The sequence below is a fragment of the Flammeovirga sp. AWQ4_249 genome (assembly GCF_056161045.1).
In genome coordinates this window covers 57,672-115,342 of record NZ_JBSWYJ010000004.1, presented here as the reverse complement: position 1 = coordinate 115,342, position 57,671 = coordinate 57,672, and the positions used below count along the sequence as shown (strand labels likewise).

Annotated in this window: 57 protein-coding genes and 6 tRNA genes (2 of these 63 cut by a window edge); 39 read left to right on the top strand and 24 right to left on the bottom strand. The window is 32.0% G+C overall.

The window, feature by feature from the left end; translation table 11 throughout:
- Positions 1-320, top strand: the 3' portion of a protein-coding gene (locus ACXAHM_RS05455; RefSeq protein ID WP_474959398.1) for an ArsO family NAD(P)H-dependent flavin-containing monooxygenase. 727 nt of this gene lie to the left of the window's left edge; 320 of the gene's 1,047 nt are visible here — the last part of the coding sequence; its start codon lies off the left edge, out of view; its stop codon occupies positions 318-320.
- Positions 321-415: 95 nt separating this feature from the next.
- Positions 416-829, top strand: coding sequence for a DUF1761 domain-containing protein (locus ACXAHM_RS05450; RefSeq protein WP_474959397.1), 414 nt, complete (start codon positions 416-418; stop codon positions 827-829).
- A 66-nt stretch (positions 830-895) separates the two neighbouring features.
- Here the strand turns inward: ACXAHM_RS05450 and secG are convergent, their stop codons facing one another.
- The 5 genes from secG to ACXAHM_RS05425 all read right to left on the bottom strand — a co-directional run bounded on the left by secG (position 896) and on the right by ACXAHM_RS05425 (position 5,233).
- Positions 896-1,246, bottom strand: coding sequence for a preprotein translocase subunit SecG (secG, locus tag ACXAHM_RS05445; protein WP_474959396.1), 351 nt, complete (start codon positions 1,244-1,246; stop codon positions 896-898).
- Between the two features lie 28 nt (positions 1,247-1,274).
- A complete protein-coding gene (locus tag ACXAHM_RS05440; RefSeq protein WP_474959395.1) occupies positions 1,275-2,648 on the bottom strand; it encodes a hypothetical protein in 1,374 nt (457 codons plus the stop codon).
- Between the two features lie 91 nt (positions 2,649-2,739).
- Positions 2,740-3,270, bottom strand: coding sequence for an LPS assembly lipoprotein LptE (lptE, locus tag ACXAHM_RS05435; protein WP_474959394.1), 531 nt, complete (start codon positions 3,268-3,270; stop codon positions 2,740-2,742).
- Entirely contained in the window at positions 3,263-4,594 is a 1,332-nt protein-coding gene (locus tag ACXAHM_RS05430; protein ID WP_474959393.1) for a sigma 54-interacting transcriptional regulator, read from the bottom strand. Before ACXAHM_RS05430 ends, lptE begins: the two co-directional genes overlap by 8 nt.
- 141 nt (positions 4,595-4,735) lie before the next feature.
- Positions 4,736-5,233 (bottom strand): helix-turn-helix domain-containing protein, encoded by a 498-nt coding sequence (locus ACXAHM_RS05425; protein WP_474959392.1) that lies wholly within the window; start codon positions 5,231-5,233, stop codon positions 4,736-4,738.
- Positions 5,234-5,423: 190 nt separating this feature from the next.
- On the opposite strand from ACXAHM_RS05425, the gene ACXAHM_RS05420 reads away from it, so the two are divergent.
- The 13 genes from ACXAHM_RS05420 (at position 5,424) to ACXAHM_RS05360 (ending at position 13,928) form a co-directional block, all read left to right on the top strand.
- Positions 5,424-5,675 (top strand): hypothetical protein, encoded by a 252-nt coding sequence (locus tag ACXAHM_RS05420; RefSeq protein ID WP_474959391.1) that lies wholly within the window; start codon positions 5,424-5,426, stop codon positions 5,673-5,675.
- A 106-nt stretch (positions 5,676-5,781) separates the two neighbouring features.
- The gene (locus tag ACXAHM_RS05415) at positions 5,782-5,913 is read left to right on the top strand and encodes a hypothetical protein (protein ID WP_474959390.1); all 132 of its coding nucleotides are present in this window, start codon (positions 5,782-5,784) and stop codon (positions 5,911-5,913) included.
- A gap of 17 nt (positions 5,914-5,930) precedes the next feature.
- The gene (locus ACXAHM_RS05410; RefSeq protein ID WP_474959389.1) at positions 5,931-6,113 is read left to right on the top strand and encodes a hypothetical protein; all 183 of its coding nucleotides are present in this window, start codon (positions 5,931-5,933) and stop codon (positions 6,111-6,113) included.
- Positions 6,114-6,131: 18 nt separating this feature from the next.
- A complete protein-coding gene (locus tag ACXAHM_RS05405) occupies positions 6,132-6,434 on the top strand; it encodes a hypothetical protein (protein WP_474959388.1) in 303 nt (100 codons plus the stop codon).
- A gap of 79 nt (positions 6,435-6,513) precedes the next feature.
- Positions 6,514-6,705: a hypothetical protein gene (locus ACXAHM_RS05400; RefSeq protein WP_474959387.1), complete on the top strand. Its 192-nt coding sequence runs from the start codon at positions 6,514-6,516 to the stop codon at positions 6,703-6,705.
- Between the two features lie 17 nt (positions 6,706-6,722).
- Positions 6,723-7,301 (top strand): hypothetical protein, encoded by a 579-nt coding sequence (locus ACXAHM_RS05395; RefSeq protein WP_474959386.1) that lies wholly within the window; start codon positions 6,723-6,725, stop codon positions 7,299-7,301.
- A gap of 242 nt (positions 7,302-7,543) precedes the next feature.
- On the top strand, positions 7,544-7,852 hold the full coding sequence (locus tag ACXAHM_RS05390; RefSeq protein WP_474959385.1) for a hypothetical protein: 309 nt from the start codon (positions 7,544-7,546) through the stop codon (positions 7,850-7,852).
- A 21-nt stretch (positions 7,853-7,873) separates the two neighbouring features.
- Positions 7,874-8,050 (top strand): hypothetical protein, encoded by a 177-nt coding sequence (locus ACXAHM_RS05385; RefSeq protein ID WP_474959384.1) that lies wholly within the window; start codon positions 7,874-7,876, stop codon positions 8,048-8,050.
- A gap of 292 nt (positions 8,051-8,342) precedes the next feature.
- Positions 8,343-8,828, top strand: coding sequence for a hypothetical protein (locus ACXAHM_RS05380; RefSeq protein WP_474959383.1), 486 nt, complete (start codon positions 8,343-8,345; stop codon positions 8,826-8,828).
- 22 nt (positions 8,829-8,850) lie between these two features.
- Positions 8,851-9,468, top strand: a complete 618-nt coding sequence (locus ACXAHM_RS05375; protein WP_474959382.1) for a toprim domain-containing protein — start codon at positions 8,851-8,853, stop codon at positions 9,466-9,468.
- A gap of 441 nt (positions 9,469-9,909) precedes the next feature.
- Positions 9,910-11,418: a CoA transferase gene (locus ACXAHM_RS05370; protein WP_474959381.1), complete on the top strand. Its 1,509-nt coding sequence runs from the start codon at positions 9,910-9,912 to the stop codon at positions 11,416-11,418.
- A 113-nt stretch (positions 11,419-11,531) separates the two neighbouring features.
- Positions 11,532-12,500, top strand: a complete 969-nt coding sequence (locus ACXAHM_RS05365) for a helix-turn-helix transcriptional regulator (protein ID WP_474959380.1) — start codon at positions 11,532-11,534, stop codon at positions 12,498-12,500.
- Between the two features lie 480 nt (positions 12,501-12,980).
- Complete coding sequence (locus tag ACXAHM_RS05360) at positions 12,981-13,928, top strand: helix-turn-helix domain-containing protein (protein ID WP_474959379.1); 948 nt, start codon at positions 12,981-12,983, stop codon at positions 13,926-13,928.
- Between the two features lie 264 nt (positions 13,929-14,192).
- Here the strand turns inward: ACXAHM_RS05360 and ACXAHM_RS05355 are convergent, their stop codons facing one another.
- The 3 genes from ACXAHM_RS05355 to ACXAHM_RS05345 all read right to left on the bottom strand — a co-directional run bounded on the left by ACXAHM_RS05355 (position 14,193) and on the right by ACXAHM_RS05345 (position 17,842).
- Entirely contained in the window at positions 14,193-16,526 is a 2,334-nt protein-coding gene (locus ACXAHM_RS05355) for a TonB-dependent receptor (protein WP_474959378.1), read from the bottom strand.
- 128 nt (positions 16,527-16,654) lie between these two features.
- A complete protein-coding gene (locus tag ACXAHM_RS05350) occupies positions 16,655-17,209 on the bottom strand; it encodes a TetR/AcrR family transcriptional regulator (protein ID WP_474959377.1) in 555 nt (184 codons plus the stop codon).
- 72 nt (positions 17,210-17,281) lie between these two features.
- Positions 17,282-17,842 carry a GNAT family N-acetyltransferase gene (locus ACXAHM_RS05345; protein WP_474959376.1) on the bottom strand — a complete coding sequence of 187 codons (561 nt, stop codon included), beginning with the start codon at positions 17,840-17,842 and terminating at the stop codon, positions 17,282-17,284.
- A 442-nt stretch (positions 17,843-18,284) separates the two neighbouring features.
- Between ACXAHM_RS05345 and ACXAHM_RS05340 the strand changes: the two genes are divergently transcribed.
- Positions 18,285-18,518 carry a hypothetical protein gene (locus ACXAHM_RS05340; RefSeq protein ID WP_474959375.1) on the top strand — a complete coding sequence of 78 codons (234 nt, stop codon included), beginning with the start codon at positions 18,285-18,287 and terminating at the stop codon, positions 18,516-18,518.
- 86 nt (positions 18,519-18,604) lie between these two features.
- On the opposite strand, the gene ACXAHM_RS05335 is transcribed toward ACXAHM_RS05340, so the two are convergent.
- A complete protein-coding gene (locus ACXAHM_RS05335; protein WP_474959374.1) occupies positions 18,605-20,572 on the bottom strand; it encodes an FUSC family protein in 1,968 nt (655 codons plus the stop codon).
- A gap of 230 nt (positions 20,573-20,802) precedes the next feature.
- Between ACXAHM_RS05335 and ACXAHM_RS05330 the strand changes: the two genes are divergently transcribed.
- Positions 20,803-21,702, top strand: a complete 900-nt coding sequence (locus ACXAHM_RS05330; protein WP_474959373.1) for a helix-turn-helix domain-containing protein — start codon at positions 20,803-20,805, stop codon at positions 21,700-21,702.
- A gap of 6 nt (positions 21,703-21,708) precedes the next feature.
- Positions 21,709-21,825: a DUF4357 domain-containing protein gene (locus ACXAHM_RS05325; protein WP_474959372.1), complete on the top strand. Its 117-nt coding sequence runs from the start codon at positions 21,709-21,711 to the stop codon at positions 21,823-21,825.
- On the opposite strand, the gene ACXAHM_RS05320 is transcribed toward ACXAHM_RS05325, so the two are convergent.
- The 6 genes from ACXAHM_RS05320 to ACXAHM_RS05295 form a co-directional block, all read right to left on the bottom strand.
- Positions 21,826-22,923, bottom strand: a complete 1,098-nt coding sequence (locus ACXAHM_RS05320; protein ID WP_474959371.1) for a J domain-containing protein — start codon at positions 22,921-22,923, stop codon at positions 21,826-21,828. It lies immediately after the preceding gene.
- A gap of 199 nt (positions 22,924-23,122) precedes the next feature.
- Complete coding sequence (gene pepE / locus ACXAHM_RS05315) at positions 23,123-23,839, bottom strand: dipeptidase PepE (protein WP_474959370.1); 717 nt, start codon at positions 23,837-23,839, stop codon at positions 23,123-23,125.
- 28 nt (positions 23,840-23,867) lie between these two features.
- The gene (locus ACXAHM_RS05310; RefSeq protein WP_474959369.1) at positions 23,868-24,368 is read right to left on the bottom strand and encodes a hypothetical protein; all 501 of its coding nucleotides are present in this window, start codon (positions 24,366-24,368) and stop codon (positions 23,868-23,870) included.
- A gap of 115 nt (positions 24,369-24,483) precedes the next feature.
- Positions 24,484-25,293 (bottom strand): (Fe-S)-binding protein, encoded by an 810-nt coding sequence (locus tag ACXAHM_RS05305; protein WP_474959368.1) that lies wholly within the window; start codon positions 25,291-25,293, stop codon positions 24,484-24,486.
- Between the two features lie 35 nt (positions 25,294-25,328).
- Complete coding sequence (locus tag ACXAHM_RS05300; RefSeq protein WP_474959367.1) at positions 25,329-26,702, bottom strand: 4Fe-4S dicluster domain-containing protein; 1,374 nt, start codon at positions 26,700-26,702, stop codon at positions 25,329-25,331.
- 256 nt (positions 26,703-26,958) lie between these two features.
- Positions 26,959-27,507, bottom strand: coding sequence for a hypothetical protein (locus ACXAHM_RS05295; protein WP_474959366.1), 549 nt, complete (start codon positions 27,505-27,507; stop codon positions 26,959-26,961).
- A gap of 268 nt (positions 27,508-27,775) precedes the next feature.
- Here ACXAHM_RS05295 and ACXAHM_RS05290 point away from each other — a divergent pair, with 268 nt between their 5' ends.
- From ACXAHM_RS05290 to ACXAHM_RS05245, 10 genes are all read left to right on the top strand, one after another.
- Positions 27,776-29,095, top strand: a complete 1,320-nt coding sequence (locus tag ACXAHM_RS05290; protein ID WP_474959365.1) for a type IX secretion system plug protein — start codon at positions 27,776-27,778, stop codon at positions 29,093-29,095.
- A 153-nt stretch (positions 29,096-29,248) separates the two neighbouring features.
- Positions 29,249-29,323 (top strand) — tRNA-Pro (locus tag ACXAHM_RS05285).
- 24 nt (positions 29,324-29,347) lie between these two features.
- Positions 29,348-29,421 (top strand) — tRNA-Arg (locus tag ACXAHM_RS05280).
- Between the two features lie 36 nt (positions 29,422-29,457).
- Positions 29,458-29,532 (top strand) — tRNA-Pro (locus ACXAHM_RS05275).
- Positions 29,533-29,554: 22 nt separating this feature from the next.
- A tRNA-Arg gene (locus tag ACXAHM_RS05270) sits at positions 29,555-29,628 on the top strand.
- 33 nt (positions 29,629-29,661) lie between these two features.
- Positions 29,662-29,736, top strand: a tRNA-Pro gene (locus ACXAHM_RS05265).
- 20 nt (positions 29,737-29,756) lie between these two features.
- Positions 29,757-29,830: transfer RNA gene (locus ACXAHM_RS05260), tRNA-Arg, on the top strand.
- 329 nt (positions 29,831-30,159) lie between these two features.
- Positions 30,160-30,744, top strand: coding sequence for an outer membrane beta-barrel protein (locus ACXAHM_RS05255; RefSeq protein ID WP_474959364.1), 585 nt, complete (start codon positions 30,160-30,162; stop codon positions 30,742-30,744).
- Positions 30,745-31,055: 311 nt separating this feature from the next.
- Positions 31,056-31,631, top strand: a complete 576-nt coding sequence (locus tag ACXAHM_RS05250) for an outer membrane beta-barrel protein (protein ID WP_474959363.1) — start codon at positions 31,056-31,058, stop codon at positions 31,629-31,631.
- 267 nt (positions 31,632-31,898) lie between these two features.
- Positions 31,899-32,354: a hypothetical protein gene (locus tag ACXAHM_RS05245; RefSeq protein ID WP_474959362.1), complete on the top strand. Its 456-nt coding sequence runs from the start codon at positions 31,899-31,901 to the stop codon at positions 32,352-32,354.
- Between the two features lie 38 nt (positions 32,355-32,392).
- On the opposite strand, the gene ACXAHM_RS05240 is transcribed toward ACXAHM_RS05245, so the two are convergent.
- Positions 32,393-32,944, bottom strand: a complete 552-nt coding sequence (locus ACXAHM_RS05240; protein ID WP_474959361.1) for a 1-acyl-sn-glycerol-3-phosphate acyltransferase — start codon at positions 32,942-32,944, stop codon at positions 32,393-32,395.
- A 190-nt stretch (positions 32,945-33,134) separates the two neighbouring features.
- Here ACXAHM_RS05240 and ACXAHM_RS05235 point away from each other — a divergent pair, with 190 nt between their 5' ends.
- Together ACXAHM_RS05235 and ACXAHM_RS05230 are read left to right on the top strand one after the other, a co-directional pair.
- Positions 33,135-33,962 (top strand): phosphate ABC transporter substrate-binding protein, encoded by an 828-nt coding sequence (locus tag ACXAHM_RS05235; RefSeq protein ID WP_474959360.1) that lies wholly within the window; start codon positions 33,135-33,137, stop codon positions 33,960-33,962.
- Positions 33,963-33,973: 11 nt separating this feature from the next.
- The gene (locus ACXAHM_RS05230; protein WP_474959359.1) at positions 33,974-36,544 is read left to right on the top strand and encodes a SpoIIE family protein phosphatase; all 2,571 of its coding nucleotides are present in this window, start codon (positions 33,974-33,976) and stop codon (positions 36,542-36,544) included.
- Between the two features lie 58 nt (positions 36,545-36,602).
- Here the strand turns inward: ACXAHM_RS05230 and ACXAHM_RS05225 are convergent, their stop codons facing one another.
- Positions 36,603-38,519, bottom strand: coding sequence for a SusD/RagB family nutrient-binding outer membrane lipoprotein (locus ACXAHM_RS05225; protein ID WP_474959358.1), 1,917 nt, complete (start codon positions 38,517-38,519; stop codon positions 36,603-36,605).
- A 37-nt stretch (positions 38,520-38,556) separates the two neighbouring features.
- The gene (locus ACXAHM_RS05220; protein WP_474959357.1) at positions 38,557-41,646 is read right to left on the bottom strand and encodes a SusC/RagA family TonB-linked outer membrane protein; all 3,090 of its coding nucleotides are present in this window, start codon (positions 41,644-41,646) and stop codon (positions 38,557-38,559) included.
- 974 nt (positions 41,647-42,620) lie between these two features.
- Between ACXAHM_RS05220 and ACXAHM_RS05215 the strand changes: the two genes are divergently transcribed.
- From ACXAHM_RS05215 to ACXAHM_RS05205, 3 genes are all read left to right on the top strand, one after another.
- Positions 42,621-43,163: a hypothetical protein gene (locus ACXAHM_RS05215; protein ID WP_474959356.1), complete on the top strand. Its 543-nt coding sequence runs from the start codon at positions 42,621-42,623 to the stop codon at positions 43,161-43,163.
- A 100-nt stretch (positions 43,164-43,263) separates the two neighbouring features.
- Complete coding sequence (locus ACXAHM_RS05210; RefSeq protein ID WP_474959355.1) at positions 43,264-43,797, top strand: hypothetical protein; 534 nt, start codon at positions 43,264-43,266, stop codon at positions 43,795-43,797.
- 306 nt (positions 43,798-44,103) lie between these two features.
- Positions 44,104-44,343 carry a hypothetical protein gene (locus ACXAHM_RS05205; protein WP_474959354.1) on the top strand — a complete coding sequence of 80 codons (240 nt, stop codon included), beginning with the start codon at positions 44,104-44,106 and terminating at the stop codon, positions 44,341-44,343.
- Between the two features lie 50 nt (positions 44,344-44,393).
- Here ACXAHM_RS05205 and ACXAHM_RS05200 read toward each other — a convergent pair whose 3' ends face one another.
- Positions 44,394-45,032: a trimeric intracellular cation channel family protein gene (locus ACXAHM_RS05200; protein ID WP_474959353.1), complete on the bottom strand. Its 639-nt coding sequence runs from the start codon at positions 45,030-45,032 to the stop codon at positions 44,394-44,396.
- Positions 45,033-45,213: 181 nt separating this feature from the next.
- Between ACXAHM_RS05200 and dnaE the strand changes: the two genes are divergently transcribed.
- The 3 genes from dnaE to ACXAHM_RS05185 all read left to right on the top strand — a co-directional run bounded on the left by dnaE (position 45,214) and on the right by ACXAHM_RS05185 (position 51,700).
- Entirely contained in the window at positions 45,214-49,482 is a 4,269-nt protein-coding gene (gene dnaE, locus ACXAHM_RS05195) for a DNA polymerase III subunit alpha (protein ID WP_474959352.1), read from the top strand.
- Between the two features lie 446 nt (positions 49,483-49,928).
- The gene (locus tag ACXAHM_RS05190; RefSeq protein ID WP_474959351.1) at positions 49,929-50,183 is read left to right on the top strand and encodes a hypothetical protein; all 255 of its coding nucleotides are present in this window, start codon (positions 49,929-49,931) and stop codon (positions 50,181-50,183) included.
- A gap of 164 nt (positions 50,184-50,347) precedes the next feature.
- Positions 50,348-51,700, top strand: a complete 1,353-nt coding sequence (locus tag ACXAHM_RS05185) for a carbohydrate porin (RefSeq protein ID WP_474959350.1) — start codon at positions 50,348-50,350, stop codon at positions 51,698-51,700.
- A gap of 38 nt (positions 51,701-51,738) precedes the next feature.
- On the opposite strand, the gene ACXAHM_RS05180 is transcribed toward ACXAHM_RS05185, so the two are convergent.
- The gene (locus ACXAHM_RS05180) at positions 51,739-52,428 is read right to left on the bottom strand and encodes a metal-dependent hydrolase (RefSeq protein ID WP_474959349.1); all 690 of its coding nucleotides are present in this window, start codon (positions 52,426-52,428) and stop codon (positions 51,739-51,741) included.
- 186 nt (positions 52,429-52,614) lie between these two features.
- On the opposite strand from ACXAHM_RS05180, the gene ACXAHM_RS05175 reads away from it, so the two are divergent.
- Complete coding sequence (locus ACXAHM_RS05175) at positions 52,615-52,950, top strand: hypothetical protein (RefSeq protein WP_474959348.1); 336 nt, start codon at positions 52,615-52,617, stop codon at positions 52,948-52,950.
- Between the two features lie 34 nt (positions 52,951-52,984).
- Here the strand turns inward: ACXAHM_RS05175 and ACXAHM_RS05170 are convergent, their stop codons facing one another.
- The 4 genes from ACXAHM_RS05170 to ACXAHM_RS05155 are packed head-to-tail and all read right to left on the bottom strand — an operon-like array spanning position 52,985 to position 56,204.
- Complete coding sequence (locus tag ACXAHM_RS05170) at positions 52,985-53,764, bottom strand: ATP-binding cassette domain-containing protein (protein ID WP_474959347.1); 780 nt, start codon at positions 53,762-53,764, stop codon at positions 52,985-52,987.
- Positions 53,761-54,432, bottom strand: a complete 672-nt coding sequence (gene modB / locus ACXAHM_RS05165) for a molybdate ABC transporter permease subunit (RefSeq protein WP_474959346.1) — start codon at positions 54,430-54,432, stop codon at positions 53,761-53,763. The genes ACXAHM_RS05170 and modB overlap by 4 nt, the downstream gene beginning before the upstream one ends.
- Positions 54,433-54,475: 43 nt before the next feature.
- A complete protein-coding gene (modA, locus tag ACXAHM_RS05160; protein WP_474959345.1) occupies positions 54,476-55,222 on the bottom strand; it encodes a molybdate ABC transporter substrate-binding protein in 747 nt (248 codons plus the stop codon).
- Between the two features lie 58 nt (positions 55,223-55,280).
- The gene (locus ACXAHM_RS05155; protein WP_474959344.1) at positions 55,281-56,204 is read right to left on the bottom strand and encodes an exonuclease domain-containing protein; all 924 of its coding nucleotides are present in this window, start codon (positions 56,202-56,204) and stop codon (positions 55,281-55,283) included.
- Positions 56,205-56,336: 132 nt separating this feature from the next.
- Here ACXAHM_RS05155 and ACXAHM_RS05150 point away from each other — a divergent pair, with 132 nt between their 5' ends.
- Positions 56,337-57,467, top strand: coding sequence for a BamA/TamA family outer membrane protein (locus ACXAHM_RS05150; protein WP_474959343.1), 1,131 nt, complete (start codon positions 56,337-56,339; stop codon positions 57,465-57,467).
- 128 nt (positions 57,468-57,595) lie between these two features.
- On the top strand, positions 57,596-57,671 hold the 5' end (the start) of the coding sequence (locus ACXAHM_RS05145; protein WP_474959342.1) for a BamA/TamA family outer membrane protein. Its footprint extends 1,034 nt past the window's final position; only the first 76 of its 1,110 coding nucleotides appear in the window; it begins with the start codon at positions 57,596-57,598; the stop codon falls past the right edge of the window.

Sequence of the window (57,671 nt, the reverse complement as noted above, 5' to 3'; positions counted from 1 at the left end):
GAGAAAGAGGTGTTTTACATGCTCGACCATCAACTTTTACGATAACCGAAAATGGAGTGTTATGGGAAGATGGAGTAGAAGAGCAATTTGATGCTATTGTTTGGTGTACTGGTTTTAACGCCAATATTTCGTATTTGAATTCTTTAGGCATTGTAAAAGAAGGAAAAGTAGATACTGATGAAACTAAAGTTAAAGCACTTCCGGGAATGTGGCTTGTAGGTTTAGGAAATTGGACTGGATACGCATCAGCTACTATATATGGTGTTGGAAAAACAGCGAGAAAGACTGTTGAAGAAATTGTTGCTTATTTGAATGACTAAGAATATCAAGAGAGGATAAAAACTTAATTTTCTTTTAGAATAGTTAAAGAAAACCTATCTTATAAAGATTAATAAATTTTTTAATACTTTATACTATGGACTTTTCTTCAATCAATTTCGTTGCTGTATTTGTTGCAGCACTCGCGTCTTTTGTGTTAGGGGCGTTATGGTATAGCCCACCGCTATTTATTAAAACATGGCAAAAAGAGCTGGGTTTTACCGATGAATATCTTCAACAAGGGAGTATGTTGAAAATATTTGGCTCTAGTTTTATTCTTATGTTTGTCATGTCATTTGGTCAAGCGATGTTAATGGCTCACAGTAATCAAGCTTTGGGTTTAGCGAATGGAGCTTTACATGGCTTCATGATAGGGTTATTATTCGTTGGGTGTTCAATAGGTATAAACTACTTGTATCAACGAAGAAAATTTAAACTTTGGTTAGTGGACAGTGGGTATCAGATCCTTTTTTTAACTATTCAAGGTATGATCATAGGTGTTTGGGCCTAAAATAAAAAAACCACTTGAAGTTGATCAAGTGGTTTTTTTATTAATCTATATTGATTATTGTTTGTGTTACTCAGCAGGAGCTTCTTCACTAGGAGTTTCAGCAGGAGCATCTTCAGTTGCTGCAGGAGTTGGCATTGGCAACTCTTCAGCATTTTCGATACTTGATGAAGTAGGAGTGTTTGCAGTAGAATCTTTTGGAATGAAAGCATTCACACCAAGCGTTAGTACGAATAAAGAAACAACTAAAATCCAAGTTGCGTTTTCAATCCAAGAAGATGCTCTTCTTGCACCCATCATTGAGCTACTAGCAGCACCCATGTCGCCTGTTAGTCCTCCACCTTTTGAATCCTGAGCTAAAACTACTAATACAAGAAGTACAGCAATTACTAAGATCAAGATTATAAAAAAGTACATCATTGTATAATATGTTTATTGCTTTAGATAATTAATTCTTTTGCAAGAATTGAATTCGTTCTGCAAAGAAAGTAGCTTTATTTGGATTTTTCAAGATTAGATGTTGATAAATTGAGATTGCCTCCTCTTTTTTGCCTTGTTTTTCCAACATTTTGGCAAAATTCTCTGTTTTAGGAATACTTTCATCAAAATTTGTTTGATTTGAAAGGTCTAAATTTTCGATTTCATCTTTAGCTTCCTTCGAAAGTGGAGATATCGAAGGCTGTTCTTTAATGAAAGTATCAATAATATTTTGTTGAGATGAAATTTCAGATTCAGGATTAAATTGACTGAAATCAATAATGTTTTCATCATTCATTGCACTAACACTTTCGTCATAATTTCTTTCTTTAGCGAAATCATCAGGAAGGTTAATATCATACACCGGAATCATCGTTTCATTAAATAATAACCCATCTTCCTCGCTAGATTGTTCAACAGCATAATTAGTGATAGAAGTTTTGCTGAAATCTAATAAATCTTCATCCAGACTTCCTTCATCAGTTAATTCATTGATGATTTCATCTTCATCCTTCTTACGAGTATCTAAGAAACCTTGAAAACGATTCATCATTTCGTCAGAACTGATAATTGAGTCAATCTCATTTTCTTCTTCCTGACTTAATTCTTGAAGTTCAGTTTTTTCTTCTTCTTGAATATTCTCTGTTATCGGTTCCTCTGATTTTATTTCGATGTCTTTTACTTCAAATTTCTCGATGACTTCAGGTTCACTTTTTTCAATTAAATCCTCAGATTTCTCTTCTTCATTGAATGAAGATGACATTTTTGCTAACTCAGCAAGCACTTCATCTGCTATAGAATTAGATGTATCTTCATTATTTTCAGATAGATCTGTAGAATTTGTTTCTTCTAAGTCATTTAATATCTGCATTTGAAGGTCATCTTCTTGTATAGTGTTATCAGATGTCACTTCAAGCTCAGTTGAGATTTCTTCCTCAACCTTCTCTACAATATTATCATCGTGAATAGGGATGTTTTCTTCTATTGTTGGAGGTTCTTCCTGAATATTTTCTTCAATTTCTGTAGTGTCTAATGAATTAAAGTCAGAAGATAAAGTATCTAACATTCCTGCTTCATCAGCTTCTATTTCAATGCCTGAAGTATTTGGAAGATTTATATTATTGTCAAAAGTAGTGTCCAGGAAAATTTGCAATGAAGGTCTATGTGATACATATGCCGCTGCACTTTTTACAGAAGCCGCATCACCATTTTCAGCTTTAGCTAATAAAACTCTTAAAGCCCCAAAATAGGGATAGAGTATAATTGCTTTTTTTAAGTCTTCTACATCATCTTTTGAAATTGTAGAAGGATTTTCTAACCACTTGTTAAGTAATATCTGATTCACGTTCTAAGAGTAAGATCGAAGTGGGGGATAAGTAATATAATTTGGATATAAAGTCTTAAAAAAAATACTTTATATCCAAATATACACTTTTTTACCAATCTGCTAGTGCTTTTTGGAAGGTATCGTAAATAATTTGCTCAAAAATCACCTCGATGGCTTCACTTTCTACATCTTGGACATTTTGATTTCCAGGAAAATTGTAGAAAAATGAGAATCCTTGATCAAAACTTTTTTCGTCATCAAAGTTATTGATAAAGTTAGTTTTTACAGTGATGGTTAACCTTTGTTCTTGTGTTTGTTGGTCTTCACCACCACCAGGAGAAACAGCTGTAACTCTATAACCTGTAATTGCACCAGAAAATTCTAAATCACCTTTTCGACCCTGTGGAGCCATGGTTAAACTAGTATTTCTTAAGATGTATTGTGTTAGTTCATCTGTAAAGGTAAAAGCCATCGTAGGAGGTCCATCAGAAGCTTCGTTTGTATAAGGTTCTACAGAGAATGTTTTGATGGCAGGATCAATATTTACCCCTGAAAAAGTAAATCGAACACCTGTGCATGCAGATAGTGCGATTAAGGGTAAAATAAGAAGTACCCTAAATTTGGTGAATAATTTATTCATCTAATTCGTATTGTTTGATTTTACGGTAAAGTGTCCTCTCAGAAATTCCTAAATCCTGAGCGGCATACTTACGTTTATTGTTATTTTTTTGTAATGCTTTAATAATCAACTCCTTTTCTTTCTTTTCGATAGATAGAGATTCCTCCTCCGGTTTTACCTCGACAACTTTATCTAAGTCATATGTATTGTTTTCATATGAACTATCATCATTGGAAATAATAACAGGATTATCATCTGTCGGTGGAGTAGGAGGATTATAATTAAAGTTTGTGCTTGGTGTACTTGTCGGACGAACTGTAATACTTGTATCCATTGGTTGAGGAGCAGAAGTTGTCTGATTTTCATCCATGATATTGCTGAAAAGTTTAGGGTTTTCAGCCAATACAGTGCTAGCAGTTGTTTTTCCTTGAGCCAATTGAATAACAATCTTTTTTAAGTCATTCATGTCTTGTCTCATATCAAATAATACTTTGTACAATAAATCTCTTTCATTTAAAGATTGATCATCATTGTCCAGTACTCTTAATTTATTATTGGCAGCAGGTAAATATCTTTGCATAGTTTCACCAGATACCACACGATGTAATTCCAATGCCGACATTTGTTCCGCTAAATTTTTCAATTGACGGATGTTGCCTGGAAAAGAAAAACTCAATAATACCTGTTTTGCTTCAGGAGTCAAAGATAAAGGCTGTACATGATATTGCTCTGCAAAATCAGTTGCAAATTTTCTAAATAAAAGTTCAATATCTGTACCCCTTTCTCTCAATGGAGGGACAGCGATAGGAACTGTATTTAATCTATAATATAAATCTTCTCTAAATTTTCCTTTTTGAACATTTTTCAAAAGATTGACATTGGTTGCAGCAACAACACGAACATCAGTTTTTAAAACTTTAGAAGATCCAACTCTAATAAATTCTTTATTTTCTAACACACGAAGTAGACGTGCTTGTGTTTCCACAGGCATTTCTCCAATCTCATCTAAGAAGATTGTACCACCGTCTGTTACCTCGAAATAACCTTTTCTAGATTCATTCGCTCCGGTAAATGAACCTTTCTCATGTCCAAATAACTCAGAATCAATAGTACCTTCTGGTATGGCACCACAGTTTATAGCAATAAATTTACCGTGTTTTCTTGCACTTAGTTGGTGTATAATTTTAGAAAATGACTCTTTACCAGACCCACTTTCTCCTGTAATCATAACGGTAAGGTCAGTTGCTGCTACTTGTGCTGCAACCTGAATAGCATGATTTAAACTATTGGCGTTACCAATAATTCCAAACCTTTGTTTAATGGATAATAATTCTCTGTTTTCCATGTATGGTAAAACTGAAGTTTAAGTATGACTAATTGTCATGATAAAACTACAATTAGTCAATTTAATTGATAATCAATCTTTTATGTTGATGATTCACGACCGCGATACTAAAATTTTAGCATTTTGGTTGATTGATCGAAGTTATGCAACAGGTTTAAAAACCTTTGTGATACTAACTCCTAATGAACCATCATTTAGCTTTCCCATGCTCAAATCTCCACCCTCTAAATTACTGAGTCGAAACCCTAAGCCGTCCATCATGAGCCGGTTTCTCATTTCTGACTCTTTAAATTTATTCTCAAGTCTTTTTATATAATCTTCCATAAGATCAACTTTAGAAAGAATTTTATCTAATTTATCTTCTTTTTTTTCTGGTATAGGTTCTAAAGGAGTTTCAACAACTTCTTTAAACATTGGTTCTACTCCAGAAAAAAGCCAATTCCAATTGATTAAAGGTCGCCCTTCTTTACCATCAAAGTCTTTTGTTATTTGCTGAATTAATTTTTGTGGTGGTGTTTCACAGTTTTTGTAATTATTTACTGTGATTTTACTAACTCCCATTCTATCAGCAAGTTCCTTTGATTTTCCCCAAGTATCCAAATCATACAATTGTATAATTCTTTCTGAGATTTCGCTCATAATTGTTTAAATTTATATTTAACATTATAAAAATATTAAATCAAAGTTTGAATTATTAAATTTAACCTTATATCTTTTAGTTAAAGATTTACTTATACAAAGTTAAAAAAAATCTTTAATAATAAAAAAGGTCACATAACGGGCTGCAACCCTTGTGACCTTTTATCATTTAAATAAAAATGTACAACAAATGAAACATTTTAAAGTTTCAAATGCAATTCTTATGATATTATTAACAATAGTATTATCAAGTTTTGTAGAAAAAAAGCCTATCAAAAATAATGATAAGGCTGGAGCTACTGTAGTATGCACTTTCTCAATCTGTAAATACACTTTTGAAATGATTGCAGAAGCACATCAATTGAAAGAGTGTAATGAAATAAAGGAATTTGTTATTCCTGATTATGATCCAAACGATAAATGGTCGTGGTGGAGAGAGTAGCAGAAACCCACAAAGTAAATATTTGTTTGTTATTGCTACTGAATGATGTTGCTAATGCAAACTACTTAAAAGCTGGTCAGACAATACTTACACCAACGAACAACTAATGAACAGAACAAGCTATAATTACTCCTATAACAACCTTCATGCAGAAGAAGGTAAGAAGGATTCAGTGAATTCTTTATTGTTATCATCTACAGTGGTAGACCTATTGCCAAGTTTTGATTTTGAAGTATAGATTTTAAAAGAATTAAAGTGGTTTCTGATAAAGAGGTCTATGATTTAAACTTGGAATCCGAAGGTTATATTTTTCTTCTACGTGGAGCTAAGTCAGGTATTAATGGATATCATAAATCCATAAAAGCTATTGTTATGAGAACTTTAGCCTTCATTACCTATTATGAAAAGGAAGATTGGAAATTAATTGTGATGGATTAAAACCAAAATTGAAGAACTATGAAAGATGTGTTAGATCAAATACAAAATCAAAAAGATCATGAAGCTCATTGGCTTAAACAACAAGGTCAGTTAAATGAGACTTTAAGAATTCATAATAAATATTCAAATGAGGAAAAGAGTAGTCCACCGATTTTTATCAAATCAGTGAGTTTCATTGCACAAATAATTAGTTTTTTGTTAGCTGCATTTTTACCTATTTCTTTTATCATTGACCTTCACAATAATAAAGGATTTGTAATTGTATTGTTAGTGGCAAGTGTCCTTTTACTTGGATTGATTGAGCTCTCTAAAAAGATTTAGTTTAGAAAAATTGTTGGCCAAACACTACAATACTAAAAAGAATTCCTCAACTCTTATTGTATTTATAGTCTTACTCGGTTTGATTTCCGCTTTTACTTCTACCCTTGGTGGAGCAAAATGGGGAGAATACTTAGCAGATCAGTCTAAGTTGATAAAGACGAATTATAATGATGAAAGAAAAAAAGTTAATGATGAATACGAGAATTCAATCTTGAAGCTAAATAAAGAATCAAAAGAATGTGTAAATCCGTTAGTTATAGATGAAAAATAAATATATCTAATCCTGCTGTGAGGAAGAAACTTACAAACATAGAAGATAAAAAAGCGACTTTAGAGCAAGAAAGAATAAATAGATTAAGTGATATAGCACAACTTGAAATGGAAGCTTTATCTGATAACTCGGAGAACTTCAAGTTCTGGGAGTCTGTAGCTATGTGTCTTTCTATTTTATTTGAAATTACATTATGGTTATCGTTATTTTATTGCTATTCGATTGAGTCAAAATTTGCAGAAAAAATAGCTGGTAAAATTAGTTATCAATTAGCCCATCAAAATCAACAAACAAATAATACAAATACCTTTCAGGTACCTCAACAAAATGCGTATTCTATTAGTGTATTTGGACCTCCAAAAGTGGAAGAAAAGAAAGAAGAAAGTAGAATAGGTTTTTCAGCTCCTATTCCTGAACAGAATCAGAAGGTCTGTCTTACATGTGGAAGAAGTTTTAAAGCAAAACACCCTTCTCAGAAGTTTTGTTGTAATAAAGGTGATGGAAATTGTAAGGATAAATACAATAATGAACAACGTCCTCATTACACCAATCCAGGACAATCAGAATTAGATTTTAGCAAAAGTAATATTGGTTAGGTAAAGCTTAACGGTTCATTTTTATGTTGTTTACACACTCTTACACAGACCTACAAAATATGTTTGTCTGTGTAAAGTGTAAAACACAGTAGAAAGTTTGTGTTTAAAATTTTGTCAAAATGAATGACACTTATAAAAAGTAATGGAAAAACTTGTACCAAACTCAAAAAGTTTTTTGGTAAATAACATTACACAGTCGATACACAATTACACAGGTAATACACAGTTACAAATTAAGTAAAATGAATAATACAGTAGCAATTACAACTGATAATAAAGAAGTTCGTATAGCTCCGGAAAGAATTCGAAAGGAGCGTAAAGACATATTTATTGAAACTGCTAATAATCTAAGAGGTCATCTTATAAAATATAATATACAAGTGGAGGTTTACAATGACAATAGGGGTGATGCCCCTAAAAAGCAATATGTAAAGGATACACACTTTATGCGTGCAGATAAGATCTTTACGTCTTATCTAGGTTATAGTTTTGCCAATGATCAGAAGGTAAAAGGAAAATCAAAAATTATTGATGGAAAGAAATATGTGTAATTAGATTTAGCTCCTATGGCTATGTGCAAGTCAATTAGTACAAAAGAGGTGAAAACAAGGGGTAATTACACAAAATCAGACTACGAAAGATTACAACGACACTATAACAGATTAGAGGAAGCAGGAGTTATTATGATCTCTAAAAATGAGAAAAACTTTTGGGCAATTTTCCTATTAGATGCTGTCCTATCATTCTAAAACTACTAAGTAGTAGACATTTCAAAAACATATACTTCGTTTTGAGTACTAAATAGACGTATTCACTCAGTGTTGATCAGCTGAGAAGGTCTCAAAAACTAAAAAACAAAAGCCACAAAAAAGTGGCCTGATACCCTACACCCTAAATTTTAGTACATACTACTCAAAATACAGACTCATTAATAGTCATAATGGGTAAAGACTTTTAAAACTTATAATTCTAAGTATTCATTCTAAGTCTCTTAATTCTAAGTTTTTCATTCTAAGTACATACTAAATAAAGATTTCAATCATGAAAAAAGAAAAAAAGTTATCAACGAAGTTACCAACAATTGTAGAATATTTATTCAAGCACAACCATATACCTAAGAAAATAAGAAAAGGAGGTAAGGAGTTTTGGTATAGTTCACCAATTACAGGAGGTGATTCAAACCCAAGCTTCAAAGTAGATATACAAAAAGATGTATGGTTTGATTATTCAACTGGTATTGGAGGTCATATTGCAGACCTTGTGGTACAAATGAAAAATGTTTCAGGTAAAGAAGCTTACCGAATGCTGTATAATGAAAAACCATTTGTAGACCATTCTAAAATGAGAGAAACTTTTCATGATGTTCAAGCAAAAACAATTAATGAAGGAGAGGTTCATCAGGCTTCACAAAAAGATTATGTAAGCCATAAGGATCTTTTGAAAAATAGCATGGCAATAAAATACTTAAAGAGTAGAGGCATTAATCCCAATGATGCAGCAAATCATATGTCAGTGGTACTTTATTAATCCAGTGGGAATTTAAGAAGAGATGGGAAGCCATTTTTCGCAATTGGGTGGAAAAATATGTCAGGAGGTTGGGAGTTATCCTCAATGTCAATGGATAAGAGGTTTAAGTCCTCTATTGGTAAAAAAAGATCTAACTTATATTAGATGTAAAAGGACTGAAACAACAGTAAAAGAAGTGACAATCTTTGAAAGTATGATTGATTTTCTTTCCATCTTAAACTATACGAATAGGGCAGATTTAATTTTTAATACAGATATCATAATCCTCAATACAACGGCTGTATTTCAACAGTATTTTGAAAGGTTGACAAATCATTACCATACATTCCATTGCTATACTGATAATGATGATGCTGGAACACAAATCATACAATCATTACAATCTAAAATAGAAAGTAAAAGAATTATTGTAAATGATTGCCGATTATTCTTTGATGGTTTTAAAGATATCAATGATAAAGTAGTAAGACACCAAGCAGAGCGAGGAGCAATAGATCAAACATCACTGAGATATAATGCTAGTTTCAAAGAGTCCATTTTTAAGGCCTTGGTTTTGTATAAGAAGTCAACTTCTGTGCATATGACAGATGATTTAGCCTCAAAATATTGGTATTCTTTAGATACAAAAGAGGAAAGATAAAAGCACCAAAAGAAATTAAAATTCAATGAAACTATTGATGAGTTGATTTCTACCTTCTCAGGTTTTAGAATAATGTATGAAAGGGTGATGAAGCAAAAAGCTGAAGGGATAATTCAATCTGTAACTTTTTATTATAACCAGGCAGTGAAGGGTGTGGATAATACCATATTTTAATTAGGAGAATAAACTGATGTTAATAACTTATTCTTATAAAAGATGTGAGTATCAAAGTAATTAATTTAAAAACATTCATTCTATATGAATCAGGAATGTTTTTCCTCTTTTTTACTAATCAAGAACTTTTATTTATAACTCCTTAGTCTATATTCTGATAAGGTCTACTTTCATTAAGCATTTTGTTCATTTAAATACGAAACGTAATGAAAAGAAAGGTCGTAAATGAGAGCATAATCAATCATTTATTCTCAAAATTTATTCAAAATGAAAGACCTGACTTTAAAAACAGCTTTAGAACAGTTATCATCTAAATTACGATTATCTGAAAAAAATTTCGGAGGAAAAATAAATATAATTGGTAAAGATCCAATTGTTGCTTCTAGACACCATATTGGAGAAGCTACTGCTGTATTATTATCTCTTCTAGGAATGGAATTGGCTTCGGTTTGGAAAGATAGAACAGGAATTAATCAGGATATAGAAATTGATGTTAAAAAGGCAGTAAGTCAACTTGCTGCAATCATGTATACCAAACAAAACAATGTGACTGTGCCTTATGATGATATGGGTATGGTAGAGACCACTGATTTCTTTAAAACAAAAGATAATCGTTGGGTATTTATTGTTGCTTCATTACCACATTTACGTCAAAAGGCAAGTGAAGTTTTAAAAGCAAGGCCTACTGCTGAGGCATTTAAAGAAGCAGTGGGGCAATGGAATGCCATTGATCTTGAAAATGCGATGAATGATGCAGGAGCGGCTTGTGCTATGGTTAGAACAAGAGAGGAATGGAAAGCTACTGAACAATACCCTTTCACACTAAAAGATGATCTTATTCAGATTGAAATGATGGGTGATAGCACACCGAAACCTTATACCGAAAACCCAAATCTTCCACTTTCAGGTATTAAAGTGATTGATAATACACACATATATGCCGGACCAGTAGGAGCACGTTTTCTTGCGGATGCAGGTGCTGATGTATTAAGGATTTTATCTCCTAATATGCCAAACCCTCCAGTTATGGAAATGGATACAATTCCTGGAAAAAGAAGTGCTTGGTTAGATTTCAGAGAGCCAGAAATGAAAGATAAGTTCTGGGAATTAATTAAAGATGCTGATGTCATGATCAATGGATACTTACATCTAGAACAATTTGGGATTACTCCTGAAGAAGTGAAAAAAGTCAATCCTAATATCATCTTTGCTGATATAAGAGCCTACGGTTTTAGTGGTCCTTGGGTAGATAGAGGTGGATTTGAACAACATGGTCAGGCTGTTACAGGGTTTAATGTAAATGAAGGTTCTTTTGAACAACCTATTAACCCTCCTACCTATTTACTAAATGATGTAATGTGTGGTTTAGAGGTAAGTATTGGAATTATAGAAGCATTAAGAAGAAGAGCAAAGTTTGGAGGTAGTTATCATGTTAAAGTATCGTTATCTAGAAATGCAGATTGGTTACAAGAGTTCGGTCTATTTGATGATGAGTATTTGACTGCTCAACAACTTCCTACTTCTTTATTAAGTAATCCTGGATTGGGAGGAACATTAAAAGAAGAATTTAAAATGCCATTATGGACCACTCCTGAAGGTCCTCTTGGTGAAATGAGTGTTCTTCCATTACAAATAAAATTCTCTGAATTAGCCATTGGACCAAGATATAGTGGAGATCCTAACGGTGCAGCACCTCTTAGTTGGAAGGGTTTTGAAGAAATTAGAAATACTGAAGAATACAATGGAGTAGATTTTACGGTATTCGATCTAAAGTAAAATCAGTTTTTATATTAATAAAGGATATCTTAAATGAGGTATCCTTTTTTTATTTATTTTCAAGAGCTAATTTAGGTATGTAGATCAACTAAAGAGGAATATATAATTATTCAATGAAAGATTTTAAATGGCATAAAGAAAGAATATGTACCACTTATAAAGCCCAAGAAATGCAAGAAGGATTTTTTAAACTGGATAATACATTTGGGGATGGGTATATTGGTTTTTTCGAAGTTTACCCCAATGTTTATGTCAGAATAATGCATTTTATTTTAAAGCAGGATTATCAATGGGATTTAGATTTTTCTGAATATTCGCATTTTAACTATCAATCCTCCTTCTTCAACCCCAATAAAGATGTTGTGGTGGGGGATGGTGATTTGCAAAAGGTAAATAAATATGGATTGAATATTACAAGTAAAGATTTCCGCTCTAGAGGTCAAGCATTAAAAGGACAATTGGCCTCTCAATGTACTATTTATTATTCCGATGATATTTTTGAGATATTCCCTAATCCTAAAGTAGAAGCATTCCATAAAAAATCAACTCATTTCTTTCGTTATTTTCATCAAAGAGATGAATTAAAACATTATACTTTGGATTTCCTTGAAACCAAAGATTATAGCGATAGCTTAAAATATCATTTTTACCTCGCTAAAGCCAAGGAATTGGTGCTCATACTCATGAATATGTTTGAGCAAGAACAAGATCAAATGGAATACTTCACTGAAGAAATTCCTAATGTAAAATACGAGGCACTATTCAGAGCACATGATTGTATTATGAGTGATTTAAAGTCAACACCATCTGTTGAGGAATTATCAAAGAAAGTAGGTTTAAATATCAAGGTATTACAGAAATTATTTAAAAAAGTATTTGGCTATACAGTCTATCAATATTACTCCATACAACGATTAATAATCTGCCGTGATTTGCTTATCACAGGAAAATATACTATAAAATCATTGGCCTATGATTACAATTTTAATGATTTTCAACACTTCTCTTCTTCATTTAAAAAGCAATTTGGTTTAGCTCCAAGTAAATATTTGGAATATTACCAGTATTCAGTGATGAATTAGTCCTGTATAATTTTGTATTAATACTTAATAAATTATTTAAAGGGTCATAGATCTACTTTAAGTCAAAGATTTAAAATAATGATTTAATCAAGGTAACTAAACTACACGAATAGAGCAGATTTAATTTTAATCTAGAATGATGTTAAGAATTGATAGTAGCTCTTTGATATCTCGATAACAAAGCGAAAATCGAAGTTTTAGATATATCTCTAGTAAAATGATTCCTTTAGGGATTCATTGGCATTTAGAATATATAGAAAAAGATGAGTTCATTGTCAATGATAATCATTTTTTCTAAAATAGAAGCGTTTTAGATAGACCTTTTAAAACTACTGATAATGTATTGAAATTAAAGTTATTAATACTGATGTGATAAAAGTATAGTATTCAGTTAATAGACTTTATAATTGATTATGGAGCAATTTTACTGTTCAATTATTTTTTTTGTATTTTCTATACAAACCTATAAAGAATTAAATTATGAGAACCTTTACTTTTCAGAAGAAGAGATATGAAAATTACCAAAAGTATTTCATTGATGTTTTTGGAGGAACACTTTTAGATGATTGTTTGATCAAAGTGGATAATGACTTTGGCAAGGGTGAAGTTTTTATCTATGAAAATAAAGAGATGCGTTTTGTGGTTCTTAATTTAAAAATAAAAAAAAACTATTCTGTTTTTATAGAACACGATCAGAAATACGATTATTCATTACGCTGTTTTCCTGTGCCATATATTTATGAACATGAGAAAGAGAAAAAAACAATTGAAATTAAATGTCCATTAGGTTTTATTCTTGTCAAAAAAAATGATACACTTAAAGCTGAAGTATGCGAAGAACAGAAAGTAACATCAGTAGCAATTTATTGTGACAAAAAGAGTTTTTCAGAGCAAATGAATTTGAGTTTTTCACGAGTAAAAAATTACTCTGTAAATGTTGGTGGTAGTAAATTTATACGTTGGAAAGAAATCTTTTTTACTCACACAAGTTCATCTTTTCAGCAAGGTTTGTATACCCCTTGGGCGAAATGTAAAATGAATGAGCTATTTATTCTGATTCAGAACAATATTATTGAAAATTCAGATAAAGATGATTCGAATGCATTCTATGATTATGAATTTGATGTGGCTTTACAAATAAAAAATAAAATTGATAGTGATGTATATTACAAACCCGTAATTAGTGATTTATCAAAAGAATATGGTTTAAACCCTGTAAAGCTTAGTAATGTTTTTAAATATACTTATGGCAAAACTATCTATCAATATTATAAGAGGAATAGGATGACAGTGGCCAGAGAAATGATTATGAATTCAGATCAAACCTTGAGTCAAATTGCGTATGAATTGGGGTATACCGATATCAATCACTTATCAAAAGAATTTAGGAAAACATACGATGTAAGTCCATCAGATCTTAGAAAATAATTATTCCTTTTGTCTTAATTGAGTAGGTTTTACTCCAAACATTTTAATTCTACTTTTAGATAGATGATTAGCGTCAGTGAAGTTAAATTCATAAGTAATTTATTGTCTTAGATAATATTGAACCCTTTGTAAAAAAATAACTTAATACTATTTAAAAACGAACACTTTCGAGATATCCACAAGTAAAGACACAAATGCATTGTGTCTTTACAGGGATGTTACTAGGAAGAGAATTTTAACTTCGTTTTTATGTGCCTTCATTCATTAAAATGAATATGAAAATGCTAATCGATAAATAGGAGATTCATTTTGGTAATCTTGATAATCGGTGAATTCTTGTCCATAGATTGTTTTTTGTTCTCCACTATTGATAAGGTTATTTACTTTAAAACTTAATGCTCCTTTGTCTTTTAAAATAGATTTTTTGATAGCAAGGTCTACCCCAAACGATGGTGCGATTATTCGTTGAGAATCATACTGTTCTCCAATAAATCTTCCCAAAAGCTGAATATTTATTCCTTTATAAGGTGAAATACTAGTGTTTAATTTTAACGAATAATTAAGAAGAGGTGCATTACTAGGAATAAAATAGTTTTTATCATTAATCGACAAATAATAAAGGTCTACAGAACCGTTCCACTCCCACCAATTGAACATTGAATAACTTGCTGAAAGAGATAAACCAATATTTAATGCTTCATCTAAATTTTCATAAGTAGTCACTGTAAGATCTTTTGAAGTATCATAATTCACTACGCTTCTGATAATATCTGTACTTTTTCGTGTGTAAATTGTGGTGGTAAATTTAAAAGGTCCTTCACCTGAATAACCATAAGAAACCTCTACAGAATTAGTATATGTAGGCTGTAATGCTGGATTACCTTCTACAATATTTTTTGGATTTGTTGAAGTCTCCATTGGTAAAAATTGTATATCTTCTGGTCTTTTGATTCTTCTTGAATAACCTAAACCTAATCTTCCATTATCTCCTAATTGATATTGAACTTGGAATGATGGAAAAAGGCTTTTATAATCCATAGTATATGTACTATCTAAGGAAGATACTCCTTGTATACTACTTATTGTATTTGAGAACTCACCTCTTAATCCTGCTATAATTTGAGCTTTTCCAAGTTCTAAATTATAAGTTAGGTAAAATGAATTTTGAAAACTCGTGTTAGGATACTTATAAGTAAGGGTCTCATTTAGGGAATAATTTTCCTCAGTTAGGTTCATTTCTGCAACCATTCCATGAAACTTATATCCTACTTCTAAAGTCGAATGTTTTGACAAGTTATAATTATAATCTACTTGTAAAGTAGTAATTCCCCATTCTGCATAAGTAGTATTTTTCTTTAATGGATTCCATATATTGTCTTGTTCTTGATCAGAACTTAAACTCATGTCAGAGTATCCCAACTCTGTAAAAAGATCAATTTTTAAAACACTATTTCTAAAGTCTTTTTTATGATTAAAATTAAAATTATATCCTTTTGAATAGTTGTAATTATTTCCTTTTTGATCCTCTAATGAAATACTATTTTGATCTTCGTCGAAATATTCATTTGTATATGAATTACTGGTTTCTGTTTCCCATATCCAGCGGTCTACTGAGAACGTTGAAGTATTAGTAGAATCCCAAAGTACATCGAATCCCATTTTTACCATCTGATAACCATCAAAATTATTTTCTTTTTGAGATTGGTACAAACTATTTGTACTCTCCGTATAAGTTCTATTTAAATGAGTAGTACTTTCTAAATTTGTGTGACTCTGATATACTTGAGTAAAGAAATTAAATTTCTTTTTTCTATAATTTAACCCAACAAAACCAGAGTATTTATTATTAGAACCTACAGAAATATTTAGATTTCCATTCAATCCTTGATTCGTCTCTTTTTTTGTTATAATATTAATTATTCCCGTTAATCCTTCAGCATCATATTTAGCTGTAGGGTTAGTAATCACTTCAATTTTATCAATAGCATCACTAGGTAATGATTGTAGTACTTGATTTAGGTCTAATTGAGATGGTTGTCCGTCTAAAAGAATTTTCACATTGTTATCTCCTCTTAATGATATTTTCCCATCTGCACCAACATTTATTTCAGGCAATGTATTTAAAATTTCTGAGGTAGAACTTCCACTAGTAATCATTGTTTCACTTATATTAAATACTGTTTTCTCAGAGTGATTTTCTATAAATACTTTTTTACCATAAATAACTACTTCTTCAAGCTGTTCAATTGAATGTGAAAGTTGAATAACACCTAAGTCTATTTTTTGCTTGGTCATTACTTTAAATTCTTGTTGAAAAGTTTTATAACCAACAAACTGAACAAATAGAAGGTAGGTACCTGATTTTACTATATTTAATCTAAATGTACCACTTTCATTTGTCAAATCTGTAGACATTGTATGACCAATCGTATCTGTAATAACCACTGTGGCATAAGCTACTGGCAAAAGGGATTCCTGATCAATTACTTTTCCAAAAACTTCTTTGTTATTAGTAGATGTTGCGAACGTATTAGGAAAGAATTGAAATGAAAATAGTACGAATAAAAATATTTGGAGGATATAACTTATATTTTTCACTTTAGTATAATTTAGTGGTAAACAGATATGGGCATCTATTTTTTTAATAAATAGTATTGACTGATTAATCAGTCAATTTTTAATGTAAAATGAGTTATAATTATACCAACATAAAAACTATTTAAAGATTATTGATTGAGATATGATGAATATCTATTTCTAAATTCCTTTTTAATACCAAGAATTGGATATTGATCATCGGCATAGATATAATTCATGCCTATACCGTCGAGTTCGGAAATGAATAAGTAACTATATAAAGATTTTTCTTCTTCTGACAACTCATCAAATAAAAATTGCTTATGAAACTCTAATAGAAGTTCAAACCTTTTTTTAATTAAGTCATCAAGAATAGTCCTTGTTGAAGGTTGGAACATGATATTGAGATAAAGTCTAAATTCAGATTTATCATTTGCCATAGAATCAAATGCCATGTCAACAAGGTGGTTTAATCGTTCAATTGGTGTTTGAGAACGGTTAAGTCCTTTAATCATAGTGACAACTTGATTAGTTGTATTTTCAAAAATTGTGCGTAATAAACCATTTTTATTTTCAAAGTGGTGAAAAACTAAACCTTGAGAAATCTTAGCTTCTTTACAAATAACTGATACTGGTGTTTTATCGAATCCGTTTTCTGAAAATAACTTACTGGCAACTTCTAATATTAGTTCTTTCTTATCCATAATTTAAAAATGATTTAATACTATTGATTTTATATTTTTACTATAATTCTAATTGAATTAATCAAGATAAAATTAATCCTCAAATTGTTCTAATGGATGTTTCCATACGTATGGATCACTATAAGGACCTTCAACTGTAGAAGTAGAAGTAATACCATTTAAGCAACCTGGAGTTAACTCTCTTGCAAACCAGTTTTCGATTGGCATTTGCGTTTCTGCTGGAATACCAATGTTATGCGGTGTACTATATCTTCTACCATAATGGTGTTTTTCACCTGCTACGAATACAACGTCGGGTTGTAATTCTTTTTCAGCATATTCCATCAATTTTGTGGCAAGCTTTTTACCTTGATGTTCTGTTAGTACTGCTAAAGGTGCGATAATATAACATTTAAGGTGTGGTGCTTCGTCAATTGTCATTGGTGTATAACATGCGTGTCCTACACCTTCGATAATGATTGAATAACTACCGTCTTCGATCATGTCTACTGCTAGATCTCCATACAATTTGGCATGTCTTTCGTCGTAAATACCTCCTGCATTTTTGAATGCTTCAAATTCAATTTGGTAAGCAAGTTTCTTGTGTTCTTCCGATTGTGAATCAGTGCGATAATTTAATGACTCTTTTTTCATTGTAGTATAAATTAATTTAAAAACTAACTGACTAATCAGTCGGTAAATACACTAAAAATATCGACACTGAAAAATTAAGGTTGTCAAAACTTTATGTTATTAATATATATTAATAATTTTTGTTGTATAATTTATATTCATTTTTGATTTAAAATAATGTTTGAACCTTGGTAGTTTATTTTAAAACAGTTTTACAATTCGATTACGCCCCAAATACAACCCTAAGAATACATCCAACGTACATTTCACGCTGTATTTACGCTATTCCTACGTACATTTTTAATTTTTATACAATCTTGAAAGGACGCTGAGATGTATATCCAAATCAAATACATTCAACCAGATCAAATTAATGCATCCACATTACTATCTCTTTATATGCAATTTTCATGAATCTATCTTAGAGTTCTTAAAGAATTAGAACACAAATTGAATCACTAAGATGGAAAACATTAATGAAGAAATTGTTGAAGATTATAAAGAAGCAATCTCTGAGGTACAAGAAGCTATAAGAAGTACTTTGGGTGAAAAGAATGCACAACATCCAGGCGTTGTTGGTACCATTTTTCAAGGAATCCAACTTAAACGAATTGCAAATCTTATGGAGATGAACCATTTAGATACTGGAGAGGAGTATGAAGAAGAAGTTTCTGAAGATAAAGAAGGAATGGGTTAATAAATAATTAGAAGATTGAACGTTAGAAATCACGTCAAAAAGCTAGTACAAAGTACTGGCTTTTTTTTAATCTGGAATAGCTATGTTTAAAACCTTTCTTCTTTTAGGTCCCTTAACTTAGTAGTAGCAATAACATCTTGGAACTGAGTTAATTGATCTTCTAGTGTAACAAGGGACATTTCTTTTATAGAATAATCAGGGGTTATCTCATTATTTTGTTGGAGAATAGAGAATTGATCAGAAAATATATTGTGTTCTATATGTTCTGATAACTTGACAATATTTTCAATTGGAAATCTATTAGTATTTTTTTCATTTTTAATAAATGTAGCAATACTTAATGACATGGCTTGTAACTTATTATTGATGTTTTCAAGTTGACTCTTTTTACAGTTTTCAAAATAATCATCTTGAATAGCTGAAGTCCATTTATTGATGATAACTGAAAAGGAATTAATATCTTCTTTTGAGAGAATTAAACTTATTTTTTTATTGAATTGATACCATTTTAATTTGGTATTCGAATACTTAACTAGTAAAGAAGTACTTTTTATGAATCTTTGCACTTTGTTAAGATATACCTTTTCAGGACGACTAGCACTCATAAGATAAGAAGTGATCAGAACCCATGATAACATTCCTACAATAAATAAACTTTGATTAACAATAGCTTCAAAATTATAACTTTGAACATTAGTAATATCTAATACCATTACACAAAATGCAGAGGCCAAATATGATGATGAAGGCATATTATAGTATGCAATTACCAAAATGATGAACAAAACAGGACCTAATGTATAGTAACTAGAAAGGTTAGGAAGTATAGATACATAGATAATCATAGAGTATAAACACATCATTGCAAAGTTTTTACGAATCAGTCTTAGATTTATTTGAGGCTTGCTTCCAACTAAAAATGAGATGGCTCCTGCCTCCATATACCACATTTTTCCACCAGGAGGATTGATAAGTAACCAAATAAAATAACTACTTACAATTGTAAAAAAACTAAAGAATGCCCCTAGTAGATATTGACGATTTAATTTGATATTTAATGATTTAGGAAGCGTATACTTTATGGAGAAAGACTTCATAGATTTATCTCCAATACCAGTTGAAATTTGGAATTGTATGTCTTCTAATATCTTATATATTTTATGTAACTGCTCTAATAATATATCATTGTTTTTTGAAAAACTCTTACCGATTAAGGTATTGTTTTTTTGATGATTATTTTCAGATATTTGTTTTAGTAATAATAAGGATTGTTGGAATAATAATTCATGTTCTTCATTTTTTTGAATATTTGATTGAGAAATAATAATATTTAACTGTACATATTCTTGTAATAAAGCTTTTGATTGAGCTATAAGTATTTTCCAATATTTAATTTCTTTTCTATTGTAAGCAGAAAAAAAGAGAACATTTAGAATTGACAAACATTCTTCTTGTAACGTAATTATTTGATTATAGGAATTTAATTGTTCTTTTTTAGGTAATTGATGAAAAATATCTACATATAATTTTTCTGATAGCTTAAATAATTTTTCTGAAGTTTTTTTTATGTCTCTTTGATCTTTATTACGCCACATAAATAATGAAACAATAGTAAAAGACCCTACTCCTAAAAAGTTTTCAAGAATTCTATATATAGCATGTTCAAATACTTCTCCTGAATCTGCTGGTCCAACAGTGGAGATAACTAAACATGAGATTCCCATCGCAAACCATACATAATTATTTTCTTTGTCCGATGACATCATAAATGTTGCTATAAATCCCCATGAAGCAATTAGAAACATAAATAGAAATCTATTTTGAGAAGCAACTGATAGAATTATTAAACTTGCAATGCTTCCAATTATATTACCAAGAATTCTTAAGAAAGATTTTTTCAAAGATTGATCATTGTTTAGAGTAGGAAGTGCCACTATAATAGCACTGAAACCTGCCCATTTTGGTTCAAGCCAATTAAAGTTTAAAGCAAGGCCATAAGCAATAACGAATGCTGTAGCTACTTTTATTGCTTCTTTTAGTTTTTGATTATCCATGATTGAAATGAGAATAGATATACTAATTATTAGCACAAAAGTATTGAGATAAGAATTAATTGATTAGTAATATCCTAGGAGCATGTAGTAAATTCTTTATTTTAGTTTTTTTGAAAACAAGAAATAATTGACTCTATTAGGTTATTTTATTAATTTCTTTAAAGAAACAGAATAGATAAATGTTTGATATAAATATTAAAAGGGATCCTTCTAAATCATATTATGATTATATGATAGATTCATTTAATGGGATACCCGTAGATGAAAAAAGATTATTTTTCGATAATGATCGATTAAGAGGTACTTTATTTATTAATGAGTTCACTGATTTTAGAATTGTTGTTATGGATGTGCTTGCTAAGCAAGATTTTAAAGTCAAATTTGTAACAGATCAAGATTATGATTATTCGGTGATTTTTTACTCAGATAATATCAACTATAATAGATCTGATGGAAAGGTAATTAGTTTAAATACACCGTCAGGATTGGTAATATTGAAAGACTCAGACAACATTGAATATGAAAGGAAGAAAGGAGAACGGATTGTACGAGTTACGATGAATGTAAATAAAAACTTAATCTCTACTTATCTTAACGGTGTTTTGAATAAAGTAAATGATTTTGTTTATCATAAAGGTGATGAACAATTATTATTTTGGAAGAATACATTCTTCAATAAAACACCACAAAACTTGACTGAAAAAGATCATGATAGATGGTATCTAATAAAATTAGAGGAATTGACTTTATTGACTAAAAATATCCTCAATAATATTACTGTTGAAGAAGATAATGATATCTATACTGATAATGAGTTTGAGGTCGCAAATACTATTCATCAAAAAATTATTGATAATATTCGTGAACGTCCTGTATTGCTTGATTTGGCAAAAGAACATGGGATAAATTCATCGAAAATAGGGGAAATTTTTAAACATTGTTTTGGACAAACAATTTATCAGTTTTATAAAATAACAAGAATACAAAAGGTGCATAATGAAATAATGAATACAAATAAGACAATTACTGACATTGCATATGAATTTGGATACACAGACCTTAATCATCTGTCTAAAGAATACAAAAATGAATTTGGTTTACGTCCAAGTCAAATTAGAAAAAAAGCTTGATATTGAGTGATTTTTAGCTCTCCAAGTTCGGCAGCTTCACAAGTTTTAGCAAGAAATACAAACGGTTGGTTAGAGTGGAAGGATAAAAATGGAAAAACTTTAGATGAATTGAAAAGGAAATAATTACTTCTCTTGGCAGTGCCTTTTATATTGGTATCTAGCTTCTGTGTAACCTTGTTGAGCTGATCTTTCCCAATAAATACAAGCTTTTGTACTATTCTGCATTGAGAGGTTATAATGCCAACCTAGATAGTAATTTGATAAAGCTTTGTATTCGGGATAGTTTAAACTTTCCATTAAGAATTGATGTGAAAGTTCAAATTGACGGTTATTTTGATAGGCAATTCCTAATAGGAGAGAGGCTTCAGGAAAATGTATACTTTTTCTGTCTATTTTAGATAAAGCATCAATTGCAGCAACATAATCTAATAACCTATCATTGTATGTTTTTCCCATCCATAGATAACTTTCTTCTAATGCTAATCCTTTATCCAGTACTTTTGTAAGTGATCGAATTGCTTCTTTGCCTTGTTTATTTTGATAATAAGCTTTACCCATTGATAGATATAAATCTACAACTAAATTTTCTCTATCAAAATCTATTTCTTTTTCAGTTTCAACCAAATAAGAAAGAGCTCTTTTAGGACGGTTTTGAGTAATCTCAATACCTGCTTTAATTAATTGAGCCTCCGTAAATGCCTCATAATCGATCAGTTCAATGATATTTCGATGAACTTCTCTTATTTTTTTTTCTTGAAGATTTGTTTTGGCTGTAACGTAAAGTTCAGCCGCCAGTTTACTCTGGCGTTGGACGAAAAAAGAGATGACACCTATCATAGCTGCAACATAACCTGCCACTAAGAAAGGCATTACTTTTTTTCTTTTACTTAAAACTTTTTTCTCTTCCTTGATTTCTTCTTGTTTTTGAGCTTGATAATTAGCTCTTCTTTTCAAGTCCTCAGTTGTTGGAGTTCTTTTGGGTTTGGGTGAAGTTGTTTCGTTTGTTGTAGTAAAGAAGGTCAAACCATGATCATAACGAAACCTTTTATCATCATCAAATAAGGTTTCATAAGCTTCATTGATCATTTTGAATTTTTCTTCATCAGCCGGATTTTGACAAACATCTGGGTGATATATTTTTGCTAATTGTAGATAAGCTTTTTTGATTTCCTTTTTATCAGCTGTCTTATCAATACCTAGCAATTCATAATAATTACTCATAGAATGTATAATTTCTTGTGCGTCACACTTCTCAAGAAAAGTAGAAAGTGAAATTGTTAGTTAGCACGTAATTTTAAAAAGTGAAAATAGAATATTAAAAGCAAAGACAGATGAATTTTAAAGAAAATTAGGATCACCTCAAAAATTACAAGATTAATTCACATCTAAACCTATGTATTTCAGGTGATCCTAAAGTATTTTATTTTAAAAGAAAATTAAAATCATCCTCAGGAGTTAGTTCATAAGGCTTTTTATTTTTCTCGAAAATTCTTGCAGATAAGGGTCCTTCTAGACGGATATAATCGTTCTCAACTCTAAGCCAAGAACCTTCACGAAGACCGACTACAGTTTGATCATTATAGGTGTGAAACTCTTTGATTCTAGTTTCTCTTGTTTCACCCATATGTTTGGATGTAGGATCAGGATCTAGATAATGAGGGTTTAGATTAAAGGGTAATAAACCTAGTGCGTCCAATGTTACTGGATGTGCAATCGGCATATCATTGGTAGTATTAATGGTTAGTCCTGTAATATTAGAACCAGCACTTGTACCCATGTATTTCATACCTTCACTTACTCTAGTTTTTATGGTTTCAATTAAACCTAATTTTTGTAATTGATCCAAAAGAACAAAAGTATTGCCTCCACCAGTAAATACTCCTGAAGCTACTGCTAAGGCTGACTTAGGATCTTCAAATTCATGAAGTCCTCTCATCTTAAAGCCAAGTTGGTTAAACTTTTGAGCCGCAATTTCTGTATATTCATCATGAGAAATTCCTCCTGGCCTTGCATAAGGTATGAAAATTACTTCAGTACAACCTTGGAAGAAATCTTTAATTGTATTTTCACAATACGATAGGTAAGGTTTGCCATGTACAGTTGAAGTACTGACAATCAGTAAATCTCTTTTGTTCATTTAATAGGCTTAATTTAGGGATATGAATTTATTTAACAGATACTTTGAAATATCTTTTCAACCAAGAATTTTCAGCGTCAACGATCCAACGTTGTCTGAAATCTCCTAAAGTTTGAATAGTATTGTCAAAGATTTTTGTTGTAGGCGTAAGTGTACCTTCGTTCACTCTACTTTTTGCTTCAGACAGTTTGAAAATCTCAACAGCATTGTTTTCATTAATAAATGCAATTGATGTTCTGTCAAACATATTTACGTTGAAGGCTGTTTCAATATTCTTAATAATGCCAACAGATTTATCTATTGAGCATCCAGAAGCTGCATGTGCACCTTCATCTACACTGACAATGATAAATTGATTTTTTTCGATAGTGAAACTAGCACTTAAATCACTGCCATGAGCATTCCATGAAGCAACAAATTGTTCTAAAGCAGTGTTTATTTGAGAAAGTTCTTCAGCATTAAATGCTCTATTGGATTGGTAAATCCAAATACGAGAAGAATCTGGAAGTGAATCTATATTATTATACATGGTATTATTTTTTTTGCAATATACATTCTTTCTCTGTGTTATTGAAATTGCAATATTTTAATAAAAATAAAAAAGAGGACCTTTAATGAAGATCCTCTTGAATATATTCAAAATATTATAAGCCTTTTGACTTTGCTACAAGTTCAGCTAAATCCATTACTTGTACTTCTTTTTCTTTTTCCTTGTTCTTGATACCATCATTAATCATAGTCATACAGAAAGGACATCCAGCTGCTACAACTTCTGCTCCTGTAGCTAATGCTTCTTCTGTTCTTTCAATATTAATGTCTTTATTTCCTTTTTCAGGTTCCTTAAACATTTGAGCTCCTCCAGCACCACAGCAAAGACCATTTTTCTTGCAACGTTTCATTTCAACAAGATCAGCATCTAATGCTTCAATGACCGTTCTTGGTGCTTTATAGACATCATTGGCACGTCCTAAGTAACATGAATCGTGGAAAGTGATTTTTTTACCTTTAAAGGCTTCACCACCATCAACTGATAAACGTCCATCATTAATTAGACCTTGCAAATATTCTGAGTGATGCACCACATCATAATTTCCTCCTAGAGCAGGATATTCATTTTTGATCGTATTAAAACAATGTGGACAAGCTGTGACTATTTTTTTGATCTCATATGCATTTAATACTTCAATGTTCTGCATTGCTTGCATCTGGAATAAAAATTCATTGCCAGCTCTTCTTGCAGGATCTCCAGTACAACTTTCTTCTTGCCCAAGTACGGCAAAATTTACATCGATCTCATTTAATATTTTTACAAATGCAGTAATTACTCTTTTATATCTATCGTCATAAGAACCTGCACAACCTACCCAAAACAATACTTCTGGATGTTTGCCTTGCTCGACCATTTCGGCCATTGTAGGTACTTTTAGAAAATTTGTGTTATTATTTGCTGTCATTTTTATGTCTATTTTCTTGGTTGAATTCGATTGATTTAGGCTTTGATATCTTCGCCTTCGTCTTTACTTACTTCTTGAGAGCGTAATTCTTCACCCCATTTGAAACGGTCACTTGCAGCAAATGCCCAAGGAGCAGCATTGTTTTCAATGTTTTGGAAAACCATATTCCATTCTTGAGGAGTTCCAGATTCTTCCATCGCTACATATCTTCTCATTTCTAGAATGATACCTAGTGGATCAATATTAATAGGACAAGCTTCAGCACATGCATTACATGAGGTACAAGCCATTAATTCCTCTTTAGAAATGAAATCACCGTATAACATTTTACCGTCATCTTGGAATGTTCCTCCATTTGCATCTCTGTTTTTACCAATTTCTTCAGCTCGATCACGTACATCCATCATTACCTTACGAGGGGATAACTTCTTTCCTGTAATGTTAGCAGGACATTGAGAAGTACAGCGACCACATTCTGTACAAGAATATGCATTTAATACATTTCTCCAAGTAAGGTCTTGCACATCTTTAGCACCAAAAGTAGGCATTTCGTCTGCGTCACCTTGATCAGCGTTTTCAACAGGTATACCCATCATGATTTTAACCTCATTGGTCACTGACTCCATATTTTCCATCTGACCTTTAGGTTGGAGTTTCGCAAAATAGGTATTTGGGAATGCTAAGAAAATATGTAAATGTTTTGAATAGGTAATGTATACAGAGAAAGCAAATATACCTACTATATGTACCCACCATGCAGTTCTTTCTAAAGCAACTAATGCAGTTGTTGATAATCCTGAGAATAGTGGCACAAACAATTGACTTATCGCAAATGTTCCTATAACAGGGTAATGATCAGCACCTTGAGTTTGTAAAACAGCATCTGTAGCGTTCATTGTGAAAAGCATCGTCATTAAGATGATCTCAGCGTATAAAATGATGTTCGCATCTCTGTAGGGCCAACCTTTCATTTCCGCCATGTGAAAACGAGGAATTCTTAATGCATTCCTTCTAATCAAGAATATGAAACAAGACACTGTAACTGCTAATGCCATTACCTCGAAGAAGCTTCCTAAGAATTTGTATAAACCTAAAGGTAGAACTCCTGAAAATATCCTATGTTGTCCTGTTAATCCATCAAGGACAATTTCTAATACTTCAATGTTGATTAATAAAAAACCGGCATAAACTGCAAAGTGCATTAGACCAACCACAGGGCGATCAAACATTTTTTGTTGACCAAACGCAAGACGTAGCATATTTCCTAACCTCTTCTGTTTATCCCCCTTGATTTCAACATCTTTTCCGATGAAGATGTTTTTGTAAATAAATCTAGCTCTCTTGGTTACCAAATAACCTGTTAAACCGATTGCGGCTACAAAAAGTAGTTGTTGCACAATCTGAATCATAATGTTTAAAAAGTTTCTGTGTGTTTATTGTATTTATCATATAACTCGCAAAACATTAATTTGTTATGCATGCAGAGTATTTATTGCTAATAAAGTACTTTAAATGCGTATTTACAAATGTTTGAAAGCAAATTATCTAGATAAATATAAGTCAGAAACTGAGATTTATTTTGATTTTTAGGAGAATAACGTCAAAAGAACACTTATTAAGAATGATTCTAAATATGAATATTCATTCATTTATTGTGTTTCTCAACTAAAAACGATAACCTAATTGAATCATAAATCCTCCTCTGAAGTTTCCAAAGTTTTCATGATCAAGGGCTGTATTAATATTATAAGCACTATGTATGAGCCATCTACTGTAAGGAAATCGGTAACCTATCCCTAGGGCAGTTCCTAAAATAGGTGCATGATGTTTTTTATCAGGATAATTAGTTTCTAAGCTTTCTAATATTTCTTTGTTATGAATAGAAGACATGCCTACTAACACATCCATATCGAAGAACAATTTTTTCTGTGTTCTCAATGTTAAGCCCATCTTAGTATTTGCTATTCCTTGCATGTTGGAGTAGGATACTTTTCCTCCAATAACAAATCGACCACCTTTAAAATATTTAAAATCTCTTCCGTATTGTAAATTTAGACCATATGTATTGTCGTCATCTATGACAAAATCAGAGCCTGTTGAAATAAAGCCCACATAGATTTGATTACGAGTATCTGTAAGGATTTGAGCTTCTGCTTCTTTTGTAAAGCTTAAAATAACTGAAATAGTTACTAAAAAATAGAGAAATTTAAACATAAAATTCAATTAGGCTTAGAAGATAATATTAGGTTTTTTTCATTAACAATATCTAATCTAAACGATTCGCTTGTAAAAAGTGAAAATTTATTTAACTAGAAGAGAGTATTTTAACTTCATTTATATAAAATTATAGTCTTTAAGTGAATTTTAAGAAAAACAGTTTGTCACACACTGTTACTTAATTTTTTGTTAGTGTTTTTTTCCTTTTGATGAATATAAAAAGATGTATCTTGCCTTAACTAAATTATAAAATGCTTTAATAAACATGAAACAGTACTTGTCCCTTCTAATTTTTTCATTTTTTACAATATTTACTTGTTTTGGACAAGCTAAAAAGTGGGAGATTATTACTCCTAAAGACTATCAAAATAAAAAAATCAGATATACTGACTTTGTATATGATCCTAATATCAGAACTGTACAATTGTATACAAGAGGAGGTACTAGAAATATACCACAGCTTAATACACCTATAGTAAGAATAGATCAGCAGTTTCCAATATTTTTAGAATTCGATGCCTTTGGAGATGATGCTCCTTATTTTGAAGCTGAAATAGTTCATTGTAATCGAGATTGGACACCTTCAGAATTACAACCTATTGAATTTATGAAAGATTACAATTCATTCAAGTTGAATGATTTTGATTTCTCAATAAATACGAGTGTGCCATTCGTACATTTTACTTTCCAACTTCCAAAAGTGATGATGTCTGGTAATTATATAATTAAGGTATATCATGAAGGAAATAAAGAGGATTTGGTCATTACAAAAAGGTTTATGGTATATGAGAAGAATGCTGTCGTTGCTTCCAAAATGGTTGATGCCAGAGGAAATGATAGGAGGTATAAACAACAAATTGATTTTACTGTAAATTATAAAAACTTGACAGTTGTGAACCCAACAAGAGATTTTTCAGTGACAATTTTACAGAATTCAAGATGGGATAACGCAATTACGAATTTGAAACCTCGCTTTATTAAAGGTCCTGAACATGTACTCGATTATAGTTATTATGATGGTGAAAATTCATTTATGGGTAGTAATGAATTTAGAGTATTTGAAATCAGTAGTGTTAATAATAGTGGCGTGAGCGTTTCTTCTACTGATTTAATGAAGAATTTTAGAAAGATAAAGCTCAGAACAGATTTAGTAAGAAATGGGAAAGCTTTTAATCAGCAACAGAGAGATTATAATGGAGGTTATGTGATCAATGCATTTGGTAAACAAGAGTATTGGTTGGAGTCTGATTATATGGAAGTATTCTTCTTATTGAAAACAGATAAACAATATGTAGGTGATATATATGCTTATGGAGGATTTTCTCAATGGCAATTGAATCAAGAAAATAAATTAGTTTATGATGAACGCATGAAAGCTTATGTTGGATCTGCTATAGTGAAGCAAGGAAGGTATGATTATATGTATACTCTTGTTAATACATCTAAAATGACAAGGGATGATATTATACTAGAAGGTAGTTTTAACCTAACGAAGAACCAATATGATATTCTTGTATACTATCGTGGACCTGGAGATAGAGCTGATAGAATAGTTGGTCATAGGGCTATTTTTGCTAATCGATAAAAAAATATCAACTTTTTTGAAGATATAAATACTTGAAAAATAATGCGTTTACATTGGTTAGCATAAAAAAGTTATACAGATACTTGCGTAGTTAAGAAAATACCTACACCTTTGCACCGCATTAAACAAAAACAGTCCTCTTGAGAGTCACTTCGGGATGTAGCACAGTCCGGTTAGTGTACCTGGTTTGGGACCAGGGGGTCGCAGGTTCGAATCCTGCCATCCCGACTTTTGAATTACTTTCAAAGGTATGGTCCGATAGCTCAACTGGATAGAGCAACTGCCTTCTAAGCAGTAGGTTCCAGGTTCGAGTCCTGGTCGGATCACTGTTTTTATTTAATGTTTCTTTTAAAGAAACTTATCGGGATGTAGCACAGTCCGGTTAGTGTACCTGGTTTGGGACCAGGGGGTCGCAGGTTCGAATCCTGCCATCCCGACGATAAAAAACTTTAAAAGGATGGTCCGATAGCTCAACTGGATAGAGCAACTGCCTTCTAAGCAGTAGGTTCCAGGTTCGAGTCCTGGTCGGATCACAATTGAAATACCATTCCTTCTTAGGAATTCTTCGGGATGTAGCACAGTCCGGTTAGTGTACCTGGTTTGGGACCAGGGGGTCGCAGGTTCGAATCCTGCCATCCCGACTAGAAGAACTTTTAAGGATGGTCCGATAGCTCAACTGGATAGAGCAACTGCCTTCTAAGCAGTAGGTTCCAGGTTCGAGTCCTGGTCGGATCACTTGTGATTCGATAAGCCGATAACAGCAATGTTATCGGCTTTTTTATGCTCAAAAAAATCTTTGTTCTTAGAATAATTAAATTTTTTCAACTCAATTAACATAAAACCTGCTTTCAAAGTAAATATATAGTAACAACTCTTATTCTATAAAAAATAGAAGAGTTAGACTTTTTAAATCAATATAAATGAATCAAGATAGTTGTAATACATATATTTTAAATATAATTATGCTATTTATTGTTTATTTAAGAGATGTTCAACATTTTTACAGCATCATGCAAAAATGATCTTTACACAATTTTTTTAATTAATCGACTATATCTTTTATTATGAAAAAGATTTTTTTACTACTTATCATCGCCTTTTCTTCTTTATTATCGACGCAAGCACAAGATAAATACCTCACAATTGGTATTGGTGGAGGAGCAGCAATAACCACTTTAACTGAACCAACTAAAGTTTATGACGGTATTGGGGGAGATTTCTTTGTAAATTTTTACTATAATATTTCCCCAAAATTCTCAATGGGAGCAGAGTTTGGTGCAGGTGCAGTATTTTTTGAAGACCCTAATGCATATAGTTATGAATCAGAAACTGCATCGGGTTTTAGCAATTTAAGTTTTAGATTGAAATATCACTTTGGAAAAAGTAAAGTGAGACCACATATTGGTTTTGGTACTGGTATTTATAGTGTCACTTCTCCAGATTTCACGTCTGAGGTTAATTATGGTTTAATACCTGTGGGTACAGGAATAGGATTTTCTCCTGAATTTGGTATGAATTTCGGTTTTTTCCAGTTAGCTGCTGTATACCATTATGTACCAACATTAATATCCGATACCTATACATATGATTCAGAATACTCAAATATAGAAGTGAGAATGGTTTTCAATATTAACTTCATCAACAGATAGAGCTTTCAGAATAATCTATATCTTCTATTGATATATGTGTAAAGAGGTGTTTCAATTAAAAATGATCCACCTCTTTTTATTTGTCTAAATTACACTTACTTAAGAAGTGTTTGTCTTTTTTTAATAAAATTAAGATTTTTAATATAATTTAAATAATATTATGTGTTACTATTCTAAGTATTTCTGTAACTATAAGTATTTTGTTTTGATTTTTTAAATCGAAAAAAACAACTTTGAACCGTTGGAAAAATAAAACTATTTTATAAAAAACTATTGTATAAACTACAAAGCAACTTTAATTTAACATTACAATGAAAAAGTTATTTTTATTATTCTTTTTAGCATTCGCTTCGGTTCTATCAACACAAGCTCAAGATAAGAAATTCACTATTGGTCTTGGTGGAGGTGTTTCTATGATGAGCCAAAAAGCAACATTAGGTGGCGAAGAAGCTAAAGCTAATGGTACTGGTTTCACATTTTTAGGAAATTTCTATTACAACATAAATCCAAAGATTTCAGTTGGTCTTGAAATTGCTTCAGCAGCAGCAATTTTAGAAGGTGACAGTGGTTCTGATGTAGATGCAACTGCAATTGGAAACTACTCATTAAGAGGTAAATATCACTTTGGAGAAAGTAAAGTTAGACCTCATGTAGGTTTAGGTATTGGTATGTATAACGTCGTTCCAGGTTCTGCAGGTTTTGATTCTAAAACTGCATTTGGTGTTTCTCCTGAAGTTGGCTTAAACTTAGGGTTCTTCCAAATTTCTGGTATTTATCATATCATGTCAAATGTTAATTATGATATCTTAGGTGAAGAAGAATTAAAATTAGGTTCTTCAAACTTTGAGTTAAGAGCAATCTTTAACATCAACTTCGCAAGTAGATAACATTTACTTCTTCCAACAGAGAGAGGATGAATTTTCGAATTCATCCTTTTTTTATGCCATTTTTTTGTCATACTTTATTTATTGCTTGTCATAGTATATGATATCAATCTATTACTAGCAAACTATTTTTTTATGAAAAAGTATTTATCTTTCTTTTAATCCTTTCAGTATGTAATATTAAACTTCTTGCACAAGAACGAACTTTTAAAGTTGGTTTTGGGACACCATTCAATTACATAAATTTAGATGTGAATGACGCATTAATATATGGAGGAGGTATGGGAATGTTTATTTAATATTGAAGCAGATGTTAAAAGTGATATTTCGTTAGCTGCCGATTTTAATACTAGTTGGATTCGTCAAAATATTAAATACAAAGTATATCGGGGTGAAACGAGGTATGCAAGTTTCAATTCCATTAATATCATTGGTCGAAAGAAATTTGAGTATGGAATAATTAAACCATTTGTCGGGTTAGGTTTGGGGTATTACCATATTAATATGGGAGATTATGGAGTCGAAGAACATGGTATACGAATCTCAAATGATAATCACCTTGAAATGATAGGTTTTACTTCAGAAGCAGGATTAGATGTTGATTTCTTTAGATTAGCTATTGCTTGGCGTTTGTCTCCAAATTGGACAATCAATGAAACAGATGAACTTTATATTAATGCTGTTGAGTTACGTTTAAGTTTCAATTTTAATTCTTTACGTTACTAAAAAAAGAGCGTTTGGTACTTTATACCAAACGCCCTTTTTTATTCTTCAATTCTTACTCCTTTTTCAGGATGCTTACCAACATATTGACTCATGAACTTTTTAATCTTAAAAGTATCATCTTCAATGTTACCAGAAGGATCTAATCTATTTCCAAGTACAACTTTTTTTGTTTTAAAACAAAAGCCAACCATGTAAATTGGAACCTGTGCACCTGAAGCGATTCTATAAAAGCCGGATTTCCAATTAGGATTGTAAGATCTAGTTCCTTCTGGAGTCACCGCCATGATAAGTTCATCATGTGTATTAAAAGCTTCAATCACTTGATCAACTAATCGTGTGTTTTTTGTTCTTACAACAGGGATAGCACCTAAAGATTTTAAAAACCATCCTAAAGGACCTATGCAAAGTGAACTTTTAATAAAAAACTTAGACTTGACGCCTAGTATTTCTCGTGCAGGTATGCCTACTAAAAAATCCCAAAAACTAGTATGGGGGCCAACTACTACAACCGCTTTTTTTATTCCTTCTGGTAATCTTCCTTCTACTTTCCATCCTGAAAGTTTGAAGAGCCAAACCCAAAGTGTTTTCATATTATTAACATTAGATTAGTGCTAATATATCTCCAAATAATGATAAATACATCATTTGGTAGTTTTTATGTTCAATTAATTGTGAATTAATTCTTTGTTGTTACCTTCTAAATGTCAAAAAAACATAAACTTCTCGTTGCGTAATGGTAACATTTGATCTCGTATTTTGTGGTAAACAAACGCTAAAATAATGAAGAATTTAGTTCAACTAATCATTACAATACTTTTTTTCTATTTAAATACAACTACTACTGTAAATGCACAATTAAATCAACTAAAAGGACAAGGAAGTGATACTATGTTGCCAGTTATTAAAGCTTTAGCGAATACATATGGAAACGCTGCGTCTATCAATGTTGAAGGAGGAGGGAGTACAACAGGCTTTATTGGCTTATCAAACTACGCGATTCATTTTGCATTATCTTCACGAAAAGTAAACACCAATGAAAGAGAGGAAATAGAAGCTAAATATGATTTACTAAAAGAAGAAATAATTGCCTTTGATGCTTTGTCAATTATTATAAATCCAGAGAATGACATTAGTAAACTTTCCTTAGACAACCTTTCAAAAATATTTAAAGGAGAAATAACGAATTGGAAAACTTTAGGAGGAAAAGATATACCTATTGTTGTCATAACTAGAGATATTAATTCTGGTAGTTATGGTTTTTTTAAATCTCAAGTACTGAAGAATAATGATATTTCAAATTATAGCATAATTGCAGGTTCTAATTCAGAGGTCGTACAGAAAGTTAGCCAACAAGAAGGGGCAATTGGTTATTGCGGTATAGCTTATATTGATGAAATTGTACAGCCAGTTTCAATTAGTAAAAATAATATTGATTTTATATATCCCTCATTTAGAAATGCTTTATTAAAAATTTATCCACTTTCTCGACCACTCTATCTTTATTATAGAAATTCTGAAAGAGATACCGTTCAACATTTTGTAAAGTTTGCACTTTCAGAGAAAGGACAGCAAATTATTGCTCATAAAGGTTATATACCAGCCTTTTAAATTATCTAACTATGAAAATCAAAAATCAAAAAAGACAAGCTAAAAGTATTAAGACACGATTGATATGGTCCTTTACAGCTAATTTAATCATTATTAGTATCGTATTCTTTGTCTATGCATATATAAATAACACAACAATTAAAGCTGAGGATGTTGTATCTAATTTAAATAAAGTGTCGGATAGAGTTCAAACTCTAAAAGCCAATCAGCAAGCCTTTCTACTTACAGAGACCATAAATCCAACTTTTTATGAAACAGGAAAAAATAATTATATAGAAGAAAGTAAGACAATAATAAGCGAGATAGAAGATCAGTTAGATGCTTTTTATGTTGAACGCTTTACAAGTCAATCTACTATTAATTTAAAATTAAGGTCATTAGAAAAGTCTATTCAAGTTTATCAATTAACATTAGATTCACTCGTAGAAGTGCAGTTAAATCGAGGCTTTAAAAGTTTTGGGGTGGAAGGCGATATGCGTCGTTCAGTATATAGTGTTATGAATTCAGGGTATAATTTAGATCAAGTGAAAATTTTATCTCTTAGAAGACATGAAAAAGATTATATGCTAAGAAAAGATAGTGCCTATGTAAGTAAGCTTTCAAATGTTTTAAAACAATTAAAATTAGATATTGATAGAACGGTTGCTGATAAATATGGGAAAGTTTATTTAAAAGGTGCTTTGGATAATTATGAAAGTTACTTTACAGAATTAGTAAAATTAGATAGGCAGTTAGGTCATTTTGGTAATTTAGGATTAAAAGACAATCTAAATAATACAATCAACAAGATTGAAAATGATATTAATAATGTTACTTCTTTGGTAAAAAAGTCAGAAAGATTTTGGCAGAATGTTAATCTAATCATAGTCATTATTTCAGCTTTTATCATTCTTTTTGTAAATGGAATTCTGCTATTTTATTTATTAAATCGTTTAGGGAAACCAATAAATGAGTTATCAAGATCTATTCATAAAATTGTCGAAGATAATTTTAAGGGGAAGATCTATACCATTAAAACAAAAGACGAGATTGGTACTTTATCACAAGACTTTAACTATGTTTTAGAGAATATTAATGAAAGAAAAAATGAGATTTTAAAACAGAAAGAGGAGTTAGCAACCACCTATGAAAAGATTGATACAATTCGAAAAATTGGAAATAAGTTAAGTAATCATACATCGGTAGGAGATATTATCTTAGAGTTTAATGTAGCTCTTAATAACATCTTAGATTTTTCTCTTTTTATGGTGGGTATTGTCAATGAAGATCATCTTTCTTACAAAGGTTATGACAAAGAAGGAAAGTATTATGAATTTGACCGATTATTAGCAGAAAATACGCACCTTGGCGTGACTTGTTATAGAATTCAGGAACCTATTATTTCATTAGATTTTTTGGGAGAAAAAGAAAGTCCTTATAAGCATCTTTTACCGGTGATTACTCATCGAAAACCGGCTTCTATTATTTATTTGCCGTTAACTTCTTCACTAGGTAAAATAGGTGTATTGGCTATTCATAATGAGAAAAAGGAGGCGTTTACTGAAGTGCAAATTAATATGTTAGGTAGTGTTGTGACTTATGCGGTAAGTGCTTTACAAACTGCCATGAACTTTGAGGATATGGAAGCACAGGTTCTAAGAAAAACCCAACAGATTAATAATCATAGGGAAGAATTAATGAATAGTAATTTGTTGTTGCAAGGTACACTAGAGGAACTTGAAAAGAAGAACTCACAGCAGACAAGTAGTATTCAATATGCTAAAAGGATACAACAAGCTTTATTACCTAATATATCAACAATACGATCTCAATTTAAAGATGCTTTTATATTTTATCGTCCAAAGGATATCGTTAGTGGAGATTTTTATTGGTTTGAAAAAAAAGGAGATTACACTTTTTTAGTTGTTGCAGATTGTACAGGGCACGGTGTTCCAGGAGCATTTATGTCAATCCTTGGTCGAGAAATTCTATCAAATATCATTCAATCAAATAATGAGACATCGCCTGCAAAGGTATTGGATGAATTAAATAGGAGAATAAGGATGGTTTTACAACAGGAGAGTAGAAATAATAAAGATGGGATGGATATTGGTATATGTGTGATAAATAGTAAAAAACAAGAATTAAAATTTGCGGGGGCACATCATCCTTTATATGTAGTTCAAACAAATAGTATTGGTATTAGGGAAATTGCTGTAATTCAAGGTGAAAAACAATCTATTGGAGGACATATTTTAAAGAAAAAGAAGTATGAGCCATTTCAAGATCATAGTATAAAATTAAATGATCCAAATGCACAAATTGAAAGTGTTTATATGTGCACAGATGGTTATCAAGATCAATTTGGAGGTGATAAAGGGAGGAAGTTTTTAAAGAAAAACTTGAGAGATTTATTTTTTAATGTATCTAATAAACCAATGTTTGAGCAAAAGTCAATTATTGCGATGACTATCAATGAATGGATGCAAGGGAATGAAAAACAGACAGATGATATTTTGGTAATTGGATTTCAAATTGAAGCTATTTTGAAAATAGATCAGGAGGAAAAAGAGGCTTTAATAGAAGAGATCTCTTATATATAGAAAAAGGTTGCTGTTAGAGAAACAGCAACCCTTTTTGACTATTTTTTACGTTTAAATATTACTTTTTAATTAACTCTACGCCTTTTTCATTAGAGAAAGTTCCTTTATAGCTCATCCACATATCAACTGTATTGAATTGATTTGTGTTGCCTGTTTCATTTCTTTGTCTATCAACCGCTTCTTGATAATTAGTTGTATTTGAAGACATTTCATTTGAAGGATATTCAAATCTTCTTGATCTAACAAATGATGTTGATCCTGGAGAATGGAAATTCACAGATTTAGTGCCAATAGGAAGCGGTAAATCTTCGCCGTCAATGTAAAGTTGACGGATATCTTCTGTGTAAACAGGGATATCGATGAACTCATAATCTGCTTGCTTAAGAACTGGGTCTACAAATGAAGGTAGGTGAGTTCTGTTCCATAATGCAAATGTTGCGATACCATTTCCGATTTGAGAAACCCAAGATTGGTAAATGATGTTATCTAGTTTGTTGCTAGAAGAACTATAATCTAACATTGCTTGGTTAAGGTATTCTTCCATGCCGTTTTCATAGCTGTAGCTTTTGTCATCAATTGTCGTTTTGTAAACTTCAATAGCAGTTTCAGCATATTCTTGACCAGGATAGAAAACTTGGTACTTTTTGATGGCATCTCTAATACCAGCTTCATAATGAGATGAAGAATTACCAGGGATTAGATTTTTTTCAATTGCTTCTGCAATCATAAAATGAACTTCATCAGAACCCATGATTAGGGTAGGAGATAATGGATTTAAGATAGTCTCATTGTTTAATGATGCTAAAGTAAATTTAGTTCCTCCTTCATTTAATAAAACGCCTCCTGGATATGTTACATAATTTCCCTCTCCATCTTTTTTGCCATGGTAATCAGAAATAATAGTGTGAGCATCAGAAGGATTACCTGATTCACTTATTGCAAACAAAGCAATTTGTCCATCTTGGTCCCCCATTCTTGTTCCTCTTAATGAAACAGGCTTAACTGCTTCACCCCATTCTTCTGCCATTTCAAAAGGATTGAAATTTTCTTTAGGGTAAATCATTTCAGAAGGAGCAACTGAAGCGTCAAGAACACCCGCAACGTAAAATAACCTTGGGTCTTTTCTTGATTGCATAGATTTTAATGCCGTTTCACTGATGTATCCATAACCATGACCACCTGCTTGTGATGTCATTGCAGCACCACTACCATTCATGTGGCCACCCCATGCACCACCGTTATTAGAGTGTTCTAATTTGGCAGTTTCTGTTAATGTTGAGATATAACCTGCACTGTGATTGTATGCTTCTTTGAAAATATCGCTTGCTTTACCAGGATCACTTTCTGACATAAAAAGAGCAATCTTCATTAGCATTGAATTGGCTAACTTTTTCCAAAGATTTTTGTCTCCTCTATAATAAAAGTCATCTTTGAAAGTCTCTCCATTGTCCAACATGTCACGGCCATCTTTAAGATCAGTGATCATATTGTTGAACATTTCTTCTTGAGTGTCATACTTAGGATATAAAATATGTTCAGTATAACCAAGACCTGCTTCAGAGTAAGGTGCATCTCCATAAAGTTGAGCAACCTTAAGCATGTCAATAACTTTTACAATTTTAACTTGCCCTAATTGTGCTGAATTTGGTTGAAGATTTTTTTCCAAATCAGTGACATTTTTTAGGACATCTTTATAGATATTGTTCCATGGAGCTTCTGTGTAAGCAACTCCAAAAGCTTCACCAACGGCATATAAATTACCTGTTGCCTGAGACATAGGTCCTGCCATAATTAGGTTTGTTCTATGACATTCGCCAGCATCAGTGTAAGGTTTATTTTGGATATGCGTGAATTGGAATTTAGAATCCATTTCATTTGAAGTCCAAGGATTATCATTCATTTCCTCAAATTTATTAGTACATGAGAACAATGAAGCAAATAAAACAGACCCTAGAATATATTTATGATATTTCATGATTCAATTTTTTTTGAAAGATTTACTTGGAGATAAATTAGAATTTAGCATTCAATTTGAAGCCAAATGTTTGAGGAAGTGGGTACGAACCTACCTCCATACCTTGAGCATTACCATAAGCAAATGCAGCTGCAGGATCTATATTTTCAGTGTTTTTCCATAAGTAGCAAACATTAGAGGCTACAAATGAAACTCTTAGGTCTTGCATTTTCCAATTGCCAATCATTGCTTTAGGGAATGTATAACCAAATGATAATTCACTAATTCTGATATAAGAAGCATCGTAAATAAATTCTTCATCTACACCAGCAGTTGCTTGGAAATAGTTTTCGATGTCTTGAGAAGATGAGAATCCAGGGTAAGGAGTTCCGTCTTCAGTGACTAAATTACCAGGGTTATAAGTTCCTGTTGTATTCATCTCGTTTCTTGCGTCAGCAGTATCTTGATGTTTACCATTAGAATACATACTAGCATTAGTTTGAGAGTAAATCTCACCACCAAATTTACCTTCAATGACAACACCTAATGTGAAGTTTTTGTATTGGAAATTATTGATGAAACCTAACATCCATGGTTGGACTGAGTTACCAATTTGTTGGTATCCATCTTCCACTTGTGGTACACCGTCTGAGTTTACAATAATATTTCCATTGTCATCTCTTTTGTAAGCTGTACCATAAATAGCACCATATGGTTGACCTGGAGCAGCTACAATATTTACAGGACCTTCACCAATAAGATATTGATTTACCTCATCTGTTAAAGAGATCACTTCATTTTGGTTATAGGCAACGTTCATCTGTGAGTGCCAATTAAAATCTTTCTTTCTAAACACATTAACCCCTAATGCGATTTCAACACCTTTGTTGGCAATTTCACCAGCATTAATGATGGCATCCTCGTAACCAGACGATTCTGGAATACGAACTTTCATGATTTGATCTTTAGAAATAGAGTTGTAGTATGTTACATCTAAATTCACGATGTCATCAAACATTCTTAAGTTGAAACCAACTTCATATGAAGTTTGCATTGATGGTTTTAAATTAGAATTGTTGATGGTATTTCCATAGATTGAACCTGTTTGAAGCCCGTCTTGTGTTTGTCCATCAATTGAATAATTTTGGTATAACATGTAAGGGTCAGTATCTGATCCAACTTGTGCCCAAGATGCTCTTACCTTACCAAAAGTTAACCATTCAGGAGTGTCCCAATCCATGTCCGAGAATACCCATGATCCACTAATTGAAGGATAGAAATATGAATTGTTATCAAGAGGAAGTGTAGAAGACCAGTCATTACGTCCTGAAACATCTAAGAATAAAATTCCATCATAACCAATTGATGCAGTTGCATAAACTGATGAGATAGCTTTTTCATATGCACTATAAGAAGCGAATCTATCTGAACCTGCAATAGGGTTTTGTTGTAATGGATCAGAAAAGTTAGAAGAACCTGTATCAGAAAATTCTCTTTGGATATGCATATAAGATGTACCTACATTGGCAACAACATCAAACTTTCCAAACTTGTTATTGTAAGTCAGCATTCCATCAAAGTTATCTTCTCTTTCTAATTGAGTTCTCTCAAAAGCTCTACCTGTTTGATACTGAGGCGTATACAATGGATCTAGAGAATTTGCTCTCCAAGTGGTATAGTCTGTACCAGCTCTACCCATGATTTTTAAATGTTCAGTAATATCATAAGTTAATGATGCCATACCCATAAATCTGTCTTTAGAATCTTCATAAGAAACTTCATTGGCAGTCCAATACGGGTTGTTGTTATTTTGATCATAACCAATAGGCATTCCATTTTCATCTTTATAATCTTTCATCCAAGCTACATTGTATGAGTTTGGAATTGCACTTATATAACCCATATAGTTGTAACCATTGTTACCCATATAAGGTCTGTTTTCAGCAGACTCCTTAACGTAGTTAGCTCTTGCATCTAAGTGTAGTTTGTCATTTAAATCAGAAGTACCTCTCAAACTGAATGTATTTCTTTCATATCCTTGGTTTTCAACATTACCATTGTTTAGCATGTTTGAATACGAGAATCTTACTGAACTACTTTCAGTGTTTTTAGTTAAAGCCACATTCGTATTTGCTGTGTATGAAGGTTTGAAAAATTCATCATAGTTATCGTAGAATTGAACTTCTCTTTCTTTGCCATCATAATATGAATTTGTAGTCATACCAGGAGTAACTTTTGGTCCCCACATTCCATAATCTTTTGTAGGATTTGGAGAGAAATTACCTGCAGTACCGTGTGCGTATTCTTCTTGATTATCAGGTGTAATTCCGAAGGTAGAAACTGTTGATGAATGAGAAAAATCAACGCCTAAGCCTTCGTTACCACCTTTTCCAGATTTAGTGGTAATCATTACCACACCATTGATACCTCTTGAACCATAAATAGCAGTAGCAGCCGGTCCTTTTAGTACGGACATTGATTCAATATCTTCAGGGTTAATTCCTGATAAACCATCACCAGTGTCTACACCACCATTGTCCTTGTCATTTGCATTGTCGTAGTTATTGTTGCTTAATGGAATACCATCAACAACATATAACGGCTGATTGGATCCATCTAAAATTGCATTACCACGAATGACAACATTGGATGAAGATCCTGGGCCACCACCTACTTGATTGATTTGAACACCCGCAACTTTACCACTCAAGCTATTCATCACGTTGGCCGAACTAGCAACAGTTCCGAGTTCGTCACCTTTTACTTCTTGTACAGCATAACCAAGAGATCTCTCATCTCTTTTTACACCTAAACCAACAACAACTAATTCTTCCATTTCTGTAGCATTTGAAGCTAGTTTGATGTCGATTAATGTTCTGTTGTTGACGTTGATTTCTAATGTTTCATAGCCAATGTAAGAAATTTGAAGTTCACTGGTTGGTTCTGCCTGTAATTTGAACTCCCCATTAAAATCTGTAATTGAACCTTTTGTGGTTCCTTTGATTTTGATTGATGCACCGATCAAAGGTTCTCCTGTCATCGAGTCTTTGATAGTACCTTTGATGAGCTGTTCTTGCGCATGAAGTGCCGTTGTGCAGGTCATGAAGAACACAAGCATCATTACGATGGATTGTAAAATTCTTTTCATTCTACTGATAAACGAGTTAATAAAATAGTTCGCAATAAGAGTATATTCCTTGCTTACATTAGGTTAGAAAAAATGTAGTAAAAATTTATTTCATCTGATACTTATAAGTTTATGATAGAAAAAAACTTGCTGTTAATATATACTCTTTGCTTGCTGTAATTATTGTTTGTTAGATAAACACTTTAGAAGTGTATCATGAACACAAATGTAGAAGAATGAATTGTAAATGCAATATTGTGTTACACGAAAATGCATTAAATCATGCAAAACACGCATTGTAATGTACTTAATTATGCCTTTTTTATATTTAAATCTGTCTTTTTTAGGCAATAAACGCAAGTTTGGTAAAAAAACTTAATTTATTTCTAATGAATTTAAATGAAGAAAATGTCATTTATAAGTTGATAAATCATTTGTTAATGTGTGTTTATTAGTGCTTTTGCTTCTTTGTTGTATTTAAATATATATAGAACTTGCCTTGCTTAAAATGATTGCTTGTATCTGCATGTTGAATATTTATTAAGTGTAATAAAAGCGTTTTTCTATGTTAATTATCTTCATGTAACTTATTTATATAACATTAAATGAAATATTAGTTATATATATAACGGGTATGCGTTTATATGCATGTAATTTTACTTATCAAAAGCTTTTCATATTGATTTAGTTTTTTATTAAACAAAAGTGGGTTTTACATATTTTTTAAATTTTTATTTAATGCATGTAATTATATTCTATCTACTGGTTTTATTTTTAGATTGTGCTTGTTTATGCATTTATTTCTTATTTGTTAAGTGCAGGGTAAATCTCTAATTAACGGAATACGAAAATAAGATAGATTTGAACTATTTAAAGGACTTTTAAAAAAGTAGTGGAGAATAATAAGAATCTATTGTAGGATGAAAGTTTGAGGAAACTTACAGGGGTGTTGCAATGGTTAGCAGGGTAAAGCAAAACTTATTTTTGAAATTAAAATGAGATACCTACTTATTATACTACTCGTTTTAGGACTTCTTTCCTGTGAAACCTATGAAGATCCTTCTGTTCGTGAATTGTTTAATACTAATATCATTAGTTCAGACAAATGGTCCGCTCAGGAGGCAAATTTTACGACTAACTTTGATGTAAGAACAAGGGAAGTTAGCACTAGTTTAGATCATGGACCTGGTTCAGTGCCATTCGAAATGACCCTAAATGCTACTGTTGATGGAAATGTAAGCATCGAAACAAATCGCAATTTAGATCCTACTTACATTTCACGTTATTTTATTCAAGAAGAAGACTTTCTGTTTGAAAGAGGATTCCACGACAATACATGGGAGTGGAGAGTATTGAATACTGATGCTCGTGATTCACTGGACTATACTAAAGGGTATGTTAAGATTGGGAATATTAGACTCAAAGCAAAAATTTATGACCATGATCAAGATCGTATCTATTGTTATTATGACAAAGCGAATAGATCAAATGGATATACCTATAAATATCACTTAGATTTTTGGCTAATTCGACAATAATTTAAAGGTATAGATATTATTCTGTATCATTTTAAGAAGTATAAAAGGGTTTAGGGATTACTTATTATATTATAGGTATAACCCTAAACCCTTTTTCAATATGAAATTATTTAAAAGTAGACTTTACTATTTATTATTATTGTTCTTACCATTCATGGTCATCTCGTGTAGTGATGATGAAGATCCAGCACCCAATGTGAAAGGTGGAGATTTTTTGAATGGTGGTAATTGGAACGTAACACAAGTTATACTTGAGTTTACAACGGATGGCACAAATTGGGTAGAATCATATCCTACTGTTGGTTATGACATGACATATGGAGTAGATGGTGCTGCTACTTGGATAACCTCTGCTACTTTTCATGCTCAAGTTGCTAATTATTTCCAAACCTCTCAAGATCCGTTGTTTTTACAAAACGGCACTTATACAGGAGAATGGAGTTGGAGAGAAGAGACAAATCTTCCTACTACTTTTGATGTTGATAATTACAATTATGGCTATATTGATTTAGGGTCAGATTATGTTTTATCAACAATAAATAATACTGCTGGAGACTCAATGCAAGTCACGCATATAGGGCCGCAAAATCCTGATAGTTCTCAATATAGAGTACATTTTCTCCTCTTGAAATAATTATAATAAGTAAAGCTGTCAATTGATGATTATCCATTTAATTGACAGCTTTTTTGGGTCCTTAGCTTTAATTAACAAATTTATGTAGACCCTAAACATTTTTTGAAATTGCATTTATTGAAGAGTTATTTTACTTAAAATGTCTAATTATTATATAAAAAACAAACATTCTAAGTAGTCTAAATTTAATTATTATTAGAATATAAATAAACGTAGATTTTACGTTATTTAACGAATATTCTAGAACATTTTACGTACAAATACAGTATATTATTTCAGAAGAATTACTTAAAACCCTGTTGCTGTATGAAACCTATTAAAGTTGGATCAATGATAATGCTTCCAATTGCTCAAATTGGAGTTATTTTAACTGTTGTATTATTGTTTGCTTTCGCTTATATCAAGTCAGTATTGATTGCGAATGGTATCGATATTCCTCAGCGTTATTATGTTTACGTTCCAGTACTAATCTTCAGTGGTATTTGGCCATTTATGATCAGTAGAGGGTTAGAACAAAATCCCGAAGTCGAGACGGAAAACGAATAATTAGAGCAAACGCTCAAAAAATATATATGGTAGTTCCTAGAAAATAGAAGCTACCATTTTTTTTCGTCTACAGTTTCCCCTTTCTTATACATTGATGGAAACATAATTTCTCTGTAAACCACCCAAGTTCTTAGTATTATAATCAAGAAGATTGGAATTAATTCATTAATAATGCCGCTTACTTCAAAATGGTAAAGAAGTATATACAATGAACAACCTACAATACTAATCGTTGCGTAGATTTCTTTATGGAAAACAATTGGGATTTCATTAACCAAAATATCTCTAGAAACTCCTCCAAAAGCACCTGTTATAACACCCAGGATAATACAGATGACATATGAAAAGCCATGTTGTAATCCAACCTGAACACCAACAATTGAAAAAAGAGCTAAGCCAATAGTGTCAAATAAGAATAAAGAAGTTCTAAATCGATCAAGTTTATCTTGGAAAATCATAGCACAAATAGCTCCTGCTAAGATAAAATAAATGTAGCTGGGATCTTCCATCCAAAAAATCTCTTTACCTTCAACAAGAACATCTCTTAATGTACCACCGCCCACTGAAGTGACAAAGGAAACAATCAAAACACCAAAAGCATCCAATTTTTTTTGCATGCCAACCAATGCTCCCGAAATTGCAAAAGCAAATGAACCAATTACGCCAATATAATAGATGATTTCGTCCAATTCTACAGCTTAATTTAATCCTTAGATAGAGTTTATTGTATTGAAAAACAGTGAGAAAAAACGATCACATAAACACTCCTTTTTTTCTCATTAAGAAGTTACATATTTAATTAGAATTATTTACTGAAATCTTCAAAGAACTTTTTCTATTTTTGTATACTGAATTAGAAAATACCCTGCAATGGCATATATCATATACGATACGGAAACCACAGGTTTACCGAAAAATTTTAATGCACCTTTAACAGACCTCGACAACTGGCCTAGAGTTGTTCAATTGGCATGGCAACTTCACGATGACCATGGTAAATTGATCAAAGCTCAAAACCTGATTGTTAGGCCTGATGGTTATACGATTCCCTTTAATGCAACAAAAGTTCATGGTATTACTACTGAACATGCATTAGAGCATGGTCATGACTTGAAGGAAGTATTAGAAGAATTCCGTATTGATTTAGCCAAAGCAGATCGTCAAATTGGTCACAATCTTCAATTTGATATTAATGTAACAGGTGCTGAATTCATTAGGGTAGACCTTGATAGTAAAATTCAAGAAGTAGAAGTCATTGATACAATGATTTCATCTACAGAATTTTGTGCACTTCCAGGTGGTCGAGGAGGTAAGTTTAAATCTCCTTCTTTAACGGAGTTACATAACAAACTTTTTGGTGTTCCATTTGCCGATGCCCATGATGCAGCATATGACGTTGACGCAACTGCTCGTTGTTTCTTTGGATTAATTGAGCATGGCGTCGTTGTTCCAATTCATGATGTTCCTGTAGAGGAGGTAGTTTATGAAGCACCGAAGCTTGATGAAGCCAATTTTGCATTTAAGAACAAAGCCAAAGATTTAGGGAGAGGTAAAGTAAGTAAAGAGGAAGGTTTAGCAAGACTGAAAGATGTTAAGTTTACGCACCTTCATACCCATACTCAATTTTCTATTCTTCGTGCTACTTGTACTATTGGGGATTTAGTAGCAAAATCTAAAGAAGAAGGCTGTGATGCAGTTTGTCTTACAGATCATGGTAACATGTACACTGCTTATCATTTCGTAAGGGATGTCCTAAAAGCAGAGTTAAAACCAATCGTTGGCTGTGAGGTGTATCTTGTAAATGATCATAAGAAACGTAAGTTTACAAGAGATGACCCCGATCGCCGTTCTTCTCAAGTATTAATAGCAAAAAACAAAGCAGGTTATCACAATTTAGCCAAGTTGTCATCTCAAGGGTTCATTGATGGAGCATATACAGACAGAGATGGTACTTATGCACGTATTGATAAAGAGCTTTTATTAGAATATAAAGGAGATTTGATTGCCACTACAGGTGGTTTACAAAGTCCTGTAAATAACTTGATTCTGAATGTTGGTGAAGAACAAGCAGAGCAAGAGTTTGTTTGGTGGTTAGAAAACTTCCAGGATGATTTCTACATTGAATTATGTCGTCATGGATTGGAAGAAGAAGACCACGTTAATGAGGTATTGTTACGTTTTGCTGAAAAGTATGATGTAAAATATTTTGCCGCCAACAATGTATATTATATGGACGAATCAGGTGCAGATGCTCATGATATTTTACTTTGTGTAAAAGATGGTGAGAAAAAATCTACACCAATTGGTAGAGGTAGAGGATATCGTTTTGGTTTTCCAAATAACCAATTCTACTTCAAATCTGCTGATGAAATGAAAGAATTGTTCTATGATTTACCTGAAGCCATTGAATGTACTCAGGAAATCGTAGACAAAATAGAATCTTATAAATTGGCTCGTGATGTCCTCTTGCCTGCTTTCGATATTCCAGAGGAATTTGTGAATCCAGAGGATGAAAAGGATGGTGGAAAAAGAGGGGAGAACGCATTTCTACGTCACCTAACTTATGTTGGTGCTGAAAAACGTTACGGTACCATTACAGATGATATTCGTGAGCGTTTGGATTTTGAGTTACAAACCATTGAAAATACAGGTTATCCAGGTTATTTCTTAATTGTACAAGATTTTACAACAGAAGCCCGAAATATGGGTGTATCTGTAGGACCTGGTCGTGGTTCTGCAGCTGGTTCTGCCGTTGCTTATGCAATTGGTATTACCAATGTCGATCCCATTAAATATGACCTTCTATTTGAGAGATTCCTAAATCCTGACCGTGTATCCTTACCCGATATTGATATCGACTTTGATGATGAAGGAAGACAAAAAATTATTAACTGGGTTGTTGATAAATATGGTTTCAATCAGGTGTCACATATTATCACTTATGGTACTATGGCGGCGAAGTCTTCTATCAAAGATACGGCACGTGTGATGGATCTTCCACTTTCAGAATCTGACCGATTAGCGAAGTTAGTGCCTGATATGAAGTTGAAGAAACTATTTGGTATGTCTGATGAACAATTGCAAGACAAACTAAATAGTGAACAGATGGAGATGGCTAATCAATTGAAGGCTATTTCTCAGGAACACGGTACCCTTGAGGGTGAAGTAATTAATACTGCTCGAATCTTAGAAGGTTCAGTACGTAATACAGGTATTCACGCCTGTGGTATCATCATTACACCGGATGATATTACGAAGTTCATTCCTGTAACTACAGCCAAAGATGCAGATCTATTGGTAACGCAGTTTGATAACTCAGTGGTAGAAAATGCAGGAATGTTGAAAATGGACTTCTTAGGTTTAAGAACCTTGTCCATTATCAAAGATGCAATTAAATTGATCAAACAACGTCATGGAATTGACATCGATCCAGATGATATTCCGTTGGATGATCGTAAAACATATGAATTATACCAAAGAGGAGAGACAAACGGTACATTCCAGTTTGAATCTGCTGGTATGCAAAAGCACTTAAGATCACTAAAACCCGATGTTTTTGGTGACTTAATTGCCATGAACGCCCTGTATCGTCCAGGTCCATTGGAATACATTCCAAACTTTATTGCCCGTAAGCACGGTGATGAAGAGATTGTGTATGACATTGACAAAATGGATGAATACTTAGCCGAGACGTACGGTATTACAGTCTACCAAGAACAAGTAATGCTTCTTTCTCAGTCTTTGGCAGGGTTTACAAAAGGTGAAGCCGATATGCTTCGTAAGGCGATGGGTAAGAAAATCTTCGCCTTACTAGAGCAATTGAAGCCGAAGTTTATTGAAGGTGGTACAGCCAATGGTCATGACCAAAAAGCTTTAGAAAAAGTATGGACAGACTGGGAAGCCTTCGCAGCTTATGCCTTCAACAAATCTCACTCGACTTGTTATTCAGTAGTTGCCTTCCATACAGGATATTTAAAAGCAAATTATCCTGCGGAATATATGGCCTCAGTACTGACACATAATATGAACGATATCAAAAAGGTAACGTTCTTTATGGAAGAATGTAGTCGTATGGGGATTCCTGTGCTTGGTCCTGATGTAAACGAATCAGAGTACAAATTCTCTGTAAACGCAGAAGGTGCGATTCGTTTTGGATTGGGTGCTGTAAAAGGTATTGGTACAGGTCCGATTAATGCAATTATTGAAGGTCGCCAAGAAAAACCTTATGAATCTATCTTTGACTTCGTGGAGAGGGTAAACTTAAAAGCAGTCAACCGTAAGGTGATGGAAAGTTTAGCGTATGCAGGTTCATTTGATGGTTATGAATTCCATAGAGCACAATATTTCCATATTCCAGAAGGTGAAAAATATTCAGGTATTGATTTGATCCTTCGATATGGTAACCGTGTACAAGCAGATAAGATGTCAGCCCAAGCTTCTTTATTTGGTGCAAGTTCTGGCGGTTCAGTTCCACCTCCAAAATTACCTCAATTAGAACCTTGGTCAAAACTAGTAGAATTACGTTTTGAAAAAGAAGTTGTAGGTTTCTTTATTTCAGGACACCCTCTCGATATGTATCGAATGGAATTGGAGAATTTCTGTATTCCAATCAAGCATGTTGATCTTCATAAACAACAAGAGATCAAGATAGGAGGGATGATTACAGAAGCAAAAATCCTTGAAAGTAAAAACGGTAATAAATTCGGTATTCTTCAAGTTGAGGACTATGAACAAGTACATCAAATGGCCATGTTTGGGGAAAACTTCAATAAAAACCGACATTTCTTTAATGAAGGAGACTTTGTGTGTGTAATTGGTCAAGTAAAAGAGAATTACAGAAACCCAGGTCAGTGGGAAGTAAACCCTAAAAAGATTATGGCATTATCTTCTGTAAAAGATCACTTCTGTAAAGGTATAGACTTATCTATTGATGTATCAATGTTGACAGATGATACCATTATGGAGTTGGTTAATATTGTAGAAGAACACAAGGGAACTCGTGAGATGTCACTAGAAGTAATCTCAAGAGAAGACAATATGGTTGTTAACCTTTTCTCAAAGAGTTATAAAGTTGATCCATCTACAGAATTGTTGAATAGTTTAGATCATTTAGAAGGTATCGAATACAGAGTGTATTAAGATGCTATTTTAACATAAAATGAAGCAGTAATAATGAGAGTTGTTACTGTTTTTTCTGTTTATAATTATTCTAATATTTAAGTGTTTAATAGTAAGAGTGTAACGTTTTGAAGTGCATTTTACGAATGATACAAGTCATTGATTTCTTATTAATTGATTTTTTTTCATTTTTTTTTTATTCACTTGTGAAAAATTCACTTCCAAAAAAATCCAATAGTGATTAGATGAAAGTGTAATTTCTAACAAAATAAAAAATAATATAATTCCGTTAATTGTTATTTTTTATTTTGTTTAAAGTGATTAATTGTTCTGTTTACATTTATAAAAATCAAGTAATACATACATTTTCAACTTGTTGAATACTTGCATGATTTAGTATTTACATCTATTTTTGTGGAGTTAATAATCAGAAAAATTATAATTCTATTGCAAATAAAATAATTATCATGAGCCAAAGTAAAATTGTTGCTGCAGCAGAAGCAGCTCTTGAAAAATTGTCTAAGTTAAACAAAAAAGGAGAGTACGATCAACAAGTAAACGACTTAAACTGGGTTTTAGGTAGTTACAAAAATGACGGAAACCCAGAAGGTTTATTCCAAAAAGTGGCTGAAGCTAAAGATGTGTTAGCTGAACTAAAGTCAAGAAAACCTAGAAGCGTGGCGAAAGCTTTAATGGATACTTTAACAGAGGCATTAGCTTAATTAAGTATTGATTAATAAGAAATTCGGGTCATCAGTTTTGATGACCTTTTTTTATGCTCAAAAGCATAAAAAGGTGACGAAAAAAATGTATATTAAATAAAGAACTATACTATTACTGTAATTAGTTGCTATGCAGCTTACTCTCTTTATTTATTCTACATTGTATGACCAATAAACAACTATTTTTAATTCTTTTCTTAAGTCTAATTTATCTTCAAGTAAATGCTCAAAAAGTACTTGAGTTTCATACGTATGGAAGAATTGGAATTTCCTCCTCTTTGCATGAAGATAGAGTGGGTGCTCGACTAAATTTGAGTAACCAAGGTGCTTTGGGGGGTAGGCTGGAAGAAAATGATTACCTAGAGTTGACAGCAGTGACAAACATTGATCGTTTGTTTAAGTTGGAAGAAAATATGCCTAAGATTCAATTTCAACTGACAACGCAATCATTTTCAGGTAACAATAGCTTCATTGCGAATAATACGGTGACCAATTTTGTGGAAGTATTCCTTGATATAAGAGATACTCTAAATAACATTCCCATCCATCTTTGGGTTGGAAGTAAATATTACAGAGATAAGAATATTGATATGGCAGATTACTGGCAATTTAATAATCTTACAGGCCAAGGTTTTGGATTGACAATTGGGACGACAACGATTTCATTAATTAAGGCTTTAGTCAACCAAGATCAACCCAATAACCCATATGGAGATACGAATTATGATGATGGTCGACAAAAACATGTGATTGCTCTTCAGCATCGCCATAAAATTAACCCTAAAAACACCTTAAACTTTCTTGCGGAATATCATTTTACAGGAAATGATTCACTCACTGATCCCGCATTTATTACTGAACAAGTTTCTGATTTTGGATGGATAATAGGGCTAATGCATTTATATCAAAAAGATAAATTTATTAATAATGCGTCCATTCGCTACGGAAGTCGTATTGCCAATGGTCCTGGGGATGATGGATGGTCCTCACGTACATTTATCAATTTTGGGAATCCTAATTCTTCTGGAAAATATGATGGGGCTTATGGGTTGAACGTTACAGAGAATTTTGTTTACGATGTCAATAAATTTTGGGGTATAATGGGTTATGGTGTTTTTCGTTATGCCATTGGAGCACAGAAGCCCGTCTTTGTTGCAGACAATAGGCCGAATCAAAAATGGGACCTTTCAATTGGTGTAAGACCAATGATTTATTTATATGATAAACTTCAATTGCTATTAGAGTATAATTTTCAATTACGGGATTTTGAGGAATATTCGAATGGCATTGTTGGAGAGGCACCTGGAATCGGACAGATGAACAAATTCACGATTGCACCCATCTATGTACCAACAGGAGAAAGAACACTTATGGCTAGACCACATATAAGGTTGGTGTATTCAATTGCTCTTTATAACGATGTAGTAAAAGACTTTGGGCTGTCCCAATATTATGAAGCCGGGAATAAGGGTAATTTTGGACATTATTTGGGACTAAAATCAGAATGGTGGTTTTAAAAAAGGCACTCTCATTTAATGAAAATGCCTTCTTTATTTTATATTTCTGCTACATTTATTGTTTCTCCAATTTCAGGAAGTAGTAATGTCTTCTCTGCTTGTTTGAAAATATGAATAGCATCAGTCTTATCAATCTTGATAGGTGGGAAAGTATCATAATGATATCCCATGATAGAGTTACATTCTAAGAACTGTGCCGCGATCTTGGCATCTTTGTAACCCATAGTGAAATTATCACCAATTGGAAGAATAGCTAAATCCAAATCAGGACAAGTAGCAGGAATTAATTTCATATCATAAGTAAGTGCAGTATCGCCTGCGATATATATACTTCCTTCTTTATTCCATAAAACAAAGCCGCCAGGATTGCCTCCATAAGTGCCATCAGGTAATACACTAGAATGAATGGCATTTACATATTTCAGTGTACCGAAATCAAATTCAAATTTACCACCATGATTCATAGGATGTCCTTCAAATCCTTTTTCACCATAATACGATACAATCTCAAAATTTGAGATGATTTTCGCTCCAGTATTTTGGGCGATTGCCTCAACATCTACGACATGATCTTGGTGTCCGTGTGTAATTAGGATATAATCAGCTTGTAAGCTATTAACATCTACTGAAGATGCAAGTTCGTTGGGTGATATAAAAGGATCAACAATTAGTTTCTTTCCTTGAGTTTCAATTAGGAGGGAAGCATGTCCCAAAAATGTAACTTTCATTAAAGTGTTATTTAAAGTTTTTTCTTCAGTTATTGTTTTAAAGTTAAATGTATTTCATATCATAAAAAAGAGGAATACGATTAATTTTTAGCTTTTATGCTATCCTATAAAAAGAATAATTGTTCATTTTAAGGGCTTTGTTTCTATCGTATTACTAAAAATTTGCATTTAATCCTATTAACAATTATGTTTGTTAAGACTAGAATTACTTTACCACTAAGCACAGTTAATGTTATGACTATTATGTACGTGTATGATGCCCTCACTTACGATCTCGTAAAGAAGGTATCAAAAAGAACTATTCTTAAAAAAGAGTTAGGAATTACGCTTAACTCAAATAAGGTAAAACAATTAAAATCCGGGCACGCTATTATGATTTTATCACGTAGTAACTATACAAAACGCCCACTTTTTATGTCAATGCAACCTATTTCCGAAGATGATATTGAACATATGTTCGTTAAGTATCAATTGGAAAGATTCCATGAAGAAGAAGAGGACCTTACAAGAATTAGTGCTTAAAGCAATAACAAAGCTTAAATCTGATATTTCAGGTTTAAGCTTTTTTTATTTCAACTTCATCGCCAATTTTTATATTCTTAGAATAAGGTAATTGAAGGGTAGTTTCTGGAAACGCTACTGTTATTAACCTGTTGTCAAAATCAATCTTAATTACTTTTCCTTTTGAATGATGATCAATTATCTCTTCTTCTAGCGTATGATTTTTAAATGTATAGATTTTAGTCGTTAATTGGGTTAATACATTCGTTTGATGACTATTGATTAGTATAGGGATCTTATATTTAACTTGGTATTTTTTAATATAATCAATAACAACCTTTTTGATATTTTCATCTAAAGAAGAAAAGGGTTCATCCATTAATATCAAAGAAGGTAATTGTACAAGAGTTCTTATTATGCTAATTCTTTGTTGTTGCCCACCAGATAATTTTTTGACGTTTTGATGTATAAATTCATCTACTTCAAATGTATTTAACAAAATATCTAAATCACTTTTGCTGAATTGATCTGATTGAGCAAATTGTATATTCTCAAGAGCGGTCATGTTTGGAAATAATACAAAGTCTTGGAATACAAAGCCTATATTTCTTTTGTTGGATGCAAGTGTTAAGTTTTGAGTAGAATCAAGCCATTTGATTTCATTATTTATGATTGTTCCATTACATTTTTTATATAAGCCAGCAATAGCCTTAAAAAAGCTGGTTTTTCCTTTACCGGAAGCACCCGTGATTCCAATAATCCCATCTGTTTTTAATGCTATTAAGAATAATTCTTCAGAAGGTCCAACTCGCAATTGTATATTAATGTCTATCATTTTAAGTTGAAGTTTCTTTTCTTATTGAAAAAATAAAGAACAAATAATATGGTAAATGAAAAAACTAAAAGTAAGAATGAATAGGTGTGTGCTTGACCATATTGTAATGATTCGACATAATCATAAATAGCGATTGAAGCTACTTTTGTTTTATCTGGAATATTTCCTCCAATCATTAATACTACGCCAAATTCACCAATTGTATGGGCAAATGTCAAGATGATACCGCTTAATATTGCAGGCTTCATATTTGGTAAAAGTACTTTTGTGAGTATTTTAAATTCAGACTTTCCCATTAAAGCTGCAGCTTCTCTGAATTCTTTTGGAATAGAAGCAAAACCACTTTGTAATGGTTGCAACATAAAAGGTAAACTGTAAATGATTGATCCAATTAATAAACCTGAAAAAGAAAATACAAGTTGAATATCAAAATAGGAGTCTAAAAAGTGACCAATGGTACTTTGTGTTCCTAAAGTAATTAATATATAAAATCCTAAAACTGTGGGTGGTAATACTAATGGTAAGCCAAAGACAGTTTCCAGAATCGTTGTGAAAACGTTTTTATATTTCGAAAGAAAATAACCAATTGGAATAGCCAAACAAAAAAGTATTATTGTTGTCAAAAAGGCCAACTTAATGGTTAAAAAAAATGGACTCCAATCAATCATAGATAAAAAGCACTATTCTAAAAGTTTGAAGTACGCAATCTAATTATTTATTAAGGATTAGAAAAGAAGAAATAATGTTCTGTCCCTTTTCACTCATAACAAAATCGACAAACGCTTTTCCTTTTTCTTGGTTATTTCCTTTTAATCCCACTATTCCTTGTGATATTGTTTGATAATTTTCACTCGGAATCTCCTGCCAGTATCCTTTATTTCTGTTTTTTTGTGCGTTAACTATAAAAATAGAACTAAAACCAAGATCAACAATATCTGAAAGAATAAATTGATTGACTTGAGAAATACTCTCAGCATAGATGATTTTTTGATTCAATTTATCTTTATAAAATGCTTTAAGAAATTCAGATGCGGCTTTTCCATAGGGAGCTGTTTTAGGATTAGCAATTACAATTTTCTTAATGTTATTTTGATTGAGTTGGTTGTAATTAATGTCTTTTTTAAGACTCCAAAGTACTAATTTTCCTTGTGTGTATTCTTTTACTTCCGTAGTTGTAAACCCTTCTTTGAATAAATGTTTTGGATAAAATAAATCAGCAGATAAGAAAACATCATAAGGTGCACCTGCTTTGATTTGATTGGTTAACTTTCCAGATGAACCTATGGTCATTGTACACTTACTATTTGTTTCTTTTTGAAAAGCTTCCATAAGGTCATGCATCACAAACTGCATATTTGCAGAAGTTGCAATTTGTAATGAAGGTGTTTCTCTTGGTTTATTACATGAAAAAACACATAAAAGGCCGATTAGGAAAATTGAAGCTTCTCTGAAAATCATTATTTGATTTGAATGATAAATACTTTAACGAAGTTAATAACAATTTTTATTGAATTTATCATTCTTCTTCAACAGATAAGAAAAACTCATTTTCCCCCATGATAAAAAGAGGATAGCCAAGTTCTTTATATTTTTCCGCTTGTTTGAGTTTTGATGATTTAAAACCCTCTCCATACTTTTTATAATCTTGTGCGCCAACCACTAAAAAATCTGTAGTAGGAGTTAACATGTCAGGATATACTTTTCCTCCAACAGAAACAACTTTTTGCATGGCATCCTTACGATTGGAACCGCTTAGTTTTCCAGTAAATACTACATGTTTTTTATAAAACCGATGATTTGGATTTGGCCTGAACGGATATTTAAATTGATATCCCTTTTGTTTTTTTGTAGGTCTTCCTGTTCCAAAATTTAAAAATGAACCGTCACTTTTTAAATGCCCGATTTTAGTACCCATTTTTATAGAAAGCTCTTCAAGTGAATTCACCTTTTGAATTTCTAACATATTGAGTGCAATAATAGCTGCAGCCTTTGCGTCACTTTCAGCATTATGATGATCTAATTTTATATTAAAATATTCTGAAAGTGCACTGAGTCCATAACTACCTTGTTTTGGAAGTGCTCTTCTAGATAAAATCAAAGAACAATAAAATTCAATATTGGGCAAAGGAACTTGATAGGCAATTAATGTTTCTTTTAAAACAGTCAGATCAAATGCAGCATTATGTGCTAATAATGGGTATTTCGTTAAAAGCTTACCTAATTCTTTCCATCTTATATCAAAAGTTGGAGCATGTTCTGTCATATCAGGCGTGATTCCATGTATGTCAATGTTCATGGCATTATAGAAATTAGGTATAGGCTGAATTAGGTGATGTTGTGAATCTACAATTTTTCCATTTTCAACGATTACAATACCTATAGAGCAAGCACTAGTCTTTTTGCCGTTAGCTGTTTCAAAATCTATGGCTATAAAATTCATAAAACAAAGATATTCATTACATGGTATTTCAATAACGTTAGTTTTTATTTAATAATTGATGATATCTTGAATAAAATTACATAAATTTAAGCTCCAGCTTATTTAAACCTTAATTTTTAGTGAACTAACCAAATGTGCCTCAAATTTTACAACTACATCATCCTATTATTGTTGGTCTTATCTACGCATGTTTCTGCCCAAGAAAATGATCAATTTGTAAGTGAGCTTGATACTGTCTATAAGGATAGGATTACGGCATTTCCGTTTATCGGGTATACACAAGAAACGAGTTTGAAGTTCGGTGTAACAGGTATTTATCAATTCAAAGTACCCCAAGCAACTTTTGAAACTAGACCTTCAAATTTAACTTTATATGGATATTATACTTTAGAAGATCAAGTACGCATAAGAATGACAAATAATATTTTCACAAACGATGAAGATTGGTTATTTGAAGGTACTTGGGAGTACGTCATTTTTCCTGAAAAATATTATGGAATAGGAAGTGATACACCAGAAAGTAATGAACAGATCATCAATTACTCAAAACTTGATTTGAGACAACAATTTTTGAGAAAAGTTTCTAATCAAATGTTTCTTGGAGTACAATATAGATATGTCAATTATTGGAATATCAGTGTGACAAAGAGGGAAGATGGAACTTATACCGATACCTCCGAAATACCAGGATATGAAGGTGGAAGAGTGTCAGGATTTGGTATTGTTTATAAGTGGGATGCAAGAGATTATGTAATTGCTCCTACTAGTGGTCATTATATTGAAGCAAGATTTGAAGTAAATGATACTTGGATGGGTTCAGAATATTCTTTTAATCGATTCTTTTTAGATGCTCGAAAATACATGGACTTAACTAAAGAAAAAGAAGGAAAGACTGTTTTAGCTTTACAAGGAGCTCTTCAAACCACTAACGGTAATGTTCCTTTTAGAGAAATGTCTTTGATGGGAGGTATGTATTCGATGAGAGGTATTTATGAAGGTAGATACAGAGATAATAATATGCTGACTTTCCAAGCCGAAGTAAGACAGCATTTATTTTGGAGATTTGGAATGACTGGCTTCGTATCTTCATCCAATGTCTTTAATCGAAATGATGGTTTTGAGTTCAACCAAACTAAAATAGCTGGTGGAGGAGGATTCCGATTAGCCTTTAATAAAAATGATAAAGCATCATTAAGAGCTGATTATGGATTTGGACCAGATGGAAGTTCTGGTTTATATTTAACCTACGGAGAAGCCTTCTAGTTTTTTTATTTTGCTATCTTTTATACCTGTTTTCTATTTTTTCCTTTAATTAAGAGTTGATCATTTTTTTTCTAAAATTTATTAGATTTATCTTGATTAATCTTCAACAAACTATTCAACTTTTTAATATGACTTTAAAGCAACGTTTCGTAGTATTTACTATCTGTGTATTGTCTTCATTTTCTGTTTATGCACAAAATGATT

Excerpts from the sequence above, each read along its gene's own strand:
- ACXAHM_RS05250 (WP_474959363.1), top strand. The coding sequence starts at position 31,056 with ATGAAAAAGTTATTTTTATTATTCTTTTTAGCATTCGCTTCGGTTCTA.
- ACXAHM_RS05150 (WP_474959343.1), top strand. The coding sequence starts at position 56,337 with ATGTGCCTCAAATTTTACAACTACATCATCCTATTATTGTTGGTCTTA.
- ACXAHM_RS05290 (WP_474959365.1), top strand. The coding sequence starts at position 27,776 with ATGAAACAGTACTTGTCCCTTCTAATTTTTTCATTTTTTACAATATTT.
- ACXAHM_RS05295 (WP_474959366.1), bottom strand. The coding sequence starts at position 27,507 with ATGTTTAAATTTCTCTATTTTTTAGTAACTATTTCAGTTATTTTAAGC.
- ACXAHM_RS05305 (WP_474959368.1), bottom strand. The coding sequence starts at position 25,293 with ATGACAGCAAATAATAACACAAATTTTCTAAAAGTACCTACAATGGCC.
- ACXAHM_RS05310 (WP_474959369.1), bottom strand. The coding sequence starts at position 24,368 with ATGTATAATAATATAGATTCACTTCCAGATTCTTCTCGTATTTGGATT.
- ACXAHM_RS05210 (WP_474959355.1), top strand. The coding sequence starts at position 43,264 with ATGAAATTATTTAAAAGTAGACTTTACTATTTATTATTATTGTTCTTA.
- secG (WP_474959396.1), bottom strand. The coding sequence starts at position 1,246 with ATGATGTACTTTTTTATAATCTTGATCTTAGTAATTGCTGTACTTCTT.
- ACXAHM_RS05320 (WP_474959371.1), bottom strand. The coding sequence starts at position 22,923 with ATGAGTAATTATTATGAATTGCTAGGTATTGATAAGACAGCTGATAAA.
- ACXAHM_RS05215 (WP_474959356.1), top strand. The coding sequence starts at position 42,621 with ATGAGATACCTACTTATTATACTACTCGTTTTAGGACTTCTTTCCTGT.
- ACXAHM_RS05375 (WP_474959382.1), top strand. The coding sequence starts at position 8,851 with ATGGGAAGCCATTTTTCGCAATTGGGTGGAAAAATATGTCAGGAGGTT.
- ACXAHM_RS05235 (WP_474959360.1), top strand. The coding sequence starts at position 33,135 with ATGAAGAATTTAGTTCAACTAATCATTACAATACTTTTTTTCTATTTA.
- ACXAHM_RS05225 (WP_474959358.1), bottom strand. The coding sequence starts at position 38,519 with ATGAAATATCATAAATATATTCTAGGGTCTGTTTTATTTGCTTCATTG.
- ACXAHM_RS05155 (WP_474959344.1), bottom strand. The coding sequence starts at position 56,204 with ATGAATTTTATAGCCATAGATTTTGAAACAGCTAACGGCAAAAAGACT.
- modB (WP_474959346.1), bottom strand. The coding sequence starts at position 54,432 with ATGATTGATTGGAGTCCATTTTTTTTAACCATTAAGTTGGCCTTTTTG.
- ACXAHM_RS05185 (WP_474959350.1), top strand. The coding sequence starts at position 50,348 with ATGACCAATAAACAACTATTTTTAATTCTTTTCTTAAGTCTAATTTAT.
- ACXAHM_RS05350 (WP_474959377.1), bottom strand. The coding sequence starts at position 17,209 with ATGGATAAGAAAGAACTAATATTAGAAGTTGCCAGTAAGTTATTTTCA.
- ACXAHM_RS05340 (WP_474959375.1), top strand. The coding sequence starts at position 18,285 with ATGGAAAACATTAATGAAGAAATTGTTGAAGATTATAAAGAAGCAATC.
- ACXAHM_RS05180 (WP_474959349.1), bottom strand. The coding sequence starts at position 52,428 with ATGAAAGTTACATTTTTGGGACATGCTTCCCTCCTAATTGAAACTCAA.
- ACXAHM_RS05405 (WP_474959388.1), top strand. The coding sequence starts at position 6,132 with ATGAAAGATGTGTTAGATCAAATACAAAATCAAAAAGATCATGAAGCT.
- ACXAHM_RS05255 (WP_474959364.1), top strand. The coding sequence starts at position 30,160 with ATGAAAAAGATTTTTTTACTACTTATCATCGCCTTTTCTTCTTTATTA.
- ACXAHM_RS05370 (WP_474959381.1), top strand. The coding sequence starts at position 9,910 with ATGAAAGACCTGACTTTAAAAACAGCTTTAGAACAGTTATCATCTAAA.
- ACXAHM_RS05425 (WP_474959392.1), bottom strand. The coding sequence starts at position 5,233 with ATGAGCGAAATCTCAGAAAGAATTATACAATTGTATGATTTGGATACT.
- ACXAHM_RS05415 (WP_474959390.1), top strand. The coding sequence starts at position 5,782 with ATGAACAGAACAAGCTATAATTACTCCTATAACAACCTTCATGCAGAA.
- ACXAHM_RS05175 (WP_474959348.1), top strand. The coding sequence starts at position 52,615 with ATGTTTGTTAAGACTAGAATTACTTTACCACTAAGCACAGTTAATGTT.
- modA (WP_474959345.1), bottom strand. The coding sequence starts at position 55,222 with ATGATTTTCAGAGAAGCTTCAATTTTCCTAATCGGCCTTTTATGTGTT.
- ACXAHM_RS05205 (WP_474959354.1), top strand. The coding sequence starts at position 44,104 with ATGAAACCTATTAAAGTTGGATCAATGATAATGCTTCCAATTGCTCAA.
- lptE (WP_474959394.1), bottom strand. The coding sequence starts at position 3,270 with ATGAATAAATTATTCACCAAATTTAGGGTACTTCTTATTTTACCCTTA.
- ACXAHM_RS05220 (WP_474959357.1), bottom strand. The coding sequence starts at position 41,646 with ATGAAAAGAATTTTACAATCCATCGTAATGATGCTTGTGTTCTTCATG.
- ACXAHM_RS05385 (WP_474959384.1), top strand. The coding sequence starts at position 7,874 with ATGTGCAAGTCAATTAGTACAAAAGAGGTGAAAACAAGGGGTAATTAC.
- ACXAHM_RS05330 (WP_474959373.1), top strand. The coding sequence starts at position 20,803 with ATGATAGATTCATTTAATGGGATACCCGTAGATGAAAAAAGATTATTT.
- ACXAHM_RS05245 (WP_474959362.1), top strand. The coding sequence starts at position 31,899 with ATGGAGGAGGTATGGGAATGTTTATTTAATATTGAAGCAGATGTTAAA.
- ACXAHM_RS05190 (WP_474959351.1), top strand. The coding sequence starts at position 49,929 with ATGAGCCAAAGTAAAATTGTTGCTGCAGCAGAAGCAGCTCTTGAAAAA.
- ACXAHM_RS05450 (WP_474959397.1), top strand. The coding sequence starts at position 416 with ATGGACTTTTCTTCAATCAATTTCGTTGCTGTATTTGTTGCAGCACTC.
- ACXAHM_RS05420 (WP_474959391.1), top strand. The coding sequence starts at position 5,424 with ATGAAACATTTTAAAGTTTCAAATGCAATTCTTATGATATTATTAACA.
- pepE (WP_474959370.1), bottom strand. The coding sequence starts at position 23,839 with ATGAACAAAAGAGATTTACTGATTGTCAGTACTTCAACTGTACATGGC.
- ACXAHM_RS05430 (WP_474959393.1), bottom strand. The coding sequence starts at position 4,594 with ATGGAAAACAGAGAATTATTATCCATTAAACAAAGGTTTGGAATTATT.
- ACXAHM_RS05390 (WP_474959385.1), top strand. The coding sequence starts at position 7,544 with ATGAATAATACAGTAGCAATTACAACTGATAATAAAGAAGTTCGTATA.
- ACXAHM_RS05335 (WP_474959374.1), bottom strand. The coding sequence starts at position 20,572 with ATGGATAATCAAAAACTAAAAGAAGCAATAAAAGTAGCTACAGCATTC.
- ACXAHM_RS05300 (WP_474959367.1), bottom strand. The coding sequence starts at position 26,702 with ATGATTCAGATTGTGCAACAACTACTTTTTGTAGCCGCAATCGGTTTA.
- dnaE (WP_474959352.1), top strand. The coding sequence starts at position 45,214 with ATGGCATATATCATATACGATACGGAAACCACAGGTTTACCGAAAAAT.
- ACXAHM_RS05360 (WP_474959379.1), top strand. The coding sequence starts at position 12,981 with ATGAGAACCTTTACTTTTCAGAAGAAGAGATATGAAAATTACCAAAAG.
- ACXAHM_RS05345 (WP_474959376.1), bottom strand. The coding sequence starts at position 17,842 with ATGAAAAAAGAGTCATTAAATTATCGCACTGATTCACAATCGGAAGAA.
- ACXAHM_RS05380 (WP_474959383.1), top strand. The coding sequence starts at position 8,343 with ATGAAAAAAGAAAAAAAGTTATCAACGAAGTTACCAACAATTGTAGAA.
- ACXAHM_RS05365 (WP_474959380.1), top strand. The coding sequence starts at position 11,532 with ATGAAAGATTTTAAATGGCATAAAGAAAGAATATGTACCACTTATAAA.
- ACXAHM_RS05240 (WP_474959361.1), bottom strand. The coding sequence starts at position 32,944 with ATGAAAACACTTTGGGTTTGGCTCTTCAAACTTTCAGGATGGAAAGTA.
- ACXAHM_RS05170 (WP_474959347.1), bottom strand. The coding sequence starts at position 53,764 with ATGATAGACATTAATATACAATTGCGAGTTGGACCTTCTGAAGAATTA.
- ACXAHM_RS05230 (WP_474959359.1), top strand. The coding sequence starts at position 33,974 with ATGAAAATCAAAAATCAAAAAAGACAAGCTAAAAGTATTAAGACACGA.